At 60.7% G+C, this 57671-nt stretch carries 52 protein-coding genes (2 of these 52 running past the window's edge); 39 read left to right on the top strand and 13 right to left on the bottom strand.

The genetic code is table 11. The features are described 5' to 3' along the window. Positions 1–635, bottom strand: the 5' portion of a protein-coding gene (locus PIB16_RS11915; RefSeq protein ID WP_174000723.1) for an Ldh family oxidoreductase. The gene continues 403 nt to the left of window position 1, outside the view; 635 of the gene's 1038 nt are visible here — the first part of the coding sequence; the start codon lies at positions 633–635; the stop codon falls past the left edge of the window. A 438-nt stretch (positions 636–1073) separates the two neighbouring features. On the opposite strand from PIB16_RS11915, the gene PIB16_RS11920 reads away from it, so the two are divergent. The 7 genes from PIB16_RS11920 to PIB16_RS11950 all read left to right on the top strand — a co-directional run bounded on the left by PIB16_RS11920 (position 1074) and on the right by PIB16_RS11950 (position 8001). Then, on the top strand, positions 1074–1880 hold the full coding sequence (locus tag PIB16_RS11920) for an ABC transporter substrate-binding protein (RefSeq protein WP_003521709.1): 807 nt from the start codon (positions 1074–1076) through the stop codon (positions 1878–1880). Positions 1881–1952: 72 nt separating this feature from the next. Next, the gene (locus PIB16_RS11925) at positions 1953–2618 is read left to right on the top strand and encodes an amino acid ABC transporter permease (RefSeq protein WP_078053901.1); all 666 of its coding nucleotides are present in this window, start codon (positions 1953–1955) and stop codon (positions 2616–2618) included. 12 nt (positions 2619–2630) lie between these two features. After that, positions 2631–3284 carry an amino acid ABC transporter permease gene (locus PIB16_RS11930; protein WP_065657686.1) on the top strand — a complete coding sequence of 218 codons (654 nt, stop codon included), beginning with the start codon at positions 2631–2633 and terminating at the stop codon, positions 3282–3284. Further along, positions 3277–3999, top strand: a complete 723-nt coding sequence (locus tag PIB16_RS11935) for an amino acid ABC transporter ATP-binding protein (RefSeq protein WP_065657687.1) — start codon at positions 3277–3279, stop codon at positions 3997–3999. The genes PIB16_RS11930 and PIB16_RS11935 overlap by 8 nt, the downstream gene beginning before the upstream one ends. Next, positions 3999–5240, top strand: coding sequence for an NAD(P)/FAD-dependent oxidoreductase (locus PIB16_RS11940; RefSeq protein WP_174000725.1), 1242 nt, complete (start codon positions 3999–4001; stop codon positions 5238–5240). Before PIB16_RS11935 ends, PIB16_RS11940 begins: the two co-directional genes overlap by 1 nt. Positions 5241–5252: 12 nt before the next feature. Beyond that, positions 5253–6962 carry a cis-3-hydroxy-L-proline dehydratase gene (lhpI, locus tag PIB16_RS11945; protein WP_174000727.1) on the top strand — a complete coding sequence of 570 codons (1710 nt, stop codon included), beginning with the start codon at positions 5253–5255 and terminating at the stop codon, positions 6960–6962. A 10-nt stretch (positions 6963–6972) separates the two neighbouring features. Further along, positions 6973–8001 carry a trans-3-hydroxy-L-proline dehydratase gene (locus PIB16_RS11950; protein WP_104680018.1) on the top strand — a complete coding sequence of 343 codons (1029 nt, stop codon included), beginning with the start codon at positions 6973–6975 and terminating at the stop codon, positions 7999–8001. Between the two features lie 202 nt (positions 8002–8203). Here the strand turns inward: PIB16_RS11950 and PIB16_RS11955 are convergent, their stop codons facing one another. Continuing rightward, positions 8204–9226, bottom strand: a complete 1023-nt coding sequence (locus PIB16_RS11955) for a LacI family DNA-binding transcriptional regulator (protein ID WP_174000729.1) — start codon at positions 9224–9226, stop codon at positions 8204–8206. Positions 9227–9383: 157 nt separating this feature from the next. Continuing rightward, positions 9384–9704: a hypothetical protein gene (locus PIB16_RS11960; protein ID WP_003505663.1), complete on the bottom strand. Its 321-nt coding sequence runs from the start codon at positions 9702–9704 to the stop codon at positions 9384–9386. Positions 9705–9998: 294 nt separating this feature from the next. Here PIB16_RS11960 and PIB16_RS11965 point away from each other — a divergent pair, with 294 nt between their 5' ends. From PIB16_RS11965 to PIB16_RS12030, 14 genes are all read left to right on the top strand, one after another. Next, positions 9999–10802 (top strand): transporter substrate-binding domain-containing protein, encoded by an 804-nt coding sequence (locus tag PIB16_RS11965; protein ID WP_078053895.1) that lies wholly within the window; start codon positions 9999–10001, stop codon positions 10800–10802. Positions 10803–10868: 66 nt separating this feature from the next. Further along, positions 10869–11573: an amino acid ABC transporter permease gene (locus PIB16_RS11970; RefSeq protein WP_104680020.1), complete on the top strand. Its 705-nt coding sequence runs from the start codon at positions 10869–10871 to the stop codon at positions 11571–11573. Further along, positions 11570–12229: an amino acid ABC transporter permease gene (locus PIB16_RS11975; RefSeq protein ID WP_003521700.1), complete on the top strand. Its 660-nt coding sequence runs from the start codon at positions 11570–11572 to the stop codon at positions 12227–12229. The genes PIB16_RS11970 and PIB16_RS11975 overlap by 4 nt, the downstream gene beginning before the upstream one ends. Then, entirely contained in the window at positions 12210–12941 is a 732-nt protein-coding gene (locus PIB16_RS11980) for an amino acid ABC transporter ATP-binding protein (protein WP_003521699.1), read from the top strand. The genes PIB16_RS11975 and PIB16_RS11980 overlap by 20 nt, the downstream gene beginning before the upstream one ends. Positions 12942–12964: 23 nt before the next feature. Beyond that, a complete protein-coding gene (locus PIB16_RS11985) occupies positions 12965–13900 on the top strand; it encodes a 2-hydroxyacid dehydrogenase (RefSeq protein WP_174000731.1) in 936 nt (311 codons plus the stop codon). A 229-nt stretch (positions 13901–14129) separates the two neighbouring features. After that, positions 14130–16304 (top strand): putative bifunctional diguanylate cyclase/phosphodiesterase, encoded by a 2175-nt coding sequence (locus PIB16_RS11990; protein WP_174000733.1) that lies wholly within the window; start codon positions 14130–14132, stop codon positions 16302–16304. A gap of 459 nt (positions 16305–16763) precedes the next feature. Further along, the gene (locus PIB16_RS11995) at positions 16764–17915 is read left to right on the top strand and encodes a porin (protein ID WP_078053893.1); all 1152 of its coding nucleotides are present in this window, start codon (positions 16764–16766) and stop codon (positions 17913–17915) included. A gap of 318 nt (positions 17916–18233) precedes the next feature. Further along, entirely contained in the window at positions 18234–18863 is a 630-nt protein-coding gene (locus tag PIB16_RS12000) for a flavin reductase family protein (RefSeq protein ID WP_174000734.1), read from the top strand. 351 nt (positions 18864–19214) lie between these two features. Next, entirely contained in the window at positions 19215–20150 is a 936-nt protein-coding gene (locus tag PIB16_RS12005) for a LysR family transcriptional regulator (protein WP_003521693.1), read from the top strand. Between the two features lie 104 nt (positions 20151–20254). Further along, positions 20255–20734, top strand: coding sequence for a formate dehydrogenase subunit gamma (locus PIB16_RS12010; protein ID WP_104680025.1), 480 nt, complete (start codon positions 20255–20257; stop codon positions 20732–20734). Next, positions 20731–22287 carry a formate dehydrogenase beta subunit gene (locus PIB16_RS12015; RefSeq protein ID WP_174000736.1) on the top strand — a complete coding sequence of 519 codons (1557 nt, stop codon included), beginning with the start codon at positions 20731–20733 and terminating at the stop codon, positions 22285–22287. The genes PIB16_RS12010 and PIB16_RS12015 overlap by 4 nt, the downstream gene beginning before the upstream one ends. A 4-nt stretch (positions 22288–22291) precedes the next feature. Continuing rightward, entirely contained in the window at positions 22292–25174 is a 2883-nt protein-coding gene (fdhF, locus tag PIB16_RS12020; protein ID WP_059756356.1) for a formate dehydrogenase subunit alpha, read from the top strand. A 71-nt stretch (positions 25175–25245) separates the two neighbouring features. Further along, on the top strand, positions 25246–25590 hold the full coding sequence (locus tag PIB16_RS12025) for a formate dehydrogenase subunit delta (protein ID WP_065657700.1): 345 nt from the start codon (positions 25246–25248) through the stop codon (positions 25588–25590). Positions 25591–25705: 115 nt separating this feature from the next. After that, on the top strand, positions 25706–27358 hold the full coding sequence (locus tag PIB16_RS12030; protein WP_142845733.1) for an OFA family MFS transporter: 1653 nt from the start codon (positions 25706–25708) through the stop codon (positions 27356–27358). Between the two features lie 90 nt (positions 27359–27448). Here PIB16_RS12030 and PIB16_RS12035 read toward each other — a convergent pair whose 3' ends face one another. From PIB16_RS12035 to PIB16_RS12045, 3 genes are read right to left on the bottom strand one after another with little or no spacing between them, the layout of a single operon-like run. Then, positions 27449–28345, bottom strand: coding sequence for a dihydrodipicolinate synthase family protein (locus PIB16_RS12035; protein WP_174000738.1), 897 nt, complete (start codon positions 28343–28345; stop codon positions 27449–27451). A gap of 31 nt (positions 28346–28376) precedes the next feature. Beyond that, positions 28377–29258, bottom strand: coding sequence for an SMP-30/gluconolactonase/LRE family protein (locus tag PIB16_RS12040; protein ID WP_125146227.1), 882 nt, complete (start codon positions 29256–29258; stop codon positions 28377–28379). Positions 29259–29316: 58 nt separating this feature from the next. Then, positions 29317–30036 carry a FadR/GntR family transcriptional regulator gene (locus PIB16_RS12045; RefSeq protein ID WP_003521683.1) on the bottom strand — a complete coding sequence of 240 codons (720 nt, stop codon included), beginning with the start codon at positions 30034–30036 and terminating at the stop codon, positions 29317–29319. 301 nt (positions 30037–30337) lie between these two features. Here PIB16_RS12045 and PIB16_RS12050 point away from each other — a divergent pair, with 301 nt between their 5' ends. The 12 genes from PIB16_RS12050 to PIB16_RS12105 all read left to right on the top strand — a co-directional run bounded on the left by PIB16_RS12050 (position 30338) and on the right by PIB16_RS12105 (position 46387). After that, a complete protein-coding gene (locus PIB16_RS12050; RefSeq protein WP_035260480.1) occupies positions 30338–32287 on the top strand; it encodes an ABC transporter substrate-binding protein in 1950 nt (649 codons plus the stop codon). A 120-nt stretch (positions 32288–32407) separates the two neighbouring features. Then, positions 32408–33394 (top strand): ABC transporter permease, encoded by a 987-nt coding sequence (locus tag PIB16_RS12055; protein ID WP_003521681.1) that lies wholly within the window; start codon positions 32408–32410, stop codon positions 33392–33394. A gap of 9 nt (positions 33395–33403) precedes the next feature. After that, positions 33404–34528 (top strand): ABC transporter permease, encoded by a 1125-nt coding sequence (locus PIB16_RS12060; RefSeq protein WP_003521679.1) that lies wholly within the window; start codon positions 33404–33406, stop codon positions 34526–34528. 8 nt (positions 34529–34536) lie between these two features. Next, positions 34537–36261 carry an ABC transporter ATP-binding protein gene (locus PIB16_RS12065; protein ID WP_174000740.1) on the top strand — a complete coding sequence of 575 codons (1725 nt, stop codon included), beginning with the start codon at positions 34537–34539 and terminating at the stop codon, positions 36259–36261. 44 nt (positions 36262–36305) lie between these two features. Next, positions 36306–37493 carry a galactarate dehydratase gene (locus PIB16_RS12070; RefSeq protein WP_137005748.1) on the top strand — a complete coding sequence of 396 codons (1188 nt, stop codon included), beginning with the start codon at positions 36306–36308 and terminating at the stop codon, positions 37491–37493. After that, entirely contained in the window at positions 37480–38346 is an 867-nt protein-coding gene (locus PIB16_RS12075; RefSeq protein WP_174000742.1) for an aldose 1-epimerase, read from the top strand. The genes PIB16_RS12070 and PIB16_RS12075 overlap by 14 nt, the downstream gene beginning before the upstream one ends. 160 nt (positions 38347–38506) lie before the next feature. Next, positions 38507–39280 (top strand): FadR/GntR family transcriptional regulator, encoded by a 774-nt coding sequence (locus PIB16_RS12080; protein ID WP_174000743.1) that lies wholly within the window; start codon positions 38507–38509, stop codon positions 39278–39280. Positions 39281–39355: 75 nt separating this feature from the next. Then, a complete protein-coding gene (locus tag PIB16_RS12085) occupies positions 39356–40864 on the top strand; it encodes an ABC transporter substrate-binding protein (protein ID WP_174000744.1) in 1509 nt (502 codons plus the stop codon). 68 nt (positions 40865–40932) lie between these two features. After that, entirely contained in the window at positions 40933–41880 is a 948-nt protein-coding gene (locus PIB16_RS12090; protein WP_020810606.1) for an ABC transporter permease, read from the top strand. Between the two features lie 12 nt (positions 41881–41892). Further along, the gene (locus PIB16_RS12095; protein ID WP_003521670.1) at positions 41893–42765 is read left to right on the top strand and encodes an ABC transporter permease; all 873 of its coding nucleotides are present in this window, start codon (positions 41893–41895) and stop codon (positions 42763–42765) included. A gap of 21 nt (positions 42766–42786) precedes the next feature. Then, a complete protein-coding gene (locus PIB16_RS12100) occupies positions 42787–44571 on the top strand; it encodes a gamma-glutamyltransferase family protein (protein ID WP_174000745.1) in 1785 nt (594 codons plus the stop codon). Between the two features lie 4 nt (positions 44572–44575). Continuing rightward, positions 44576–46387 carry an ABC transporter ATP-binding protein gene (locus PIB16_RS12105; protein WP_174000746.1) on the top strand — a complete coding sequence of 604 codons (1812 nt, stop codon included), beginning with the start codon at positions 44576–44578 and terminating at the stop codon, positions 46385–46387. A 39-nt stretch (positions 46388–46426) separates the two neighbouring features. Here PIB16_RS12105 and PIB16_RS12110 read toward each other — a convergent pair whose 3' ends face one another. From PIB16_RS12110 to PIB16_RS12135, 6 genes are read right to left on the bottom strand one after another with little or no spacing between them, the layout of a single operon-like run. Then, positions 46427–47236: an inositol monophosphatase family protein gene (locus PIB16_RS12110; RefSeq protein ID WP_065657713.1), complete on the bottom strand. Its 810-nt coding sequence runs from the start codon at positions 47234–47236 to the stop codon at positions 46427–46429. Continuing rightward, on the bottom strand, positions 47233–48069 hold the full coding sequence (locus PIB16_RS12115; protein ID WP_065657714.1) for a glycerophosphodiester phosphodiesterase: 837 nt from the start codon (positions 48067–48069) through the stop codon (positions 47233–47235). The genes PIB16_RS12110 and PIB16_RS12115 overlap by 4 nt, the downstream gene beginning before the upstream one ends. Position 48070: 1 nt before the next feature. After that, a complete protein-coding gene (locus tag PIB16_RS12120; protein ID WP_174000748.1) occupies positions 48071–49105 on the bottom strand; it encodes an ABC transporter ATP-binding protein in 1035 nt (344 codons plus the stop codon). A gap of 9 nt (positions 49106–49114) precedes the next feature. Next, positions 49115–49939: an ABC transporter permease gene (locus PIB16_RS12125; RefSeq protein ID WP_271045644.1), complete on the bottom strand. Its 825-nt coding sequence runs from the start codon at positions 49937–49939 to the stop codon at positions 49115–49117. Position 49940: 1 nt separating this feature from the next. After that, the gene (locus PIB16_RS12130) at positions 49941–50825 is read right to left on the bottom strand and encodes an ABC transporter permease (protein ID WP_271045645.1); all 885 of its coding nucleotides are present in this window, start codon (positions 50823–50825) and stop codon (positions 49941–49943) included. Next, the gene (locus PIB16_RS12135; RefSeq protein WP_271045646.1) at positions 50822–51973 is read right to left on the bottom strand and encodes an extracellular solute-binding protein; all 1152 of its coding nucleotides are present in this window, start codon (positions 51971–51973) and stop codon (positions 50822–50824) included. The genes PIB16_RS12130 and PIB16_RS12135 overlap by 4 nt, the downstream gene beginning before the upstream one ends. A gap of 268 nt (positions 51974–52241) precedes the next feature. Between PIB16_RS12135 and PIB16_RS12140 the strand changes: the two genes are divergently transcribed. Beyond that, on the top strand, positions 52242–52424 hold the full coding sequence (locus PIB16_RS12140) for a hypothetical protein (protein WP_174000751.1): 183 nt from the start codon (positions 52242–52244) through the stop codon (positions 52422–52424). Between the two features lie 48 nt (positions 52425–52472). On the opposite strand, the gene PIB16_RS12145 is transcribed toward PIB16_RS12140, so the two are convergent. After that, on the bottom strand, positions 52473–52676 hold the full coding sequence (locus tag PIB16_RS12145; protein ID WP_174000753.1) for a CsbD family protein: 204 nt from the start codon (positions 52674–52676) through the stop codon (positions 52473–52475). A 180-nt stretch (positions 52677–52856) separates the two neighbouring features. Here PIB16_RS12145 and PIB16_RS12150 point away from each other — a divergent pair, with 180 nt between their 5' ends. The 5 genes from PIB16_RS12150 to PIB16_RS12170 form a co-directional block, all read left to right on the top strand. Further along, positions 52857–53183 carry a GCG_CRPN prefix-to-repeats domain-containing protein gene (locus tag PIB16_RS12150; RefSeq protein ID WP_020810616.1) on the top strand — a complete coding sequence of 109 codons (327 nt, stop codon included), beginning with the start codon at positions 52857–52859 and terminating at the stop codon, positions 53181–53183. 195 nt (positions 53184–53378) lie between these two features. Next, positions 53379–54074: a superoxide dismutase gene (locus PIB16_RS12155; protein ID WP_065657721.1), complete on the top strand. Its 696-nt coding sequence runs from the start codon at positions 53379–53381 to the stop codon at positions 54072–54074. A gap of 113 nt (positions 54075–54187) precedes the next feature. After that, on the top strand, positions 54188–55177 hold the full coding sequence (locus tag PIB16_RS12160; RefSeq protein ID WP_174000757.1) for a Bug family tripartite tricarboxylate transporter substrate binding protein: 990 nt from the start codon (positions 54188–54190) through the stop codon (positions 55175–55177). A 461-nt stretch (positions 55178–55638) separates the two neighbouring features. Further along, positions 55639–57441 carry an ABC transporter ATP-binding protein gene (locus PIB16_RS12165; protein ID WP_174000759.1) on the top strand — a complete coding sequence of 601 codons (1803 nt, stop codon included), beginning with the start codon at positions 55639–55641 and terminating at the stop codon, positions 57439–57441. 183 nt (positions 57442–57624) lie between these two features. Continuing rightward, positions 57625–57671 carry the 5' portion of an ABC-F family ATP-binding cassette domain-containing protein gene (locus PIB16_RS12170; RefSeq protein ID WP_174000760.1) on the top strand. Its footprint extends 1561 nt past the window's final position, so 47 of the gene's 1608 nt are visible here — the first part of the coding sequence; its start codon is at positions 57625–57627; the stop codon falls past the right edge of the window.

The raw sequence follows: 57671 nt of genomic DNA on the forward strand, positions 1-57671 counted from the left end.
GGCTTGCCGTCGGCATCCAGAGCCCAGCCTTCCGGCAGGGGCTTTCCGGCCCGCCGGTGTAGTTCTATTTCACCGCGGGCCGCAACCGAGGTCGCGAAATCAAAGACATAAGGGGAGGTGTGCTTGCGCGGCCAGCCGAAGGCGAAGGGGTTGGTGCCAAGCAGAGGCTTGGTTCCGCCGGTGGGCGCAACGGTGGAATAGCTCGGGCACATGACCAGCCCGGCGAGACCATTCGAGGTAAGGCCCTCGACTTCCGGCCAGAGCGCCGAGAAATGCGTGCAGTCATTGATGACGAGTGCAGCGATCCCCGCACGTTTCGCTCGCTCCACCAGAACCGGCAGACCAAGTTCGAAGGCGGGGTTGGCGAAGCCGCCATGGGCATTGACCTTGACGATGGCCGTGCCGTCGTCTTCAGCCACTTCAGGTATGGCGTCGGGCTTCACCTTGCCGGCCTTGACGGTGCGGAGCGCGCCTTCGATACGGTAGATGCCGTGGGACTTGCAGGCGTCCCGCTCACCGGCAGTAATGACGCGCGCCAGCGCTCCCGACTGTACATCATTCACCCCGGCCCTCAAAAAAATCGACTCGACCCGCTGGAAAAGTGCCTCAATGGTCAAAGTGGTCGTGTCGCTCATCATAGTCCTCCGATAGGGCTCGCACATTTTGAATACATAAAGTATACAAAGGCGTGAGTATTGCAACGTGTCTTTTCGATGAAGCTCAGTCCGAGCAGAAGGTGACCCTCTCAAACACGAAGACACCTTAAGCCGTCATTCCTTTGCTTGTTACAGAAATCCGGTCGGCGCGTCTGCGCGTCGGAAAGCCTTTTTTAGCCCAAAGATTTGGGCAGGCCAGATTCCTGTGACAACCACGGAACGAGGATGCCGGACGTTTCACCAACCTTGTCCGCTCCCCCCGGCGCTGGCTTGCGTAATCATCCGCGAACCTCATCAGTTCGCACATGCAAAAATTCTTTTTGTATACTCGTTGTATTTTTATGTTGATTTATCGCCGCCATGGGGAAATAGTGACCGCGCCTTCAAGGGCAGACCAATTGTGGGAGCAAATAAAGAATGAAAAAATCGGTCATCGTCGCCGGCCTCTTGGCCGCCACTTTCGCTATTACGCCGGCCAAGGCCGACAAACTTGACGACATCATTTCGTCCGGCACGCTGCGTTGCGCCGTCGTGCTCGATTTCCCGCCCATGGGCGCGCGTGATGACGCCAACAACCCGATCGGCTTCGATGTCGATTATTGCAACGATCTTGCCAAGGCGCTCGGCGTCACGGCTGAAATCGTCGAAACGCCGTTCCCCGAGCGCATTCCGGCGCTGATGTCCGGCCGCGTCGATGTCGGCGTTGCGTCCACCTCCGATACGCTGGAGCGCGCCAAGACGGTCGGCATGACGGTGCCTTACTTCGCTTTCGAAATGGCCGTTACCGCCAACGACAAGTCGGGCATCAAGTCCTTCGAGGACATGAAGGGCAAGACGGTCGGCGCGACTGCCGGCACGTTCGAAGCCATCGCGCTCGAAAAGACGGTCAAGGAATGGGGCACTGGCGAATTCCGTCCGTACCAGACGCAGGCAGACGTGTTCCTCGCGCTCAGCCAGGGCCAGATCGACGCCACCGTCTCCACCTCGACGGTTGCGCAGTCCAACGTCAAGGGCGGCAAGTTCGCGGGCATCTCCGTGGTCGGCAAGGCGCCCTATGACATTGACTATGTCGCGCTCTTCACCAACCGTGACGAATACGGCTTCATCAACTACCTGAACCTCTTCATCAACCAGCAGGTTCGCACCGGCCGTTACGCCGAACTCTATGAAAAATGGGTTGGCGGCGAAGTTCCTTCGCTCACCGTCAACGGCGTTTATCGCTGATCAGGACTTTTCGTAAACGGCGCGGTCAAGATGATCGCGCCGTTGATCGTTTCTGAAAAGGCGGGACGCTTAATGTTCAATTATACATTCCACTGGAATCAGGCGCTGAAGGCTCTGCCGCAGCTTCTGGACGGTGCGGTGGTGACGCTGCAGATCGCCATTCTGTCGATGGTGATCGGTCTTTCCTGCGCCATCGTGCTGACGCTGTTCCGGCTTTCCGGCAACCGCATTCTCGGCGCTTTCGCCGCCGTCTGGGTGGAAGTCGCCCGTAACACGCCGGCGCTGTTCCAGATTTACATGGCCCATTTCGGCCTTGGCAATTTCGGCATTCATTTGAGCCCCTATACCGCGCTTCTGGTCGGTATCGCCTTCAACAATGCCGGTTATCTCGCGGAAAATTTCCGCGGCGCGCTAAAGGCCATTCCCGATACGCAGACGCGCTCTGGCCGTTCGCTCGGCATGACCTCGATGCAGACCTTCCGGCTGATCATCCTGCCACAGATGCTGCGCGTTGCGTTCCTGCCCGCCACCAACCAGATGGTCTGGGCAATCCTCATGACCTCGCTCGGTGTCACGGTCGGCATGAATACGGATCTCGCCGGCGTCACGCAGGCGCTCAATGCGCGCTCGTTCCGCACCTTCGAATTCTTCGCGCTCGCCGCGGTCATCTATTACGTGATCGCCAAGATCGTCACGCTCGCCGCCCGTCTGCTGGCCGCGCGTCTGTTCCGTTATTGAGAGAGGTGAGCCATGTTTGAAACCGCTCTCACCTGGAGTGATCTCGCCTTCCTGGCCAAGGGTGCCGGCATGACGCTTGCCGTCACCGCCGTCGCCGTCACGGCGGGCACCATCATGGGGATCATCTTCGGTATCATCCGTTTCCAGTTCGGCCCCTATTGGTCGCTGCCGCTGACTTTCGTGCTGGATATTTTCCGTTCCGTGCCGCTGCTCATCCAGCTCGTGCTCGGCAATGCTTTCCAGTCGATCGCCAAGCTCGGCTGGCCGCCTTTCACCACCTCCTGCGTGGTGCTGTCGCTTTATACGGCGGCCTATTGCACCGAGATCGTGCGCGGCGGCATTGATGCCGTACCGTCGAATACGCGCCGCGCCTGCCGTTCGCTGGGCATGACCTGGTCGCAGGATATGCGCTACATCGTGCTGCCGCTCGCCACCCGCGTGTCGCTGCCCGCATGGATCGGGCTCACGCTCGGTGTCATGAAGGATTCGGCCCTGGTGCTCTGGCTCGGCCTCATCGAGCTTCTGCGCGCCTCGCAGATCCTCGTCACCCGCCTGCAGGAACCGCTGACGATCCTGATGATCTGCGGCGCCATCTACTTCCTTATCAGTTTCCCCATCGCCCGTTTCGGCGGGTATCTCGAAAGACGGTGGTCCCCCAATGATTGAGATCGAAAACGTCCGCAAATCCTTCGGCCCGCTGGAGGTTCTGAAAGGGATCAACCTCACCGTCAACAAGGGCGAGGTGGTCACCATCATCGGCGGCTCCGGTTCCGGCAAGTCGACGTTGCTGACCTGCATCAACGGCCTGGAGCCGATCGATAGCGGCAAGATCGTCATCGACGGCACGGAAGTGCATGCCAAATCGACCGACCTCAACAAGCTGCGCCGCAAGGTCGGCATCGTTTTCCAACAATGGAACGCCTTTCCGCATCTGACCGTGCTTGAGAACGTCATGCTGGCGCCGCGCAAGGTTCTTGGCATCTCCAAGGAGCAGGCCGAGGAAATCGCCGTCAAACAATTGACCCATGTCGGTCTTGCCGAAAAGCTGAAGGTCTACCCGAACCGCATGTCCGGCGGCCAGCAGCAGCGTATGGCGATTGCCCGCGCGCTCGCCATGTCGCCCGAATATATGCTGTTCGACGAAGTGACCTCCGCGCTCGATCCGATGCTGGTCGGCGAAGTGCTCGACACGCTGAAGATGCTGGCGGATGAGGGCATGACGATGATCTGCGTCACGCACGAAATGGCCTTCGCCCGCGATGTCTCGAACCGCGTAGCCTTCTTCCATCAGGGCGTGATGGCGGAAATCGGTACGCCGGATCAGCTCTTTGGCGCGCCGCAGCATCCTGAGACGCAGAAGTTCCTGGCGAGCGTGCGGTAATGCCTGCAAATGATGTCATCGTCATCGGGGCCGGCGTCGTCGGCCTCTCGGCGGCAATTGCGGCGCAGGGCCGTGGCCTCTCGGTCACGGTCATCGACCGCGAGGGACCGGCGGCGGGCGCGTCCGCCGGCAATGCCGGTGCCTTCGCCTTCACCGATATCCTGCCGCTGGCATCGCCCGGCATTCTGTGGAAGGCGCCGAAGTGGCTGCTCGATCCGCTTGGTCCGCTCAGCGTGCCGCCTTCCTACGCGTTGAAGATCGCGCCGTGGATGTTCCGGTTCTGGCGGGCCTGCGCCGCTTCGAAGGTGGAACATTCGACCGCCGCCCAGACCGCGCTGATGGATCTCGCGAAGGCCGAGCTGGAGCCGTTCCTGAAAAAGACCGATACCATCGCCATGCTGCGCAAGGAGGGCAACCTCCAGGTCTATGAAAGCGAGGCGGAATTCGAAGCCTCGCTTCCCGGCTGGAAGGCGCGCGAGCGGCACGGCATCGAGTTCCGGCATCTCAATGCCGAACAGATGGCTGAGATACAGCCCGGCATCGCGCCGCGTTTCACCTGCGGCACGTTCACGCCCGGCTGGTATTCCATCGCCGACCCCAAGCTTTATACGCTGGCGCTGGCCGAGCATTTCCGCACCATTGGCGGCCGTATCGAATGCCTCGATATCGCTTCGCTCAGGCCGCTGGAAGACGGTGTGGAGGTGGTGAGCCATGATGGGCGCACCCGCAAGGCCGCCAGGGTGGTGCTGGCGGCCGGCGCCTTTTCGCATCGCATCGCCCGTTCGCTCGGGGAAAAAATTCCGCTGGAAACCGAACGGGGGTATAATACGACCCTGCCGTCTGGCGCCTTCGATCTGCGCACGCAGGTGACTTTCGGCGGCCATGGTTTCGTCGTCACGCGGCTTTCCTCCGGCATCCGCGTCGGTGGCGCGGTGGAACTGGGCGGACTGGAGCTTCCGGCCAATTTCGCCCGTTCCGAAGCGCTGCTGACCAAGGCGAAAGCCTTCCTGCCGGGCCTGAAGACCGAAGGCGGCAAGCAGTGGATGGGCTTTCGCCCCTCGCTACCGGACAGCCTGCCGGCCATCGGCCAAGCACGGCACACGGCGCGGGTGGTTTATGCTTTCGGCCACGGGCATCTGGGGTTGACGCAATCGGCGGGCACGGCCCGAATCGTCGCCGATCTTCTGACGGGGCAAAAACCCGCCATCGATACAAGGGCATTTTCGCCGCAACGCTTCTGACGGGGATTTCCGATGTCTTCTTCCCTCTCGACAACAGCCGTTTCTGAAGCCCGCAGCATTTTGGCCGGTTCGGCTGAAGGGCCGGCGATCTCCACCACCGAAGCGCTGAGTTTCTGGGGCGGCGTCGATCCCGCCACCGGCGGGGTCATCGACGTGCACCACCCGCTGCATGGCACCTGTCTCACCGGCGGCGTGCTGTTCATGCCCACCAGCCGCGGTTCCTGCACCGGTTCAGGTGTCTTGCTCGATCTTATCCTGACGGGCCGTGCGCCTTCGGCGCTGGTCTTCTGCGAGGCCGAGGACGTGCTGACGCTGGGCGCGCTGATCGCCGCCGAAATGTTCGGCAAGCCTTTGCCGGTGCTGCGCCTCGACGCGGAAAATTTCGCCCGGTTTTCCGAAGCCGTTCATGTCCGTATCGATGAGAAGGCCATTGAAGCCGATGGCGTTTCCCTTGCCGTCACCTCGCCGGCGACGGCGCATCTCGATCTTGGGGATGACGACCGGGCCATGCTCGAAGGGCGCGATGGCATCGCCGTGCAGCAGGCCATGCGCATCACCGTCGCCATGGCCGCCCAGCAGGGTGCATCGGCGCTTGTCGATGTCACGCAGGGCCACATTGACGGTTGCATCTATGCCAGCCCCGCCAATCTCACCTTCGCGGAAAAAATGGCGGAGATGGGCGCGAAGGTACGGGTGCCGACGACCATGAACGCCATTTCGGTGGACAAGGCGCATTGGCGTTCGCAGGGCATGCCGGAGGATTTCGGCGACCCGGCCGCAAGGCTGGCGGATGCCTATGTGCGCATGGGCTGTCGCCCGACTTTCACCTGTTCGCCTTACCTGCTCGACAGCGCGCCGCGGGCCGGCGACATGATCGCCTGGGCCGAATCGAACGCGGTGATCTTCGCCAATACGGTGCTTGGCGCGCGCACGGCGAAACATCCGGATTTTCTCGATCTCTGCATCGCGCTTACGGGCAGGGCGCCGCTTGCCGGCGTCTATCTAAAGGAAAATCGCCGTCCTCAGCGCATCGTCAATGTGGCTTTGCCACAGGGCGTGGATGATGCCTTCTGGCCGCTCGTCGGTTATCTGGCGGGCAAGGCCGCGCCGGATTGCATTCCGCTGCTGCGCGGCCTTGGCCCTGCGAAGCCGTCACGGGATGATCTAAAGGCGCTTTGCGCCGCTTTCGGCACCACCTCCGCTGCGCCCATGCTTCATATAGAGGGCGTAACACCGGAAGCTGCTCTTCCGCCTCTCGAAACGGCCGATATCGTCACCGTCTCACTCTCCGATATGGCCGCCGGCTGGTCGCTTCTCAATGAGGGACCGGAAGAGGTGCAACTTGTCGCCATCGGCAGCCCGCACGCCTCGCTGGATGAGTGCCACGCGCTTGCGGCTGAATTTGCCGGCCGCCGGCGTCACGCGGATGTCGCCGTCATCGTCACAGCCGGCCAGCAGGTCATCGATGCGGCCGGGCTGGACGGCACTTTGCAAAGCCTGCGCGACAGCGGTGTGCAGGTGCTGCCTGATCTTTGCTGGTGCTCCATTTCCGAGCCGGTCTTCCCGACGAAGACCCGTGCCCTGATGACCAATTCCGGCAAATACGCCCATTACGGACCCGGCCTCAGCGGTCGCGCAGTGCGCTTCGGCAGCCTTGCCGATTGCGTGGAAAGCGCGCTGACCGGCCGTGCTCCATCCCTTCTTCCTTCATGGCTTTCCTAAGGAGTTTTGAATGCGCAGTATCAAGACCGTTCATGTGATTTCCGCCCATGCGGAAGGGGAAGTCGGGGACGTGATCGTCGGTGGAGTGAAGCCGCCGCCGGGCGAGACGATCTGGGAGCAGAGCCGCTTCATCGCCCGCGATGAGACCCTGCGCAATTTCGTGCTCAACGAGCCGCGTGGCGGCGTGTTCCGGCACGTCAACCTGCTGGTGCCGCCGAAACATCCCGATGCGGATGCCGCCTTCATCATCATGGAACCGGAAGACACGCCGCCCATGTCCGGCTCCAATTCCATCTGCGTTTCCACCGTACTTCTGGATGGCGGCATCGTACCGATGCAGGAGCCGGAAACCCATATGCTGCTGGAAGCGCCAGGCGGGCTGGTGAAGGTGCGCGCCGAATGCCGCAACGGCAAGGCCGAGCGCATTTTCGTGCAGAACCTGCCGAGCTTTGCCGCAAAGCTCGATGTCGAACTCGAGGTTGAAGGCCTCGGTACGCTGAAAGTGGACACGGCCTATGGCGGCGACAGCTTCGTCATCGTCGATGCCGAAGCTATGGGCTTTAGCCTGAAGCCGGAAGAGGCGCATGAGATTGCCCGCCTCGGCGTGCGCATCACCAATGCCGCCAACAAGGCTTTGGGCTTCGACCATCCCGAAAACCCGGACTGGCGGCATTTTTCCTTCTGCCTGTTTGCGGGCAAGGTGGAGCGCACGGCCGAAGGCCTGCGGGCAGGGGCGGCCGTTGCCATCCAGCCGGGCAAGGTGGACCGTTCGCCGACCGGCACGGCACTTTCGGCCCGCATGGCGGTGCTGCATGCGCGTGGCGAAATGAAGGAGGGCGAAACCCTGACGGCGGTGTCGCTGATCGGCTCTACCTTCACCGGCCGTATTCTTGGAACGACAACGGTCGGCGACCGTCCAGCCATCCTGCCGGAAATCTCCGGTCGCGGCTGGATCACCGGTATCCACCAGCACATGCTCGACCCGTCCGATCCGTGGCCGGAAGGGTATCGTCTGACGGATACGTGGGGTGCGCGGTAGGGAGGGCCTTTAAAGGTCTATACCCCAATCGGGCTGCATCGGTTCGGCGTCTTTCTTCTCCCCGCCGGGGAGAAGATGGCCCGAAGGGTCAGATGAGGGGGTAACGTTGCCGGATTTCGGAGAGCGTGCCCCCTCATCCCGCTGCCGCGGACTTCTCCCCGGCGGGGAGAAGAAACAAGTGGCGCCCGCTCTAGCTAGAGCCTCACCCACCCAGCCGCTTCGTCGTCTCCCGCACGATCAGCTCGAAGCCGACATCCACCCTTGCGCCTTCGGGAACAATGGCATCCTTTTCCGCCTCCAGTATCGAAAGCAGCAACTCGCCCGCCCTGCGGCCGATCATCTGGGCATCGACGCGGATCGTTGAAATCGCCGGGTAACATTGCCGGCCGATATCGAAGTCGCCGAAGCCGAGGATGGAAATGCGGTCCGGGACACTGATTCCCCGTCGATGACATTCCATCAGCGCGCCGACGGCGGAAATATCCGATACGGCGAAGATGGCCTCGACATCCTGGGCCTTGGCCAGTAGCGAGCCGAGGGTCTTTGCCCCGTGGTCATAGGAGACCGGGGCGCTGCCCTCGCGGATGATGAGATCGTCGGCAATGCCGGCTTCCCGCAGAGCCGCGCCAAAACCGAGCAGGCGGCTTTCGCCACGCCAGTCCTTCACATCGCCATCGGCCCTCGATCCGAGCGCGCCGATTCGCTTGAAGCCAAGCGATATCAGATGTTTGGCGGCAGTTCTTCCCACTTCGTAATTGGAAAAACCGACCGCATGGTCGATCGGGTGTTCGGGAACATCCCAGATTTCCACGATCGGGATACCGGCGCGCATCAGCACCTCGCTCGCCATCTTGGTATGCACCGTGCCGGCGACGACGATAGCATCGGGGCGGCGCTCCATCATGGTGCGGATGACGCGTTCTTCCTCCTGCAGATCGTACATGGTGTAACCGATCAGCAATTGGTAATCGGCGGCGCGCAGCGCATTGGCAAGCCCTTGTGCGCTATCGGCGAAGTTGGAGTTGGTGAGCGTCGGCAGGATGGCGGTGATGAAATTGGTGCGGCGGGAGGACAGCGAACCGGCGATGCGGTCCGGCACATAACCCAGCTTCTCGATGGCCTTCATCACCTTCTGGCGGGTCTCTTCGGACACCAGGGCGGGATCGGCCAGCACCCGCGAAACGGTCATCTTGGAGACGCCCGCGAGTTTCGAGACATCGCTCATGGTTGCTTTTTTTGACGTGACTAACGCTGCGGCCAAAGGCGTGCGCTCCACCAAAGCATGTCTCCCTAAATTCGAACCGGTTCAGGACAAGACATACACGAAGACAATAAGGGAAAGCACGCCGTATGATTGCAGATCGATGCGGCGTGCACCGGATTTATGCGACGCGGCTATAGACCAGATGGTAAAAACGTCCGTCGCACATGCTCATCATCTCATCCGTCAGCACCCGGCCTTCCAGCCGGACGGGGGAAACCAGCGCTTCCTCCACTGCTTCCATCGACGGATAGTCGATTTCCTGCACCATGATGATTGAGGCCGCGTCCGGGTCCGTGCGCTCAGTGCGCATAACCCGCACGGCCTGCGCATTCGGCATGCGTTTCCAGACCGGCAGCAATTTCTCCTCGACGATGCGGAAAAATTCCTCCTCCCGACCGGGGTGAATCCTGCCTTCGAAAATTGCCGAGCGTGTATACATGTTTCCTCCCGAATGAATGCCGACCTAAACAGTTCTGTAGATCGGACTTGCAATGATACCGATAACATGCATTATTGATCCTGCCAAGAACGTGAAACGGTGTCGAACAGAGGAAAATCGATAACCAGCCGAAAAAATTGAATTTCATGGGAAATTCATCTGGTTTTGTGCTTTCGCGGTTTCTTGGGAGGAGTTTTTAGTCAATCGCGTTAAAATGTTATCGAGAACATTTTCCGGTTTGCGCAAGGCCGCTGTTCCATTCTGGGCAGCCACTTTAAGGTTGGAGGAGAAACCATGAGCATATCCAGATTTCTGAAGAACATGACCGTCGCCGTCGGTGTTGCAGCAGCAACGCTTGCCGCCACCACGTCTGCCCAAGCCGTCTCGCTCAGCGAGATCACCGCGCGCGGCAAGGTCAAGATCGGTGTTCTGACCGGTGCGCCGCCGATGGGCATGGTGGACGAGAAGGGCAATCCTTCCGGTTACGACGTCGATGTCGCCAATCTCATTGGTTCTTATCTGTCGCTGCCGGTTGAACTGGTGCCGCTGACGCCGCCTGCGCGTATTCCCGCACTTCAGACCGGCAAGGTCGATTTTCTTGTCGCGACGCTTGCGCCGACCGGCGAGCGCGCCAAGACCGTGATGTTCACGCAGCCTTACAGCGCCTTCAACATGGACATCATTTCCGGCAAGGACCAGAAGTTCGAAAATCTCGACAGCCTCAAGGGCAAGCGTGTTTCGGTCAATCGCGGTTCCTCGCAGGAAACCGCGTTGCGCAAGGCCAATGTCGAAGGTCTTGAAATCGTCGTTTACGAAGACGATTCCACCAGCGCCCAGGCACTGCTCGCCGGTCAGGTGGATGCTGTCGCCTTGCCGTCCACGGTTGGTGAGGCGATCATCAAGCAGCGTCCGGAAGCCGGTCTGCAGGTTGGTTTCACCTTCTTCCAGCAGGGCAACTCCATGGCGACCAAGCTTGAGGACTTCGAGCTGCGCCAGTGGCTGAATACCTCCATCTACCTCATGAAGATGTCCGGCGATCTCGACCGCATCTCGGTCAAGTGGACCGGCCGTCCGCTGCCGCAATTGCCAAGCTTCTGATTGAGCTTTCAACGCGCCCGCCGTGAAGACTTCCGGCGGGCCCGGGAAATGTCAACGGAGTGACGCATGTCCTATACATTCCAATTCGGCGCGCTCGCCCAGTATCAGAACGAGATTCTGAACGGCATATGGCTGACGATCAAGCTGTCTGTCCTGTCCATCGTGCTCGGCTGCGCTTTCGGCATTCTTTTGGCCTCGCTGCGGTCCATCAATGGCGGCATCGTCCGCATCATCGTGGACGGTTATGTGGAAATCATCCGCAATACGCCGTTTCTCGTGCAGCTTTTCATCGTCTATTTCGGCCTGCCGGGCCTCGGCTTCAGGGTAGGGGCGGATACGGCGGCGCTGATCGGCATGACGATCAATCTCGCGGCCTATTCGACGGAAATCATCCGCGCCGGCATCGAGGCGGTGCACAAGTCGCAGATCGAGGCGGGCGAGGCGCTGGGTTTCACCAAGTACCAGATCTATCGCCACGTCATCATCGTGCCGGCCATCGCCAAGGTCTATCCCTCGCTGTGCAGCCAGTTCGTGCTGATGATGCTGGCATCGAGCATATGTTCGGCCATTTCCACCCATGAGCTTGCGGCTGCCGCAGCCTTCGTGGAATCGCAGACCTATCGCTCCTTTGAGGTCTATATCGTCGTCACGCTCATCTATCTTGCGCTGGCGCTCAGCCTGCGGCTCATTCTTGCCCTCGTCGGCATGTGGCTGTTCGGCCGTCGCGTTGCCCGCAAGACGATGACCGCCATGCCGGAGGTGCAGTCATGACTCTTCGAACTTTCGGCTGGAACGAATTCGGCTTCCTGCTGACCGCCCTGCAATGGACCGTGCTTCTGACGATCATTGCGCTTATCGGCGGCGGCATAGTCGGCTTCTTCGTGGCGCTGGCCCGCACCTCGAATTTCAAGGCGCTGCGCATTGCCGCCGGCACTTATATCCAGGTGATCCAGGGCATTCCGGTGCTGATGATCCTGTTCCTGTCCTATTACGGCCTCAGCCTTGCCGGGCTGGAACTGCCGCCGCTCTTTGCCGCCGGCGCCTCGATGACGATCTATACATCGGGTTACCTCGCGGAAATCTGGCGCGGCTGCATCCAGGCGGTGCCGAAGCAGCAATGGGAAGCGTCGGAATCGCTGGCTCTCACCCGCGCCCAGCAATATCGCTACGTCATCCTGCCGCAGGCGATCCGCATTTCGCTACCGCCGACCGTCGGTTTTGCCGTTCAGGTCGTCAAGAATACGTCCATCGCATCGATCATCGGTTTCGTCGAACTGGCGAGAGCGGGGCAGCTCATCAACAATGCCACGTTCCAGCCGTTCCGCGTCTTCGTCGCCGTGGCCGTGCTTTATTTCATCGTCTGCTACCCGTTGTCCCAGCTGTCGCGTTGGCTGGAAAGGAGGCTTCATGCCGGAAGTAATCGTTGAAAACGTTCACAAGAGCTTTGGCGCTCTGGAAGTCCTCAAAGGCGTGTCGCTGACGGTCGGCCGCGGTGAAGTCTTCGCCCTCATCGGCCGCTCGGGCTCGGGCAAGAGCACGCTGCTGCGCTGCATGAACGGGCTGGAGAAGATCAACTCGGGCCGTATCGAAATCGCCGGTCACGCCATCGGGGAAGACGCCAAGGCGCTGCGCAAGCTGCGCACTGATGTCGGCATCGTGTTCCAGAGCTACAATCTCTTCCCGCATCTGACGGTCGGCGAGAACATCATGCTCGCGCCGCGTATCGTCAAGGATGTGGCGAAATCGGAAACGAAGGATATTGCCCGCGAGGTTCTGCAACTCGTCGGCCTTTCGGAGAAATTCGATTCCTATCCGGATCAGCTTTCCGGCGGCCAGCAGCAGCGCGTGGCGATTGCCCGCTCGCTCGCCATGCGGCCGAAGGTGATGCTGTTCGACGAGGTGACCTCGGCGCTCGACCCAGAACTCACCGAGGAAGTGCTGACTGTCATGGAAAACCTCGCCAAAGACGGCATGACCATGATCCTCGTCACCCATGAAATGGCCTTCGCACGCCGCGTCGCGACCGAAACCATCTTCATGCACAAGGGCAAGATCTGGGAGCAGGGTCGTTCATCCGAACTCTTCGCCAACCCGCAAACGCCGGAACTCCGGCAATTCGTCAAGGCCGATGTGAAGTAGTTCACCGGCGCAAAGGAAACTTCATGACCACTGAAATCGTGCAATTGTGCCCGCTCATCCCGGCACTGGAAGAAGAACTCGCGCAGCGCTTCACCGTGCATCGCCTGTTCGAGGCTGCTGACAAGGCGGCGTTCCTTGCTGACAAGGGTGCTTCAATCCGCGGCGTCGTCACCGGTGGCCATCTAGGCCTGCCGGCGGATATCGGCGCTGCACTTCCCAATCTTGAAATTGTCGCCATCAACGGTGTCGGTTTCGACAAGGTCGATCTCGCCGAAGCCAAGCGACGCGGTTTTCGCGTCTCCAATACGCCTGACGTGCTGACCGCCGATGTCGCCGACCTCGCGCTCGGCCTCGTTCTGGCGCAGGCGCGCAAGCTGCCGCAGGCCGACCAGCATGTGCGCACCGGCCAATGGCTGAAGGGTGATATGGGGCTTTCCACCCGCGTGGCCGGTCGCCGTTACGGCATTTTCGGCCTCGGCCGCATCGGTCAGGCAATCGCAAAGCGGCTCGAAGGTTTCGATGCGCGCATTTCGTACACCGCCAGAAACCGCCGCGATGTCGCCTATGATTATTATGACAGCATCGAGGCGCTTGCCGCCAATTGCGACGTGCTGATCATCGCCGCCGCCGCTACTGCCGAAACCCGCCATATCGTCAATGCGGATGTGCTGAAGGCTCTCGGGCCCCAGGGTGTGCTCGTCAATGTGGCGCGCGGTTCGCTGGTGGATGAAAAGGCGCTGGTCGAAGCGCTTGCGAACGGCACGATCGCAGGTGCTGCGCTGGATGTCTTCGAGGATGAGCCGCGTGTGCCGGAAGCGCTTTTCGCCTTCGACAACGTCACGCTCGCGCCGCATGTCGGCAGCGGCACGCACCAGACGCGGCGCGCCATGGCGGATCTCGTTCTCGCCAATCTCGATGCCCATTTTGCCGGGAAAGAACTGCCGACACCGGTGGTGTGACCGTCAACGAATTGCCGCCTGTGGCCTTGACGGCGCAGCTTCGGTTGCGCCGTTTTGATTCAAGCCGGCAGGGCTTCAGGGAGGCTGCTGCAAAAGGCGGGTTTCCCGGCAATCTCCCGTCGTTGTTCATATTTATATAATACGTATAATCCTACTATTCTGCTTCCTTATAAAATGATGAGGCGGAGAGGTGCGTTCCAAAGGCCCGAAGACACCCGAAGAAAACCGGATGTCGCGAAAAAAGCGCGATGTCACGCCATCCGCCACTCGTGACATGAGCGAAAACAGCAATCCTTCCGATCGCCACGCGCTTCTGGAAGCGATGATCGACCATGTGCCGGATTTTATCTATGCCAAGGATCTGGAAGGGCGCTTTCTTTTTGCCAATCGCGCAATCGTCACCGAAAACGGCTTTGACACGGTCGAGCAACTGATCGGGCTCACCGACTACGATATTCACGGCGAAGCGGCGCGGCGTGCCGGCATTCCCGATACCGAGGCGCGAGTGATGCGCACCGGCGAACCGGATCTCGGTTACGAAGAGCGCGCCATGCGCGGGGATATCGACCGCTGGCTCATGATGTCGCGCGTGCCGCTGAAGGACAAGGCCGGCAACATCATCGGCGTGGTCGGCGCCTCGCGGGACATAACCCAGAAAAAGGCCTCTGAAAGACTGCTTCAAGCGCAGGCGCATATTCTGGAAATGATCGTCGCGGCAGCGCGTATCGAGGATTTTCTTGAGGAATTCGTCAAGGCCATCGAAAATCTCGCGACCGGACTGGCCTGCGCGGTGCGGGTGTTCGATGCGGCGGAAGGGGAACCTTCCGTTTACGCCTCGCCGGCGCTTGCGCAGCAGGAGGGGCTGGTCGCACTTGTCTCCAGTGTCAGCGATCCTGAGAGCCTTATCCATCCGGCAGAACACATGGCCTTCAGTTTCGATATTCCCGCCAGCGAAGGCAAGGCGCATGGTTTCGTCTGGTGCATGCTGGCCGGCCGCCAGCCGGATGCGGCGCTGGTGGAGTTCATAGGTGCGGCGGCGCGCATGGCGGGGCTGGCGATCGACCGCAAAAGGGCGGCGGAACATATCGCCTTCCTGGCGGATCACGACATGCTGACCCGGCTGCCGAACCGCCGTTTCCTCGATACGAGACTGCCGGAAATACTGGCGGCGGCGGCAAAGGCGAACCGAAGGGTCGGTATCGGTTTTCTCGATCTCGACAATTTCAAGCAGATCAACGATACGCTCGGCCACAGCATCGGCGACGCATTGCTGTCGAAAACCGCCGAGCGCATTGCGAAAAGCCTCCGGAAGAACGATCTCGTTCTCAGGGTCGGCGGCGACGAGTTCGTCATCATTCTTGAAGAGCGCAGGGACGATGTCGAAAACCGCCTGCAGCGCATCCGCGCCGCTGTCTCGCAGCCATTGCGTATCGGCAATTACGATATCAGGGTCACCTGCAGCATCGGCATGGCCTTTTTCCCGGAACATGGGGAAACCACGGCGGAAATCGTCGCGGCGGCCGATCTCGCCATGTATGAGGCCAAACATACCGGGCGCGATAGCATTGCCACCTTCACCCCGAATATGGCGGATGATCTGAGAAAGAAGTTCACCCGCATCGAGGAATTGCGAAAGGCAGTAAAGAGGGACGAGTTCGTGCTGCACTTCCAGCCGCAGGTCGATCTTGTCAGCGGCCGGATCAGCGGCGTGGAGGCGCTGGTGCGCTGGCAGCACCCCACGGAAGGTCTGCTCGGTCCTGCGGAGTTCATCGGGCTTGCGGAAGAAACCGGCCTGATCGTCGAACTCGGAGAAAGCATTCTCGAAAAGGCCTGTCGTCAGGCACAGGCATGGGCCGCCGGCGGCCTGTCGCCCGTCAAAATGGCGGTCAATATCTCTCCGCGGCAGTTTCAGGGCGGGCTGGTGCAGCAGATCAGGTCGGTGCTCAAGGAAACTGGCCTTGCGCCATCCCTGCTGGAAATCGAAATCACCGAGACGCTCATCATTCAGGATGTCGAAACATCGGTGCGGATCATGCGGGCCATCAAACAGATGGGTGTCAGCCTGGCGCTGGATGATTTCGGTATCGGTTATTCCTGTCTCGGCATGCTCAAGACATTCCCGCTCTCGTGCATGAAGATAGACCGCTCGTTCCTGACCCATCTGCCGGAAAAGACCAAGGACAGCGCCATCGTCTCGATCATGATCCAGCTTGCCGGATCTCTCGGCATCGATGTCATTGCCGAAGGTGTGGAGGCCAGCGAGCAGGCGACATTTCTACGGGATGCCGGCTGCCCCTACGGTCAGGGTTATTACTTCAGCCGCCCGGTGCCGGCAGAGGCGATCGAAGACATGCTGGCGAAGACGACGATATTCGCGACCGGCTTACCCGAACACCGCCTATAAGCTGCCTCGGGCGACCGGTTGTTTCAGATCGTCCAGATATGGCTTCCAGGGAGAGGCCGGGCGGACGTTTTGTCGCCTGCATCCTTTCTTCTTCCTCGATGAAAACCACTTTGCTTCCCCATGCCCGCGCGTGCTGACGCCTCCTGATCCGGACGGGACGGGAGCGTTTGTTGTTTTGGTGTCTTATAATTTAGAAATTTAAGGCAATATTTAAAAGTAATAAATTCTATTATTTTGAAATAATAATAAGAAGTATTATATTTTAAACTATTAAATTGTTGTAATTTTACTACGAAATTGAATTGTGTACTTTGTCTGTATTTTTATTTTGTCGATTTAAATTGCGAGTCTGCGGCAACTTCTGTCATTTGCTGAATCAGCGCAGGGAAGCGGGCGGCAGGGAAAGACCAGCCCTCAAATTTGCGCATTCGTTGAAAAATTTTTGACTGGAGATTACAAATGAACATCAAGAGCCTTCTCATCGGCTCCGCTGCGGCTCTCGCAGCAGTATCCGGCGCACAGGCCGCTGACGCCATCGTCGCTGCCGAGCCGGAAGCCATGGAATATGTTCGCGTCTGCGACGCTTTCGGCACCGGCTTCTTCTACATCCCCGGCACCGAAACCTGCCTGAAGTTCGACGGTTACGTCCGTTTCCAGACGGACTTCGGTCGCGGCAAGGCTGGCGACTCGGATTGGGACAGCTTCTCGCGCGCCCAGTTCAACATCGATACCCGCACCGACACCGAACTGGGCGCTCTGCGCGGCTATATCGGTTTCCGTGGCGACGCCGACCAAGACAGCAGCCGCGGCGTTGTCGTCGATCAGGCATTTATCGAGCTCAGCGGCCTCAAGGTCGGTTTCTACTACAACTGGTGGGATGATGGTCTCGCTGGCGAATATGACCAGCTCAGCTCCAACAAGACCCGTCTGAACGCTATCCGTTACACCTACGATGCCGGCTCGTTCTACGCTGGTGTTGCAGTTGAAGAACTCGAAGGCGTTATCGCTGGCAACGATGCTGATGTAGCAGCTACAGTAATCTCTGGAAGGGTTAGCGGTGGTTACACCGCCATCAACAAAACAAACAACCTCGGCGTAGCCCAAGGCAACTGGACCACCGCCAACGGAAAAAGCGCCACCGACAACAACGTCGGTATTAGCGCTATCATCGGCGGAAAGTTCGGCGCTGTTAAGGCCAACGTCCTCGGCGGTTACGACACCAATGCTGAGAATGGCGCAATCCGCGCAATCCTGACGGCAGACCTCGGTCCGGGCACGTTCGGCCTTGCTGGCGCATGGGCATCGGGTGCCAATGCATATTACGAAGAATCGGAATGGACCGTGGCCGCCGAATATTCGATCAAGGCAACCGACAAGCTGACCATCACCCCCGGCTTCCAGTACTTCGGTACGCTGGATATCGGTAAGGACGGCAAGTTCACGGGTGATCGCGATGCATGGCGCGCTGGCGTCGCTGCTGGCTACAAGATCACGTCTGGTCTCTCCACCAAGGTTGCGGTGACCTATCAGGACGTCGACGGCCGCGAAGGTCGCGACAGTGGTGCTGGCGACAGCTGGACCGGTTTCGTTCGTCTCGAGCGCGCGTTCTAATAGTCTACAAAAAGCATAGTAGGGTTAGACAACTCAGATCCACCCCGTTTCCGAACGGGTGAGTCACTAGCTCCAGTCAAAGTTCCTGACATGATGTCAGGTTTACTCCCCGGACCCCTCCAGGCCGGGGAGTCTTTGCGCTTATAGTCGATGCGTGGATGGCGGCTCCGCCCATTTGGTTGGAGAATGCGTTCTGGCTTGCTGCTCCTCCTTTGCGTCCAAATGTGATACAGCAAAATCGGCTATCCCGTGGGGAGGGTGATTGAGTAATTGTCTGCAATATGAAATATTATTGTATACAATAAATCAGGTGCTCCCATGGAATTCGATTTTACCGCGCTTGAGCCGCAGAGCCGTTACCGTTTGCTGACCAATTTTATCGGTCCACGGCCGATAGCGCTTGTCACGACCCGCTCGGCCGCTGGTCACAACAATGCCGCGCCGATGAGCTTTTTCAACGTTTTCTCCCATGATCCGCCGATCGTTGTTCTCGGCATCCAGCCGCGTGTGACGGGCGAGGAGAAGGATACGATGGCCAATATTCGTCGCACCGGCGAATTCGTCATCAACATGGTCGATATGGCTCTGTCCGAACAGATGCTCGTTTGCGGCCTCGGTTTCGACAGCGAGGTCGATGAACTTTCGATTGCCGGACTGACGGCCATGCCCTGCAGCAAGATCGATGCAAGCTTTGCGGCGGAATCGCCCTGCGCCTTCGAATGCCGTGTGGAGCGCCTGATCGATTATCCACGCCGTACCCTTGTTCTGGGGGAAGTGGTGCACATGCATGTCCACAAGGATTGCCTCGATGCGGAAGGGCGTTATGTCGATCCGGACCGATATCAGCCGATCGCGCGGCTGCATGCCGATAATTACATCAGCTCGGATCGCCAATTCGTCCTCAAGGCGCCCGCGATGACCGACTTCATCAAGCCGGACGTCGAGTGAAGGTTCCTGCGGCTGAAGCGCCGAATACCTTTTGCCTGCGGCCGCAAACTCGAGAAAATCAGAGGGTAGGGCATCGCGGCGGCTATGACGATTGGTTTCGTTTCCCGGCGCTGTGCGGCAGGTCAGGCGAAACGACGGATGGTTCAATGCCGCGATAAAGCTGCGTCCAGTGCGGTTGGGGTGGTTGATCGAACGTTGCGTCCATGACTGCCCGTACCTGACGGAATCCAGTCTCGCCACCCCGCACGGTTTTCAGGAAAACAACGGCATCCATTTGCGGGCTTCCCCGCCTCGTTCTAGTGTTCTCCTGCTCGCACCATCCGCAGGGTCGCGAGCGACGCGGGAGGACGCATGATCGACAAGCTGGAATTTTTCATTGCATTGGCGCGCGCAGGGCATTTTGGCCGCGCGGCGGAGGAGTGCGGCGTTTCTCAACCCAGTCTCTCCGCCGCGATCCGGCAACTGGAGGACCAGCTTGGTGTCGTTCTTGTGGTGCGTGCGGCGCGTTATCAGGGGCTGACACCGGAGGGCCAGCGTGTTCTCGAATGGGCGCGTCGCATCGTCGCCGATACGCGCACCATGCGTGAGGAAATGCGGGCGGCGCGCAAGGGTCTGGCGGGCCACATCCGCCTTGCGGTCATTCCGACGGCCCTTGCGATGGTGCCGCGATTGACGGAATCCTTTCAGGCGCGGCATCCAGATGTGACCTTTTCCGTGACGTCACGCACCTCGCTTCAGGTGCTGAGCCAGATCGAAAATCTCGAGATCGACGCGGGAATCAGCTATCTCGACAATGAACCTCTTGGCCGAGTGACCACGGTACCGCTCTATTCGGAGCGATATCACCTGATTGCAGCAGCCGGAACGCCGCTCGCCGATCAGGAAAGCGTTACCTGGAAGCAGGTTTCAGGTCTTAGGTTATGCCTATTGACTTCGGATATGCAGAACCGCCGCATCATCAACAAGCATATGGCTGAAGCGGGCGTTGAGGTGAAGCCGACATTGGAGTCCAACTCCATGATTGTGCTGTTTTCGCATATCCGAACCGGACAATGGGCTTCAATAATGCCGCGTAACATAGCGGAATCATTCGGTTTTCCAAAACAGATCAGAATGATACCGATTACCGAGCCGGATGCGGAGCACCTAGTGGGGCTGATCGCGACCTATCGTGAACCGCACACGCCACTCGTTTCTGCGCTTCTTCATGAGGCGCGTCAGCGCGCAGCGGCGATGGCTTTTGATAGGAATTTCCTATCGGTTGACGAAAACACATTATTGACCTGATCCGGCCGACCTCGCCATTCTCCCGAACCATGCAGGGGCTGCGCTGACACTGAAACATGTGCCGTTCGCCATACCTGCCCCTGTCGGTTTGGGAGGACTGGCTTATGAATATCCGTGCGGTTGCCGCAGATGAGGCGGCTCGTGTTTCCGCCATCATTGACGAACTTCTCCACCTGGAGGGGCCATTGCTGCCCATTCTGCACGCGGTGCAGGAAGAATTCGGCTACATACCGGAAAGCGCCAAGCAGATCGTCGCATCCGCGCTGAATATATCGCGCGCCGAGGTCCATGGCGTCGTGACCTTCTATCCCGATTTTCGAGATCATCCGTCCGGCCGGCATGTGCTGAAGCTCTGTCGCGCCGAGGCTTGCCAGTCGATGGGTGGCGAGCCTCTTGCGGAAACCATCAAGCACCGGCTCGGCCTCGACTGGCACGAAACCGCAGCCGACGGTTCCGTCACGCTGGAGCCAGTCTTCTGTCTCGGGCTTTGCGCACAGGCGCCCGCGCTGATGCTGGATGGCGAGCTTCATGCACGACTGGATGAGCACTGTCTTGGCGACATTCTGGCGGAGGCGCGCCGATGAGTGTCACCGTTTTTGTTCCAGGCGATTCCGCCGCGCTTGCCGTTGGCGCAGACCGTGTCGCCGAAGCAATCGGCCGCGAGGCGGCCAGCCGCAACCTCGAGGTTCATATTGTCCGCAATGGCTCGCGCGGCATGCTCTGGCTTGAAGTGCTGGTGGAAGTGCGCACCGAACATGGCCGTATTGCCTACGGGCCGGTCAAGGCCAGCGACGTTGCTTCGCTTTTCGATGCGGGTTTTCTCACCGGCGGCGAGCATCGTCTCTGTCTCGGGCCGACGAAGGACATTCCGTTCCTGAAAAGCCAGACGCGCCTGACATTTGCCCGTTGCGGCGTTACCGATCCGTTGTCGCTGGCGGATTATCGCACCTATCAGGGCTTGAAAGGCCTCGAAAAAGCCGTCGCCATGGCGCCGGTCGATATCGTTGCCCAAGTGACCGAAAGCGGCCTGCGCGGACGCGGCGGCGCGGGTTTCCCGACCGGTATCAAATGGAAGACCGTCGCCGATGCGGTGGCCGACCAGAAATATATCGTCTGCAATGCCGATGAGGGCGATAGCGGCACCTTCGCCGACCGCATGATCATGGAAGGCGATCCCTTCGTGCTGATCGAAGGCATGGCGATTGCCGGCCTCGCCGTCGGCGCGACGAAAGGTTTCATCTATACGCGCTCGGAATATCCTTACGCCATCAAGGTCATGGAGCAGGCAATCGCAATCGCCCGCCGCGAAGGCATCATTGGCCCATCCGTGCTTGGTTCCGGGCGGGCCTTCGATCTCGAAGTGCGCATGGGTGCCGGCGCCTATGTCTGCGGCGAGGAAACCTCGCTTCTGAACAGTCTGGAGGGCAAGCGCGGAACCGTGCGCGCCAAGCCGCCGCTTCCTGCTTTGCAGGGCCTGTTCGGCAGGCCCACCGTCGTCAACAATGTGATTTCGCTCGCCTCTATTCCGGTCATCATGGATCGCGGCGCGGCGTTTTATCGCGATTTCGGCGTCGGCCGCTCGCATGGCACCATTCCCATCCAGCTTGCCGGAAACATCCGGCATGGCGGGCTTTATGAGACCGCCTTCGGCCTGCCGCTCGGGCAGCTGATAAATGATATCGGTGGCGGCACGATCACCGGCCGCCCGGTCAAGGCGGTGCAGGTGGGCGGTCCGCTCGGGGCCTATTTCCCGGTTTCGCTGTTCGATACGATCTTCGACTATGAAGCCTTCACCGTCGCCGGTGGCCTGATCGGCCATGCGGGTATCGTGGTTTTCGACGATACCGCCGATATGCTGCATCAGGCCCGGTTCGCGCTGGAATTCTGCGCCGTCGAAAGCTGCGGGAAGTGCACGCCCTGTCGCATCGGCTCCACACGCGGCGTCGAGACGGTGGACAGGATCGCGCTCGGCATCGAGCCGGAGAAAAATACGGCACTCCTCGCAGACCTCTGCGAAACCATGAAATTCGGTTCGCTCTGTGCGCTCGGCGGTTTCACGCCCTATCCCGTCATGAGCGCACTTCGGCATTTCCCTGATGATTTTGCCCCCATCCCACGTGTTGAAGCGGCGGAGTAAGACCATGGCCCTTGTAACAGAATTCGACTATGGAACCCCCAAATCCCACGCAACGGACATGGTGACGCTCACCATCGACGGCAGGCAGGTGACTGTGCCTGCGGGAACCTCGATCATGCGCGCCTCGCGCGAAGCGGGTATCGATGTTCCAAAGCTCTGCGCCACCGACATGGTGGATGCCTTCGGTTCCTGCCGCCTCTGTCTGATCGAGGTGGAGGGCCGCAATGGCACCCCCGCCTCCTGCACCACGCCTGTCGCCCCCGGTCTCGTCGTTCACACGCAGACGGAGCGGCTGAAGCAGATCCGCAAGGGCGTGATGGAGCTTTATATCTCCGATCACCCGCTCGACTGTCTGACCTGCGCCGCCAATGGCGATTGCGAACTGCAGGATATGGCCGGCGCCGTGGGCCTGCGCGATGTGCGCTACGGATACGAAGGCGACAACCACGTCAAGGCCCGCACTGGCGATGGCGATCTTAACGCGCGCTGGATGCCGAAGGATGAAAGCAATCCCTATTTCACCTACGATCCTTCCAAATGCATCGTCTGCTCCCGTTGCGTGCGCGCCTGCGAGGAAGTGCAGGGCACTTTCGCGCTGACGATCGAAGGACGAGGTTTTGAAAGCCGTGTGTCGCCCGGCGCGCATGAGGCGTTCCTCGATTCCGACTGCGTTTCCTGCGGCGCCTGCGTGCAGGCCTGTCCGACGGCGACGCTGACGGAGAAATCGGTGATCGAGATCGGCCAGCCGGAGCATTCGCTGGTCACGACCTGCGCCTATTGCGGTGTCGGCTGCTCCTTCAAGGCGGAAATGCGCGGTGAGGAGCTGGTGCGCATGGTGCCGTGGAAGGACGGGCAGGCCAATCGCGGCCACTCCTGCGTCAAGGGCCGCTTCGCTTATGGTTATGCCACCCACAGGGACCGCATTCTCAACCCGATGATCCGCGAGAAGATCAGCGATCCATGGCGGGAAGTCACATGGGAGGAGGCCTTCTCCCATGTTGCCTCGGAGTTCCGGCGTATTCAGGGCCAATATGGCCGGGAATCCATCGGCGGCATCACCTCGTCCCGCTGCACGAACGAAGAAACCTTCCTCGTCCAGAAGCTCATCCGCGCCGGCTTCGGCAATAACAACGTCGATACCTGCGCCCGCGTCTGCCATTCGCCGACGGGCTACGGTCTTGGCCAGGCTTTCGGCACCTCCGCCGGCACGCAGAATTTCGATAGCGTCGAGCAGTCCGATGTGGTGCTCGTGATCGGCGCCAATCCGACGGATGGGCATCCTGTTTTCGGCTCGCGGCTGAAGAAGCGGCTGCGCCAGGGCGCGAAGCTGATCGTCATCGATCCGCGCCGTATCGATCTCGTCCGCACGCCGCATGTGGAGGCGTCCTTCCACCTGCCGCTGAAGCCCGGAACGAATGTCGCGGTGCTGACGGCGCTTGCGCATGTCATCGTCACGGAAGGTCTGTTCAACGAAGCCTTCATTCGCGAGCGCTGCGACTGGTCGGAATTCGAGGATTGGGCCGCTTTCGTCGCCGAGCCTCAGCATAGCCCGGAAGAAACCGAAAGCTTTACCGGTGTGCCGGCGGAAGAGGTGCGCGGCGCTGCACGTCTTTATGCCAGGGGTGGCAATGGCGCCATCTATTACGGGCTCGGTGTCACCGAACACAGCCAGGGGTCTACCACGGTGATGGCAATCGCCAATCTGGCCATGGCGACCGGCAATATCGGCCGCCCCGGTGTAGGCGTTAATCCGCTGCGCGGTCAGAACAATGTTCAGGGTTCCTGCGACATGGGGTCTTTCCCGCACGAGCTTCCCGGCTATCGGCATATTTCCGACGATGCCACGCGCGACATCTTCGAGAAACTCTGGGGCGTGAAGCTTAACAACGAGCCGGGGCTGCGTATTCCCAACATGCTCGATGCGGCCGTGGATGGCAGCTTCAAGGGCATCTATATTCAGGGCGAGGACATTCTCCAGTCCGATCCGGATACGAAGCACGTCTCGGCCGGTCTCGCCGCGATGGAATGTGTCGTGGTGCACGATCTCTTCCTGAACGAGACGGCGAATTACGCCCATGTCTTCCTGCCGGGATCCACGTTCCTCGAAAAGGACGGCACCTTCACCAATGCCGAGCGCCGCATCAACCGCGTGCGCAAGGTCATGTCCCCGAAGAACGGTTATGCCGACTGGGAAGTGACGCAGAAGCTGGCGCAGGCCATGGGTCTTGCGTGGAATTACGCGCATCCGTCCGAGATCATGGACGAGATCGCCGCGACGACACCGAGCTTTGCCGGTGTTTCCTACGACTATCTGGAGGAGAAGGGCTCGGTGCAGTGGCCCTGCAACGAGAAATTCCCGGATGGTTCGCCGATCATGCATGTGGATGGTTTCGTGCGCGGCAAGGGCAAGTTCATCCGCACCGAATATGTGGCGACGGACGAACGCACGGGGCCGCGGTTCCCACTGTTGCTGACCACCGGCCGTATCCTGTCGCAATACAATGTCGGGGCGCAGACACGGCGCACTGAAAACGTCGTCTGGCATGAGGAGGATCGGCTCGAAATCCACCCGCACGATGCCGAACAGCGCGGCGTGAAGGATGGCGACTGGATCAAGCTCGCCAGCCGGTCGGGCGATACGACGCTGCGGGCGCTGATTACCGACCGCGTGGCGCCCGGCGTGGTCTATACGACCTTCCACCATCCCGGCACGCAGGCGAACGTCATCACTACCGACTTCTCCGACTGGGCGACCAACTGTCCGGAATACAAGGTGACCGCCGTGCAGGTATCGCCTTCCAACGGGCCGACGGAATGGCAGGAGGAATATGATGCGCTTGGCCGCCGTTCGCGGCGGATCAGCGGCAAGCTCGAGGCGGCGGAATAAGGAGGGCCGGGTGCGCCCGGCCTTGTCACACACAGAGGCGTCGGCCGGCAGCCGGCGCGGGGGAAGAGGTCATGTTGCTCAACCACACCGATGAAAAGCTGGTGAGAATGGCGAACCAGATCGCGACATTCTTTCTGTCGCAGCCGGAAGATATACGCATCGAAGGTGTCGCGACCCACATCAACAAGTTCTGGGAACCGCGCATGCGACGCCGGTTCTTCGAAATGGTGGATGCCGGGGCCGGTGATTTTCTGCCGCTTGTGCTTGCCGCGTCGAAGAAGATCAAGCGGCCCGACGATCCGGCGGCCGATGCCGTGGGTCTCGGCGACGACGCGAAGGGCGCGCCGGGCGGCAAAGGACCAATTGCGGGTGAGTCCCTTTCGGAACCGAGCGTCCCGGAAAGCACAGAGGCTTGAGCGGCGCGACCGCAAAATCACACTTTCGGCCGGACGGGGGACGTTCGGCGATATCGGTGTTCGCCCGGCGGGGCGAACGTGACATGTCCAGACATCCACGAGGGAGGTAATGTCAATGGCAGTAGCAGGTGCGACAGCGGGAGAGGCGGCGCAAGCCGGGTTTTTGGACCGCGAACGAATAATCGCAAGACCGGGTTTCAATCGCTGGCTGGTGCCGCCGGCGGCCCTTGCCATTCATCTATGCATCGGCATGGCCTATGGCTTCAGCGTGTTCTGGCTGCCGCTGTCGAAGGCGCTGCCGGCCACGGACCCCAGTTGCTCCAGCCTTACCCTTCTGGGTGCGCTGTTCACCACTGAGTGCAACTGGCGCGTCGCCGATCTCGGCTGGATCTATACGCTTTTCTTCGTTCTTCTCGGCTGCTCGGCGGCCATCTGGGGCGGCTGGCTGGAAAGAGTGGGGCCGCGCAAGGCCGGCTTCGTTTCCGCCTGCTGCTGGTGCGGCGGCATTCTGGTGGCGGCAGTCGGCGTCATCACGCATCAACTGTGGCTGATGTGGCTGGGCGCCGGTGTCATCGGCGGTATCGGCCTCGGCCTTGGCTATATTTCGCCCGTATCGACGCTGATCAAATGGTTCCCGGACCGTCGCGGCATGGCGACGGGCATGGCCATCATGGGTTTCGGCGGTGGTGCGATGATCGGCGCGCCGCTTGCTAATCTGCTGATGAACAACTTCAAGACGGACGTTTCGGTCGGCGTCTGGCAGACTTTCGTCGTCATGGCCCTGATCTATTTCGTCTTCATGATGGCGGGCGCTTTCGGTTACCGCATTCCGCCGTCGGGCTGGCGTCCGGAAGGCTGGACCGCGCCCTCCGCCAAAAGCGCGATGATAACCCATCGCCACGTGCACCTGCGCGACGCACATAAGACGCCGCAGTTCTGGCTCATCTGGGCGGTGCTGTGCCTCAACGTTTCGGCAGGTATCGGCGTCATCGGCATGGCTTCGCCCATGCTGCAGGAAATCTTCGCAGGCTCGCTGATCGGCTTACCCGGCGTGGGTTTTGCGGATCTCGATGCAGGGCAGAAGGCGCAGATCGCGGCGATTGCTGCCGGTTTCACCGGGCTGCTTTCCCTGTTCAACATCGGCGGCCGCTTCTTCTGGGCGTCGATGTCCGACAAGATCGGCCGCAAGAACACTTATTTCTGCTTCTTCATTCTCGGCATCATTCTTTATGCGCTGGCGCCGACGCTTGCGACGATGGGCAACAAGGCGCTCTTCGTTCTCGCCTTCGGTATCATCCTGTCGATGTATGGCGGTGGTTTTGCGACCATTCCCGCTTATCTCGCCGATATTTTCGGCACGCAGTTCGTCGGCGCAATCCACGGCCGCCTGCTGACGGCGTGGGCGACTGCGGGCATAGCCGGCCCTGTCGTCGTCAACTACATCCGTGAGGCGCAGATTGCGGCGGGCGTGGCGCCAGGACCCGCGCTCTACACCAGCACGATGTATATTCTGGCGGGCATGCTGGCGATCGGCCTCGTGGCCAATGCCTTCGTGCGGCCGCTTTCGGACAAGTGGTTCATGTCGGATGCGGAGGTCGCGACGCTGCAGGCAAAGACGGCGGCCGCCAATGCCGGCCCGACAGGCTCCTTCGGCATCGGACGTGGCGGGCTGGACACCAAGGCGGCACTTGCCTGGGTTGCTGTCGGTATTCCGCTTCTGTGGGGCGTATGGGTTACCGTGAAGAGCAGCCTTGCACTGTTCGGCTGAGGCAATCAGGCCCGGAAAGCATATGCCGGCTCATGGCCGGCATATGATCTGATCAAAGCGAAAACGTGCAGCTTGCCGGTACGGCGTCCATCAACGCCAGCTGGCAAGCAGTCCTTCGAGTGTTGCGCGGTCTTCTTTGTCCAGACGGGCAAGTCCCGGCGCACGCACGGGGCCAACCTTCATCCCCAGAATTTCCATGGCTTCCTTCACCACGGTCACGTTTGCGCCGTTGCGATATCGTGTCCGCAGCCGTTCGAACAATTCGATCTTTTCGATGATCTTCCGTGCGGCCGGGAAATTGCCGGCCGTCAGGGCGTCGTGAACCTGCAGCGAAAATTGCGGCGCGACATTGACGAGACCGGATGTAAAGCCGCGCGCACCAACCGCCGCGAAGGCAGGCGCCCAGCTTTCAGCCAGTCCACAGACATATAGAGCGCCGTTCGGATCGGAAGCGGCAATCGCGCGCGACAGAAGCATGATGTCGGTCGTCGCGAACTTGATGCCGGCGACATTCGGGTGGCCGGCGAGCCTTACCATGTCATCGACCGAAAAGCCGTCCGCCCGGACATAGGCGACGAGCGGCAATTCGCTGCCCTCCGCAAGGCCGATAAAATAGTCGATCTGCGATTGCGGGGCTGCAAAAGGGTCGACCGGCTGATGCGACATGACGGCGGATGCGCCCATTTCTTTTGCCTGACGCGCCATGGAGAGCGCCTCGCGCTGCGAGCGGCCAATCGCCGCCGTAACCGGGGCTTTGCCGCTGACGCCTTTTATCGCAGCCTCATAAACCTTCAGAATTTCCGCGGGCGTCAAGGCGTAGAATTCGCCCGTATTGCCTGCCGCAACGATATTGTGGATGCCTGCCTTCGCGACGCGGGCGTAAACCTCGGCTGTAACACCGGTCTCCACTTCGCCGCTTGCATCGTAAGCCGTTACCGGAACACCGGAGATGCCCTGCAGGGCCTGGCGAAAATCGAATGTCGTCATCAACTGGGTTCCTTAAGATCAAAAGTCATCTTCAGATGGAGAATTTGTGAACGGGTGTGCCGGCGACCGGGGCATCGAATGCGACAACCGTGCCTGCGGTGGTTATTCCGTCCGTCTCGGTTACGAGACTTGTGAGGTATATCGTCTTGAGGTCGGGACCGCCGAAACACGGCATGGTCGGCCCCTTGAATGGCAGCCTGTAAATCTCGAACAATTCGCCGTCCGGTGAAAAACGGTTGAGACGTCCCGCCTGAACGCCGGCGCTCCAGTAACAGCCTTCGCAATCGGTCGCCGCACCGTCCGGCCTGCCTTCATCCGGCGCGAAATCGTGCAGGCGTTCGGCCGGGCCGAGCCTGCCGGTCGCGACATCGAAATCGAACGCCTGATACATGAGGCCGCTGCTGTCGGAATGGTACATGCGCCTGCCGTCCGGGCTCCAGGCAAGCCCGTTCGATGTGAACATGTCGCCATCGATGATGCATTCGATGCCGCCATCCGGGGCGACGCGATAGAGGCGGGCATTGCCTGTCTGTATCGCGGCCTCGTCGCGGGTCCCCACCCAGAAATGGCCGTCCGGACCGACCTTTCCGTCGTTGAGGCGGCTGTCGGGCCGCCCGTCGTCCGGGTCGCAGAGAAGATCGAGCTTGCCGCTCGCGGGATCGAGAAGATGCACACCGGTCTTGAGGCCCGCCACGATCAAGCCATTGTCGCAAAGGCCGAGACAGCCCACCTGGGCGGGCATGTCGTATCTGTCGAGTTTTCCACCGGGATGCAGGCGAAAAATGGCAGGCGCGAGAATATCGACGAACCACAGATCGCCGGTTCGCTCGTCCCAGGCAGGCGACTCGCCGACCTTCAGCGGGGTATCGATCAGGGAACGGAGCTTCGGTTCTATGACGTGTGGCTGGCTCACTGGTTCCTCTCCCTCATCCGCCCTTTATGATTCTGTTTTCGACATTGCAGGGTGCGGCCTAGCTGCCGACGCCCTGAAACATGCGGGCGCGCGCCTTCAATATGTGGTCTTTCATCGCGTCATGCGCGGCCTGCTCACGCCGCGCAAAAATCGCTTCCACGATGGCCGTGTGCTCGTTCTGGACTTCGCGCACATGCTGCGGCGTCCGCTTGAGGCTGAGGCTGCGTGTCACCGACTGGCCGATGGCGAAATGGGGCTTGAACCAGATCCGCACCGTGATGTGGAACTGGTTATGGCTCGCCTTCGCGATGGCTTCGTGCAGGGCGAAGTCTTCCTCCGCGCCGAGATCGTTGCGCTCGAGACACTGTTCCAGCGCGGCTATCGCCTGCTCGATACGCACTCTGTCCGCTGCCTGCCAGTTGCGCGCCGCAAGCTCAGCCGCGGAAGCCTCCAATCCGGCCCTGAACTCAAAAAAACGCTGCACGTCGGCCAGCGAGCCGACCGGCACCTGTTGCAACACGGAAGAATCCGGCTGCTGGCGTACATAGGAGCCGGATCCCTTTTGCGAAACGATAAGCTCGTCGTTCCGAAGCCGCTCCAGCGCTTCCCGCACAACCGGCCGCGACGCGCCAAACAGCGACGCCAGATTCTGTTCCGATGGCAACCGCTCGTTCACGGGAAACCGCCCGTCCGAAATCATGCCCACGATTTTTTCGTAGATGATGTCGCTCAGCCGAGTTTCGCCTCGAGCGGCGGCAGATGCAGTGTGATTGTCCATCAGCAGCCCTTCCGTTGCAAATCGCTGAAGTTAATGGGTTTCCTGCATTTCAATCGCAACAGAAATACCGGGGTTTTTGTGAGCGAGAGGGCTGTCCTGCCGATTTTTTCTTTAAGCCTGATCCTGAAAACCGGCCTACAAATAAAAAAGATGTAAAAATCTGTCAATACTTGTAATCATCTGAAAACGCTCATATGGTCTGCCCCTGCCGATGGAGGATCGGTGTGCTGGCTGGCCGGGAGGGCCGTCGCGGTTCGGTGAAAGCCGTTTCGCTGCCGGTGATTTTTTGGGAGGATTGTCGATGCGCGATGGCGAAGCATTTTCACTGGGCGTAACGCGCCGAACCTTTATGGCGGGTGTTGGCGGCGTGGCCGCCCTTTCCGTCATCGGGACCTCGGCGCGGGCTGCCGCCGGCAAGCAGGCGCCGGAACTGGAGGCGCTGGTAAAGGACGGCAAATTGCCGCCTTTGGCCGAACGTCTGCCGAAAAATCCGATGGTGGTGACGCCGCACGAGAAAATCGGCACCTATGGCGGCACATTGCGCCGTGGCCTGCGCGGTTCATCGGACCATAACGGCATCCTGCGCATGGTCGGCAATCAGGGCCTTGTCCGCTGGAACATGGATTTCACCGAGGTTCTGCCGAACCTTGCGGTGAAATGGGAAGTCAACGACGACGCGTCGCAATTCACCTTCCATTTGCTGGAGGGTGCTAAATGGTCGGACGGCCACCCCTTCACCGCCGATGACGTGGTGTTCGCCATCGAGGACTGCATCAAGAACAAGGAGCTTTACAGCGCCACGCCGGCGCAGCTTTCCGTGGCCGGCAAGGCGGTCGATGTCGAAAAAGTCGACGATTTCACGGTAAAATTCAAATTCGCCGCGCCGAATGCGCTTTATCTCGAAAACCTCGCCACGCCGCTCGGCCAGCATCCGACGCTGTTTCCAAAGCACTATTGCAGCAAGTTCCTGCCGAAATACAACACGGCGCTCGATGCCGATGTGAAGGCGGCGGGTGTCTCCAGCTGGACAGAGCTGTTCCGCGCCAAATGCGGCGATATCGAAATTCCGTCCCGCTGGTCGAATGTCGACAAGCCGACGCTTGATCCCTGGGTGGTCAAGGAACCCTATTCGGGCGGTGCGACCCGGGTGGTGATGACCCGCAACCCCTACTTCTGGCAGGTCGATACCGAAGGCAACCAGTTACCCTATATCGACGAAATCAATTTCGGCATTTCGCAGGATGTGGAATCGCTGATGCTGAACGTCATTTCCGGCAAGATCGACATTCAGGAGCGCCATATCAGCGTTCTCGCCAACAAGCCGACCCTGTCTCAGAACATGAAGAAGGGTGACTACCGTCTGCTGACTTTGGTGCCGTCTGCCGCGCAGCAGTGCCAGATTTACCTGAACATCACCCACAAAGACCCGGCGATGCGCAAGATGTTTGCCGACAAGTCGTTCCGTCAGGCGTTGTCCATCGCGCTCAACCGGCAGGAAATCATCGACATCGTCTATTTCGGCCAGAGCGAGGGCTATCAGGCCGGGCCACGCCCGACACATCCCTGGTATAATGAAAAGCTGGCACGGCAATTCACCGAATACGATGCGGACAAGGCGAACGAGCTTCTCGACAAGGCCGGTTACGACAAGAAGAACGGCAACGGCATGCGGTTGCGGCCTGACGGCCAGCCCGTCTTCTTCTCGATTGACGTCATCCCGACGCTCTATCCCGATCTGGTCGATGCGCTGGAACTGGTGAAGGCGCAGTGGGCGCAGATCGGCGTCGACATCAAGGTCAACACCATCGAACGCGCGCTCTATTATACGCGCGGCGATGACAACGCCCATGATGCCGCCGTCTGGCCCGGCCCCGGCGGTCTCGATCCGATGCTCGATCCGCGTGATTTCTTCGCCTTCCATCCGCAGGGGTCGCGTTACGCCATTCCGTGGGCGCTCTGGTACACCTCGAATGGCCAGAAGGGCGAAGAGCCGCCGGAAAGCCAGAAGCAGCGCTTCAAGCTGTTCGATGAGGCGCGCTCGACGGCCGACCTTGCCAAGCGCGGCGAGAAGATGAAGCAGATTTTCGACATTGCGGCGGAAGAGTTCGAGACAATCGGCCTCTGCCTTGCTGTGGGCGGTTTCGGCATCATCCGCAACAATCTGCGCAATGTACCGGAAACGGAACCCGACAGCTGGACCTGGCCCAATCCCGGCCCGGCGCTGCCGCAACAGTTCACCTTCACAAGCTGATATCGCCACATGGGCGTCGCTGCCGTAACGCGGCGACGCCTCTCAGGTTGCTTCGACCACCCACAGCCGTCTCCTTGGTGGAGGGCGGCGCGTGCGGCACAATGTGATTGCGAGAACGACATGCTGCTTTTTATCGTAAAACGCCTGCTGTGGATGATACCGTCCCTGTTTGCCGTCAGTTTCCTTGCCTTTGTCCTGATCCAGCTGCCGCCCGGCGACTATGTGACGACCTATATCGCCACATTGGCCGCCTCGAACGAGGTCATCGACCACAATACGGCGGCGCAGCTGCGCGAACGTTTCGGCCTCGATGACCCGATGATCGTGCAATATCTGAAATGGATATGGGGCATCGTCAGCCGCGGTGATTTCGGCATTTCTTTCGAATGGCAGCAGCCAGTTTCAGGCCTCATCTGGGAGCGCATGGCGCTGACGCTGGTTCTGGCCATCGCCAGCCTTCTTGCAACCTGGGCCATCGCGCTTCCTATCGGCGTCTTCTCCGCTGTGCGCAAATATTCGATTGGCGATTATCTCTTCACCGCCTTTTCTTTCTTCGGCCTTTCCATACCCTCGTTCCTGCTGGCGCTGGTGCTGATGTATGTCGCGGCGGTGGAGTTCGGGGCCGATGTCGGCGGGCTGTTTTCAGCCGAATACGAGACCGCCTCATGGAGCATCGCCAAGATGATGGACCTCATGGCCCATATCTGGCTGCCGGTAGCCATTCTCGCCGTGTCTTCCACCGCAAGCCTCATACGTGTCATGCGCGCCAATATGCTGGATGAGTTGCCCAAGCCCTATGTCACCACCGCGCGGGCAAAAGGCTTGTCCGAGTTCAAGCTGCTGACGAAATATCCGCTCAGAATTGCGCTCAATCCGTTCATCTCCACCATTGCATGGCTGTTGCCCAATCTCATTTCGGGCTCCGTGGTTGTCGCAATCGTGCTCAACCTGCCGACGGCCGCGCCGCTGCTTTTGCAGTCGCTGATGGCGCAGGACATGTATCTCGCCGGCGCTTTCGTGCTGCTGATCTGCGCGCTGACGCTGATCGGTTCGCTTATCAGCGACATCCTGCTTGCGCTGGTCGATCCGCGCATCCGGCTCGAATAGGAGGGCGCCATGAGCGATATCACCATGACCACCAATGCCCGGCAGGACCGCGCCGCCGTCGCCTCGCAGTGGCAGCTCATCTGGTGGGCCTTCAAGCGCCACAAGCTGGCCATGGCAGCCCTGTTCATCACCGTCGCCATGTATATCGTTGCGTTGGTGCCCGGCTTTTTCGCCATCAACGATCCGGTGTTGCAGAATGCCCGCGCCACCTTCCATCCGCCGCAGCGCGTCCATTTCATCGATACGACCGAGGGTTTCTCGCTCGGGCTGCATTATTATCCGCTGAAGCTGACCCGCAATCCTGAAACGCTGGCGGCCGTCTTCGTTGAAGATACGGCGAAGAAAATCCCGGTCCAGCTTTTCGGTCGCGGTTACGAATATTCCGTCTTCGGCCTGTTCACCACGGATATCCACCTGCTGGCCTCCACCGATAAAACGCGCCCGCTCTTCCTTTTCGGCGCGGATCGTCTCGGCCGAGATGTTTTCAGCCGCGTGGTGCAGGGGGCGCAGGTCTCCCTGTCCATCGGTCTTGTCGGCGTGTTCTTCTCGTTGCTGCTCGGCGTCGTTCTGGGAGGCATTTCAGGATATTATGGCGGCCGCATCGATTTCGTCATGCAGCGCGTGATCGACTTCGTGCTATCGCTGCCCACGATTCCCATCTGGCTGGCGCTGGCCGCCGCCCTGCCGCAGGGCTGGCCTGCCACACTGCAATATATGATGATCACCATCATCCTGTCCCTGACCGGCTGGGCGCAGCTTGCCCGAGTCGTGCGCGGCCGGTTCCTGTCGCTCAGGACCGAAGAATTCGTGGCTGCGGCCAGGCTGGATGGCGTGCCGGAAGGGCGCATCATCTTCCGCCACATGCTGCCCAGTTTTTCGAGCCATATCATCGCCTCGGTCACGCTTGCAGTGCCGGCCATGATTCTTGCGGAAACATCGCTGTCCTTCCTCGGTCTCGGCCTTCAGCCGCCCACCATTTCCTGGGGCGTTTTGCTTCGCGAGGCGCAGAATATCCGCTCGATTGCAACCGCACCCTGGCTGTTCCTGCCCGGTGTGGCGGTCGTCATTGCCGTCATGGCGCTCAATCTGCTCGGCGACGGCCTGCGCGATGCAGCCGACCCCTATAATAAGTGAGGCCCCGGATGAGCGACATTCTCTCCATGAAGCCAGCCAAGCCGCTGCTTGAAGTCCGTAATCTGGTGACCGAATTTCCGGTCAGAAACGGCGTTTTCCGGGCCGTCAACGACCTGTCTTTCTCCATCGATCCCGGCAAGACGCTCTGCGTCGTCGGCGAAAGCGGCTCCGGCAAATCCGTTACCGCCCGGTCGATCCTGCAGATCATCGACAGCCCCGGCCGCATTGCGTCCGGCTCGATCATCCTCAACCGCGCCGACGGCACGTCTCTCGATCTGGCAAAGCTCGATCCGCGCAGCCGCGCCATCCGCTCGGTGCGCGGCGCTGATATCGCGATGATCTTTCAGGAGCCGATGTCGTCGCTTTCACCCGTGCATACCGTGGGTGACCAGATCACCGAAGTCCTGCGCCTGCATCTGAAGATGAGCAAGGCGCAGGCGCGGGCCGAGGCCATCGAACTGTTGCGGCAGGTGGAAATCCCTAACCCTGAAAAGGCGCTGGATCGTTACGCCTTCCAATATTCCGGCGGCATGCGCCAGCGTGCGATGATCGCCATGGCGCTGGCCTGCAAGCCCCAACTGTTGATTGCCGACGAACCGACGACGGCGCTCGATGTCACCACACAGGCCGAAATCCTCGACCTGATATCGCGGCTGCAAAAGGCGCATGGTATGGCGGTGCTGTTCATCACCCATGACATGGGCGTGGTGGCGCAGATTGCCGATGACGTGCTGGTCATGCATCACGGCGTTGCCAAGGAATATGGCACGGTCGACGAGATATTCCACAATCCGAAAGATCCCTATACCCGCATGCTGATCGGCTCCGTTCTAAAGCTGGAGCAGAAGGCGGAAATCCGGCTCGCCCGCCCGCCGCTCGATCTTGCGGCCGCGCCCATCCTCGAGGTCAACGACCTCTCCATGCATTTCGGCGAGATGAAGGCGCTGGACGGCGTATCGATCCGGCTGCTTCCCGGCGAAACGCTCGGCATCGTCGGCGAAAGCGGCTCCGGTAAGACCACCATGGGCCGTTCCATCATGCGCCTCTACGACCCGACCGGCGGCGCGATGCTCTATCGCCGTGCGGATGGCACGGTGGTCGATTTGGCGAAAATCGAGGGTGCGGAGCTGAAAGCCGCGCGGCGCGAATTACGCATGGTGTTTCAGGACCCGTTCGGTTCGCTCAATCCGCGCATGACGGTGGCGCAGGTGATCGGCGAGCCATTGCTCGTAAACGGTATTGCGAAGGGCAGGGAACTGGATGAACGCGTCTGCGCGCTGATGGAGCAGGTGGGTCTCGACCCTGCCGGGCGTGAACGTTACCCGCACGCCTTTTCCGGCGGCCAGCGTCAGCGTATCGGCATCGCCCGCGCCATCACGCTGAAGCCGCGCATCATCGTCGCGGATGAGGCGACCTCGGCGCTCGATGTTTCGGTGCGGTTCCAGGTGCTGGATCTTCTGATGCGGCTGCAGGATGAACTGGGGCTCGCCTATATCTTCATCAGCCACGACATCGGCGTCATCCGCTATATGTGCGACCGCGTCGGGGTGATGTATCGCGGCAAGCTGGTGGAAGTGGGAGAGGCCGAAAAGGTTTGCAACGCGCCGGATCACCCTTACACACAGGCGCTTCTTTCCGCCATTCCGCGCCCTGACCCGCGCGACCGGGATCGTACCCGCAGATTCCGCTACGTCGAACCATCCGAAGTCAAGAACGGGGCCGTCGCCCGATAGTGCCGGGCCTGCCGCACGCTGCAATTCATGAGGAAGACTGAAGCATGAAAATCGATCGCATGCGGGTATTCGTCACCCGCGACAAGGACCGCCCCCGCGTCATCGTCGCCCTCGATACCGATGACGGTTTGACCGGCTGGGGTGAGTGTTACAATCACGGCCCCGATCTCGCCCTGCCGCCGGTGCTGGACTACCTCTATAGCTTCCTTGCCGGGCAGGACCCGACGCGGGTGGAGTATCTCTATAATCTCCTGCTCCAGCAGAACCGCTTTCCGCCCGGAGCGCTCGGTCTGTCGGCAATCTCGGCGCTCGATCATTGCCTCTGGGACCTCGCCGCCAAGGCGGCGGGCGTGCCCGTCTACAAGCTGCTGGGCGGCGAAGTACGCGACCGTATCAAGGTCTATGCCGGCGTCTATACCGCGCCGGACGCGCCGGCGGCGAAGGAGGAGTTCGACCGGCTGAACGAGGACTGGGGCTTCACGGCCTTCAAGCTCAGCCCTTGGCGCCTCGATATCCACGCCCATCGCTGGGGGGAGGTGGTGCGCAGTTCGGCCGAATATTTCCGCTCGCTTCGCGAAACGGTGCGGCCCGACTACGACATCGCCTTCGACGCCCATGCCAAGATTTTCGAGCCAGCGGCCGCCCGCCAGCTTGGCAATGCGCTTGCCCCTTACGACCCGCTGTTCTTCGAAGAGCCTTTGCGTCCCGAAAATATCGAGATGTGGGGAGACCTGAAACAGGGGCTGAACTGCACGTTGGCGACCGGTGAAAGTCTCTATAATCGCAATGAGTTCCTTCGCCTTCTTCAGGTAAAGGGTGCGGATATCATCCAGCCCGACATCTGCGTTGTCGGCGGCATTTCGGAGATGCGCCGCATCGCCACGCTGGCGGAAGCGCATTTCGTCAGCATCGCGCCGCATAACCCGATGGGACCGCTCGCCACCGCCGTCAATGTGCACTTCTCCGCCGCCCAGCAGAATTTCCGCATTCTCGAATACCGGCTGCCGAAAGGGCAATGCTACGTCTATGGCGGCACCGATCTTGAAAAACGCGAGGATGAAACCCGCTATGTCGTCGACCCCTATCTGCCGAAGGACGGATATCTGGAACTGAGGCCGGACCGCCCCGGCTGGGGTGTCGAGATGGATGAAAAAGCCATGCAGGAAGATGGCTATGTTCATTGGCAAAGACGGGTGCCGAAACGGCCTGACGGCTCCTATGCCTTCGCCTGAAACCGTTGCGATTGCCTGCGGGCGGCTCTCTGCCTGCCTGCGCCCCGCCTGGGGTGGCAGAATGACCCATCTGCGGCACTTCGACTACGGCGATATTCTGGTGCCGACAACGGAGCAGGAATTCGAGCCGTTCAATTGGCCGAGGGCTGGCGCATATCCGCTGTTTCCCTATCACAACCGGCTCTATGGCGGGTCCTTCGTCCACGCAGGTGTCCGCCATGACCTGCTGCCGCATCCGGCGCTTGCGCCTGACGCCATGCATGGCCCGGCTCACCGCCGGCCGTGGGAGATTTCAGATCTGTCTTCGGATCGGGTCTCACTGGTACTGGACTACGAGGCTGACGGAGAGTGGCCTTTTTCCTTCCGCGCCGAGCAGTTTTTCCTGCTGGAAGACGACAGCCTTACCGTGGAACTGTCGATAACCAATCGCGCGAATGGGCCGGCGCCGATGTCGCTGGGCTGGCATCCCTATCTGGCGGCCGGGCTCGGTTGCGATGCGCGGACGGACGCCAGACTGCATCATCCGCTGGACGCGCAGAACGTGCCAACCGGCCAGCCGCCGGCACCTCGCCCGAAACCCGCCATTCCCGCCGCAACGGGATACACATTGCATTTCACCGATTGGTCGAGCGCACAGGTCGACTTCGGCAGGTTTTCACTACGGCTTAAGGCCGATCCCGTTTTCCGCCATCTCGCCGTGCACCGCATGGAGCGCTATCTCTGTCTTGAGCCCGTTTCCATGGCCGCCGGAGCGCTTGGTTTGCCGCAGGCGCAGCGGGAAGGGCAGGGTCTAGGGACGGTTGCCCCCGGCGAGCGCCTGTCGGGGCGCATCAGGCTCTCCATCGATCTTTAGGAGGGGTGGGTGCGTCTATGACGCCCACCCTTCACCTTCAAAAAAAGCCGTATGCCCATATTTTGAGCGCCAATTATTGCCGCTCAAAAATAAGCTTGACGACGGCAAAAATTTCTCACCAAATGAACCAATATAGGATTGGTTCAGTAAATGGTGCGACTTGACGGTGAACCCCAACGATAACTCCAACTACGCGCTGGCGAAGTTGCGGGAGTACATTCAAACGCAGGATCTTGCGAAAGACCGTCGCCTGCCGACGGAGCGGGCCTTCGCGGAAACCTTCAATGTCGGCCGTCGTGCAGTCCGTCGTGCTCTTGAGGTTCTGGAAGCCGAAGGTCTGATCTGGCGACGGCAGGGGGCGGGAACCTTTGTGGGCGAAAAGCCGGACGATTGGTCCGCTCAGGTCACGGAACTGGTCGCCGGCACGGATATCATGGAAATCATGGAAGTGCGCCTGCGCATCGAGCCGCAACTGGCGCAGCTTGCGGCCATGCGCGCCAAGCCTGCCGAGGTGGAACGCATGCGCGCCCTCGTCCAGAAGACCGGCCAGAGCACGGACGCCGACGCCAAGGAATTGTGGGATGGTTCGCTTCACCGCCAGATCGCCCAGAGCGCCGGTAACAAATTGTTCCTGTCCATCTTCGATGTCGTCAACCGCATTCGCCAGGACGATGCATGGCAGTCGATACGGGAACTGGCGCGCCGCAGCGGCACGAACGGCAAGGCTTCCTTCGAACAGCACATAGCGATCGTCGATGCCATCGCCGACCGCGACCCCGCAAGAGCCGGCGAAGCGATGCGCCAGCACCTTCTCATGCATCAGGAAAGGCTGATCCGCGCCACCTCGCTCGGCTTTCAGGAGGAGAAAACCGCAGAAGAGATTGCCGCCCGCAGCACGGGCGATGCCGACAATCCGCTCACGCCGGCCTCATAGGCAGCAGAGCAGACCTGCCGACCTTTCCGGGCCGGCCAATGAAAAAACAAAGATAACCTGACCAGAGGATAGAACATGAAGAAAATCAAGACATTGACTGCCGTCTTATTGGCCGGTGCATTCCTGTCCACGCCAGCCATCTCGTCCGAATTGCGCATCGGCCTTAACGATGACGCCGACGTTCTCGACCCTGCGCAATCGCGCACTTTCGTCGGGCGTATCGTTTACACCGCCATGTGCGACAAGCTCGTCGACATCTCGCAGGACATGAAGATCGTTCCCCAGCTTGCCACCGAATGGGCCTGGTCCGAGGGCGGCAAGGTGCTGACGATGAAGATCCGCGACGGCGTGAAATTCCACGACGGCGAGACACTGGATGCGGCGGCTGTGGTCGCCACCATCGAGCGCAACATGACCCTGCCGGAATCCCGCCGCAAAAGCGAGCTTTCCTCGGTCGAAAAGGTCGAGGCCACCGGGCCGCTGGACGTCAAATTCACCCTGAAGACGCCGGATGTCACACTGCTGGCGCAGCTTTCCGACCGCGCCGGCATGATCGTCGCGCCGAAGGCGGCCAAGGAACTGGGCGCGAATTTCGGTTCGAAGCCGGTCTGCGCGGGACCGTTCAAATTCGTCGAGCGCATCCAGCAGGACCGTATCGTGCTCGAGAAATTCGCCGATTATTGGGACAAGGACAAAATTCTGGTCGACAGGGTCGTTTATCTGCCGATCCCCGATACGACCGTGAAGCTTGCTAATCTTCGCTCGGGAGACCTCGATATTGCCGAGCGTATCTCGGCCTCCGATGCCGAATCCGTCAAGAACGACGCCAATCTGACCTATGCGGATGTCATCGGACCGGGCTACATGGCCATGTACGTCAATATCAACAATGGTTCGCGTGCGGATAATCCGCTCGGCAAGGACAAGCGCCTGCGTCAGGCCTTTTCCTATGCGATAGACCGGGAAGCGATTGGCCAGATTGTGTTTGAGGGCACGTCCAAGGCAGGCAATCAGGCCTTCCCGCCCACAAGCCCGTGGTTCAACCAGAATCTGCCGGTGCCGGCGCGCGATATCGACAAGGCCAAAGCGCTGATGAAGGAGGCAGGTTACGAAAAGCTCGACATCGAGCTTCAGCACGCCAACAACACAACGCAGACGCAGATGATGCAGGTCATCCAGTCCATGGTCGCGGAAGCCGGCTTCAACGTCACCCTGAAGGCCACGGAATTCGCCACTCTTCTGTCCGAACAGACCGCCGGCAACTACCAGCTCAGCCGTTCCGACTGGTCGGGACGTATCGATCCCGATGGCAATCTGCATCAGTTCGTCACCTGCAAGGGTGGCATCAACGATGTGAAATATTGCAATCCCGAGGTCGACAAGTTGCTGTACGAGGCCCGCGCCTCGACCGAGGATGCGGTGCGCAAGGAAAAATACGATGCCGCAAGCGTCATCCTCAACGATGACATGCCGATCATCTATCTCGGTCACCAGCCCTATGCCTATGCCATTTCCAACAAGGTCAAGGGCTGGGCGCCGTCGCCGGATGGCATGATCCGCCTTCTCGGCGTCTCCAAGGACTGAACGCTTCGCATGCGCCGCACGACCTTGCCGTGCGGCCCTCACGAATTGGCACGAACGAGGGCCATGCCATGCCTGTTTATATCGGCAAGCGACTGCTGGTCGCGATCCCGACGCTTCTGATAATCTCGATCTTCGTCTTCTCGCTGCAGAAACTGCTACCGGGCGATCCGGTCCTTGCCATGGCGGGTGAGGAGCGCGATCCGGCGACGATTGAATTCCTGCGGGAGAAATATCGCCTGAACGACCCTGTGCCGCTGCAATATGTCAACTGGCTGGGCGGCGTGGTGACGGGCGATTTCGGTATTTCGCTGCGCACCAACCAGCCGGTGCTGGAGCTTATCGGCCAGAAGCTGCCGGTCACCATTCAGCTGGCTGTCATGGCGATGTTCTTTGCCATGGTCATCGGCATTCCCATCGGCATTCTGGCCGCCGTCAAGAAGAACACATGGATCGACTACACGGCCAATATTGTGGCGCTTTCCGGCCTCTCCATCCCGAACTTCTGGCTCGGCATCATGCTGATCCTGCTGGTTTCGGTCAAACTCGGCTGGTTGCCGGCATCCGGTTATGAATCGATCTTTGTCGATCCCGTCCGTTCCATCGAAACCATGATCATGCCGGCCTTCGTGCTGGGCAATGCGCTTGCGGCGACGCTGATGCGCCATACACGTTCGGCGATGGTGGCGGTGCTCAGTTCCGACTATATCCGCACCGCCCGCGCCAAGGGTCTTTCTCCGCGCGAGATCATCCTGTCGCATAGTTTCCGCAACGCGCTTCTGCCCGTCATCACATTGCTGGCGCTGCTTTTCGGCGAATTGCTGGCCGGGGCGGTTCTGACGGAGCAGATATTCACCATTCCCGGCTTCGGCAAGATGACGGTCGATGCGGTGTTCACCCGCGATTACGCCGTCGTGCAGGGCATCGTTCTTTGCACCGCCGTCGGTTTCATCCTCATGAACCTTCTGGCCGACATTGCCTATGTCCTGCTCAACCCCCGCCTCAGGGCGACGATCTGAGGCCCCGATATCATGACCGTTCTCGATCAAAACCTTTCCGTAGCGGTAACGCGGCAGGAAAGCCGCGCCTGGAAGAAGATGAAGCGCAACAAATCGGCGCTTGTCGGCATGGTTATCGTGCTGTTTTTCGCCGTCCTTGCCATCGCCGCGCCGATCCTGCCGATTGCCGATCCGGTGGCGACCAGCTGGTCGGCCATCCGCAAGGCGCCCTCGGCCGCCCATTGGCTCGGCACCGACGATCTCGGCCGAGACATCCTTTCCCGCATGATCTATGGCGCGCGCGCCTCGCTGATGGCGGGCGTCGTTTCGGTGATGATCGCCGTGGTCATCGGCGTGCCCTTCGGCCTGATTTCAGGTTATTTCGGCGGCTGGGTGGATATGGTCATATCCCGCATCACCGAAGCCTTGCTGGCCATGCCGTTTCTCATCATGGCGATTGCGCTTGCCGCCTTCCTCGGACCGAGCCTCACCAATGCGATGATCGCCATCGGCCTTTCCGCCATGCCGATTTTCGTGCGGCTGACGCGCGGGCAGGTGCTGGCGGTCAAGACCGAAGATTATGTCGAAGGCGCAAGGTCCATTGGCCTCAACCACATCGACATCATGACGCGTTACATCCTGCCCAATGTCTTCGCCCCCATCATCGTGCAGGCGACCCTGACGGTGGCGACCGCCATCATCGCGGAGGCGAGCCTTTCTTTCCTCGGCCTCGGCCAGCAGGCGCCGGCGCCCTCCTGGGGCTCGATGCTGAACACCGCGAAGAATTTCCTCAGCCAGGCGCCGTGGATGACGATGTGGCCCGGCATCGCCATCTTCCTCGTCGTCATCGGCTTCAATCTTCTGGGCGACGGCCTGCGCGACGCGCTCGATCCGCGCGAAGCATGATCTTTTACAAGGAATATCGGAATGAATGAATTTACAACACGCCCTGAAATCCTTGGCACCTTCGGCGTCGTCACCTCAACGCACTGGATCGCATCGGCCGTTGGCATGGCGATCCTCGAAAAAGGCGGCAATGCTTTCGACGCGGCCGTCGCCACCGGTTTCGTCCTCCAGATTGTCGAGCCGCATCTGTGCGGCCCCGGCGGAGATATGCCCGCCGTGTTTTATTCGAAGCAGAAGGACAAGGTGGAAGTCATCTGCGCACAAGGCCCGGCCCCGAGCGGTGCGACGATTGAACATTACACGTCGGAAGGGCTGAAGCTGATCCCCGGCGACGGGCTGCTCGCCACCGTCATTCCCGGCGCCTTCGACGGCTGGATGCTGATGCTGCGCGACTATGGCACGATGAGCGTGCGCGACGTGCTGGAACCCGCGATCTTTTATGCCGAGCACGGGCATCCGACATTGCCGCGCGTCTCCGCCACCATCAAGGGTCTGGCCGATTTCTTCGAGAAGGAATGGCCGACATCCCACGAGACGTGGCTGCCGGGTGGCGGGGCACCCGAGCCTCACGCCAATTTCCGCAATCCGGTTCTGGCCGCGACCTATCAGCGGATCGTCACCGAAGCCGAAGCGCGCTCCGGCCGTGAAAACCAGATCGAGGCGGCACGCGATGCCTTTTATCGGGGTTTCGTTGCGGAAGTTATCGACGGTTACGTAAGGACAGCGGAAGTCATGGATGCCAGCGGTGCTAAGCACAAGGGCGTGCTGACGGCGCAGGATATGGCGGACTGGAGCGCGACCGTCGAAGCGCCGCAGACGCTCGACTATCACGACTGGACGATTGCCAAGACGCCCGCCTGGGGGCAGGGTCCGGTTCTACTGCAATCGCTTGCGCTTCTGAAAGGCTTCGACATTGCGGCCATGGACCCCTCCGGTCCCGATTTCATCCACACCATCGTCGAAGCCATGAAGCTCGCTTATGCCGACCGTGAGGTCTATTACGGCGATCCGGAATTCGGGCAGATCCCGACGGAATATCTCCTGTCCGAAGGCTACAATGCCGGCCGCCGCGCGCTGATAAGCGGCGAGGCCTCGCTGGAGCTGCGCCCCGGCACCGTGCCGGGTTACGAAAAGCAGGTGGACGCCACCATGGCCATGCTGGCCGAGATGAGCGGCACCGGCACGGTCTACGAGCCGACCATGTCGCATCTGACGGAGAAGCGTGGCGATACGGTGCATATCGATGTCATCGACCGCTGGGGCAACATGGTCTCCACCACGCCTTCAGGCGGCTGGCTGCAATCCTCGCCCATCGTGCCCGGCCTCGGTTTTGCGCTCAATTCCCGCGCCCAGATGTTCTGGCTGAAGGAAGGCCTGCCGACCTCACTTGCACCGGGCAAACGTCCGCGCACCACGCTGACGCCTTCGCTTGCGCTGCATCAGGGTCGTCCCGCGATGGTGTTCGGCACGCCGGGCGGCGATCAGCAGGACCAGTGGCAACTGCCTTTCTTCCTGCGTTATGCCCATCACGGCAAGAACCTGCAGGCCGCCATCGATATGCCGCTGTTCCACACCGCGCATTTTCCGGGTTCGTTTTATCCGCGCACCAGTTCGCCGGGTGAGATCACCGTGGAGAGCACGGTGGGCGAAGCGACCTTGCAGGAGCTTCGCCGCCGCGGGCACCGCGTCACAGTTGCCGATGCATGGTCAGTCGGGCGGCTCACCGCCGCGCGTCGCGATGCGGATGGTCTGCTGCGCGCCGCCGCAACACCGCGGTTGATGCAGGCCTATGCGGTGGGACGGTGAGACCATGGAGACAAAACCAGTCCTTTCCGTCCGCAACCTTACCACCTCCTTCCTCGTCGATGGCGCGTGGAAGAGCGTGGTGCGCAATGTGTCCTTCGATGTCGCGCCCGGCGAAACCGTCGCGATTGTCGGTGAATCCGGCTCCGGTAAATCGGTGACGTCGCTGTCTCTTATGCGCCTGCTTGCCCCGGCCTCCAGCCGGATCGAGGGTGAAGTGCTGCTCAACGGGCGCGATCTTCTTGCGCTTTCCGAAAGAGAAATGCGCGGCGTGCGCGGCAACGATATCTCGATGATCTTTCAGGAGCCGATGACCTCGCTCAATCCGATCTTCACCATCGGCCGCCAGATTTCCGAAGTCCTCATCCGGCACAAGGGGCTTTCGAAGCAGGAGGCACGGGCGGAGACGGTGCGGCTTTTGGAAAAGGTTCGCATTCCCAACGCCTCCGGCCGTTTCGATGAATATCCGCACCAGTTTTCCGGCGGCATGCGCCAGCGGGTGATGATCGCCATGGCGCTCGCTTCACGGCCGAAACTGCTGATCGCCGACGAGCCGACGACGGCGCTCGACGTGACCATTCAGGGCCAGATCCTCGACCTGATAAAACTGTTGCAGGAAGAGGAGGGCATGTCCGTTCTCTTCATCACCCATGACATGGGTGTGGTGGCCGAAATCGCCGACCGGACGATCGTGATGTATCGCGGCGATGAGGTCGAGACCGGACCGACCGAGGACATCTTCCGGCGCGGCAAGCACCCCTATACGCGGGCGCTGCTTTCGGCGGTGCCTAAGCTCGGCTCGATGCGCGACCGGCAATGGCCGACACGGTTTCCGGTGCTCGACATGAAAACCGGCCTTTCGAGCGAGCCGCAGGAGGTGGCGGGGACGGTTGCGAGCGGGCAGACGCCGGTTCTGTCGGTCCGAAACCTTGTGACGCGTTTTGCCATCCGCTCCGGCCTGCTGGCACGCCAGACGGGTGCGGTTCACGCCGTCGAAAACGTCTCCTTCGATCTGTTTCAGGGCGAAACGCTGTCGCTGGTGGGTGAATCCGGCTGCGGAAAATCCACTACCGGCCGCTCGATCATGCGGCTTGTGGAGCCGACGGCCGGCGACGTGTCGCTCGATGGTTACGACGTGATGCGGCTCGATACGGTCGGCCTGCGTAATATGCGCAAATCCGTGCAGATGATCTTTCAGGACCCGTTCTCGTCGCTCAATCCGCGCATGACGGTGGGCACGGCGATTTCCGAGCCCTTCATCAAGCACAAACTGGGCAGCAGCAGACAGGCGAAGGAAAAGACTGCCGATCTTCTCGAAAAGGTGGGCCTGTCTGCCAATATGGCCAGCCGCTACCCCCATGAATTTTCGGGCGGTCAGCGTCAGCGCATCGCCATTGCCCGCGCGCTTGCGCTCGATCCAAAGGTTATCGTTGCCGATGAGAGCGTCTCGGCGCTCGATGTTTCCATCAAGGCGCAGGTCTGCAATCTGCTGCTCGACCTGCAACAGAGCCTCAACCTCGCCTTCCTGTTCATCAGCCATGACATGGCGGTGGTGGAGCGCGTCAGCCACCGGGTGGCGGTGATGTATCTCGGCGAGATCGTTGAGATCGGGCCGCGCGCGGCGGTTTTCGACAATCCGCAGCATCCCTATACGAAAAAGCTGATGTCCGCTGTGCCGGTGCCGGACCCGGCAAGGCGCGGGATAAGGCGCGGCATATCCAATGACGAGCTGAAAAGCCCGATACGGGCCATGGGATATGAAACGCCGGTGCGAAACTATAGGACGGTGTCGCCCGGCCACCTGGTGCAGGTGGCCTGAGACGATGGCTGCTGTATGGATGCTCCGAAGAGGAAGCCGCTATGCGGAATTCTTGAGCGGAACGCCGCGCAGGTGCTCCATGAGATAGGCATGGGTCGCGGCATTGGCGACGATCAGCGTACCTGTCTTTTCATAGAACTCCGGTCCGCGGCCCCACCAGTCGGTCACGATGCCGCCGGCCTCCTGCACCAGCAGAATGCCGGCTGCCGTGTCCACGAAGCCCGTTTCCTCATAATAGCCGGTCAGCCGGCCGCAGGCGACGTAAGCGCAGGAATTGGCGGCGCTGCCGACCACGCGGACCGCGCCAATGGGCGCGCGAATGGCGTCAAGGCGTTGATAGGCGCCGGGATAAAGCTGGAGATTGGGCGTGGGCAGGCCCGTGCCGACGCACATCAGGGCGACATCGGTGCTGGCATTGACCCGCAGCCGCTCGCCGTTGAGATAGGCGCCGTCTCCCTTGATCGCGGTGAACATCTCGTCGGAGACGGGATTGTAGACCAGCCCGCAGATCGTTTCATTGCCACGGCGAAGCGCAATGGTGATTGTATAGTGCTGGCCGAAAAGGAAATTGGTGGTGCCGTCGATGGGGTCGACCAGCCAGCGGTGATCCTGATCCGTCCCTTCGACGGGCGCGAATTCCTCGCCGGTCAGTCCCCAGGGATATTGCCCGAGCAGGTGCTCGCGGATCAGCGTCTCGGAATCCCTGTCCGCATCGGAAACGAAGTCCCCGGGTCCCTTGACGCCGATCTCGATCTCGCGGAAGCGCCTGAAATGGTTGAGCGTCAATGCGCCGGCTTCGCGGGCGGTGGCGACCATGTGGTCGAGAATAGCGCTGTAATTGACTGTCATCGGCTGAAAACCTCGGCGAGCCCTTCCGGATCATCGGTGGTGATCTGGTCCACCTTAAGCCGCAAGAGGCGTTTCACCTGTTCTATGGATTGCGGTGTGACGCTGTTGATCGTCCAGGCGTCGACACGGCGGCCGGCGGCATGGATGGGAGCGATGATATCGACGCCCGCGTCCTCGGCGGCAAGCACGATTTCGTAAGCGAGGTAGATCATGTCCGCATCGGGCGCTGTGGCAAGGGCGTCTTCGATGAAGCCCAGATAGTTTCCGCTTGCCTTCAGGGCGGCTAGCGTGCCGCGATGGCATGGATCATATCCGGTGCGAAGGCCGGGGGCTGACCCGGCAAGCGTGGCGATGGCGTCGAAATCGCCGCCCGACAGGATCACGGACTTCGCCAAGGGCGAAACGCTCGCCCCGAAACCGGCGACCACCTGCGGAGTAAGCGCCTGCCGGTCCTCCTTGAAATCGAGCTGGAGCAGGGCGTCGGGATGAACGGTGCCCTCGGCAAGCAGGGCGCAAAGGTCTTCGAGCAGCATTACCTTCGCATGGATGGGCTGGCCGTCATTGTCGCGCAGGTGGAGCTGACGCAGGGTGGCGGCGGATGTATCGCGCACCCGGCCGGTGCCGGTGGTCTCCCGCTCCAGCGTCCGGTCATGCAAAACGGCGCAGCCGTGATCGGCATGGATGACGAGATCCACCTCGATGCTTGCACCGAGCCGCATCGCCTCGATGATGCGCTCGCCGGTAAAGACCGGATCTTCGGCACGACGCCGGGCGCGATGCCATTTGAGCCATGTTCTGTGGCCGTCGCGGTCGATAAGGATCGGCTGGTTCATGTCAGCTCCGGTAGATTGGGCGGTTGTCGCGATAGGCCGTGACGGCACGGGGCGAAATCTGTACGCCCTGTCCCGCCTGAAACATATCCGGGTGAGCGACCATGGATTTGATCCTTGTACCATCGGCGAGATCAAGGTCGACAAGGCCGTGGGTGCCATAATCCGTCACCCGGTGCACACTTGCTTCCGGCGTTTCGGATATCGTCAGATCGATGGCTTCCGGGCGAACGGCGAGAATGGCCGGTCCGTCGGAGATGGGGAGCGGCAGGGTGAAGTCGGCGCGCATGAAATTTCCGTCTGAAACCGCGCCCTCTATCAGGTTCATGGTGCCGATGAAGCCGGCGACGAACGGGGTCTGCGGTTCGCGGTAGATGACGTTCGGCCGGTCGATCTGTTCGGTCTTGCCGTTCGCCATCACGACGATGCGGTCGGCCATGGAAAGGGCCTCATCCTGACCGTGGGTGACGAACAGCGTGGTGATGCCGAGACGTTGCTGAATATCGCGCACCTCTTCCCGCAGCCGCTCGCGCAGATGCTGGTCGAGGCTGGCGAAGGGTTCGTCGAGCAGGAGTATTTTCGGTTCGAGAACCAGCGAGCGGGCGAGCGCCACCCGCTGCTGCTGGCCGCCGGAAAGCTGGCCGGTAGCGCGCTCGCCATAACCGGCAAGCCCGACGAGTTCGAGCACTGCCTCCACTTTCTCTCTGATGACGGCAGCCGGCATGCGGCGCAGCTTGAGGCCGAAAGCGAGGTTTTTGAAGACGTTCATATGGCTCCAGAGCGCGTGGCTCTGAAACACCATGCCGGTCGGCCGCCGTTCCGGCGGCAGGTGGGTGACATCTTCGCCATCGATGGTGATCTGCCCGCCCGTCGGCTGCTCGAAGCCGCCGACCATGCGCAGCAGCGTCGATTTGCCCGAACCGGAAGGGCCGAGAAGGCAGACGAGTTCACCATCGGCGACATCGAGCGAAAAGCTGTCGACTGCCTTTGTCCCGCCGGAATAGGTTTTTGTGACCTGGCGGATGTGAAGTACGGACATGATGAATTCCTAACCGCCGAAACCGCGGGCGAATGCGCCGCCACCGATGACGCGGCGGGCGAACATGAGGGCAATGAAGGACGGCACCCAAAGCAGGACGGAGAGGACCGCGCCATACTGGATAACCATCTGGTTGTTGATGTAGCTGATCATCAGCACCGGCATCGTGCGGATGCCGGGCGCGCCGATCAGCCATGCGCCTTCCGTCTCGTAAAAGGTGCCGACAAAGCTCAGTAGCACGGCGGCGGCGATGGTCGGTCCCGCCTGCGGCAGCGTAATCGACCAGAAGACCCTGAGCGGACTGGCGCCGACATCGCGGGCCGCCTCTTCCATGCGCCGGTCGACAGCCTGAAATGCCGCCACGGGAATCCAGATCATGAACATCAGCGTGCCGACGAGCTGGATGAGAACGACGCCCCAGAAGGTGCCGATGAGGTTGAGCTGCAGGAAAATGGCGGCAATCGCCACCAGAAGCCCGAATTTCGGGAAGGCGTGGCCGGCAAGAAAGGAGAAGAACAGCAGGTTGCGGCCGGGAAAGCTCATGCGCGCAAAGGCATAGGCGGCGGGAAGGCAGATCACCGCTGAAAGCAGCGTTACCACAGTCGTCAGCCGCAGGCTCAGTATCAGCGCGTTCCAGACATCGGCGCGGCCGAGCGTCTGGCCCCAGAAGCGGAAACCGAACTGCTGGGGAATGACGTTGGGGAAACGCCAGACCTCGGTGAATGCCCAGGTGCCCACGACAAGCAGCGGCCCGACGATGGCGACGGTGAGAAGGGTGGCGAAAAATATGCCGGGCCAGTCCATGCGCGTTCGCGCCGGCGTGAGGGTCGTCATGTCATTTCCCCTGGTTGCGTGCGACCGAACGCACGTAGAAGAGGCCGAATGCGATGCAGAAACCGAAAGCGATGACGGCCTGGGTCATGGCGCCGATGGGATCCTGCACTTCGCGTAGCGTGCGCTGCATGAAGGGGCCGAGCATTTCAGGAGAGGCCGGTCCGAGAAGATAGGGCAGGGTGAAGGAGGAGAAAATGCCGAGCACCGAAAAGGAAAGCGCCACGAGGATGGAATTGGAAATGCGCGGCAGGATGATATGCCAGAAGACCTGAAGCGCATTTGCGCCCACATCCCGCGCCGCCTCCACCGACTGGTTGGCGACGCTGCCAAGCCCCGCGAGCAGGATGAGAACGGTCAGCGGAATATTGTCCCAGACGAGACCGATGACCGGTCCCCACGGGGTGAGATAGGGCGTGCGGATTTTCGGCAGGTCGACCGCATTGAGCAATATATCCACCATGCCGTTGGGCCCGAGGACGCGGATGAAGGCGAAGGCGAGGATGATCGAGGGCACGAACATCGGGAAGATGGCGAGCGCCTGCACATAAGCCGAAAGGCGGCCTTGCGAAAAGCGCAGGTAGAGCGCGATCGGCAGGCAGATTACGAGCAGGAGGATCGCGCAGACCATTGTCGTCCACAACGTCACGGCAAGATTGTCGAGGCTGTAGCGGTCCGAGAAGAAGAAGCCGTAGCTCGAAAGATCGAAACCCGTTTCACCGCTCGCCCCGGTGCGCCAGACGGTGCGGCCGATGGCGTTGATGGCAGGCCAGATGACGAGCCAGATCATCAGGAACACGGGGATGGCGACGAGCAGGAGGCCGACTGGCCTCCTGCCTGCCGTATTGTCGATGAGCGGGCGAACCGCTCCTTCCGCAACCTCGGTCACGACTTGCGGTCGACGTTGGGAGCGACGTTGCGATACCAGCCATCATTGATGGCGGTTTCCCATTTGCCGGCCGGGAAGGTCGGAATCGTCTGCGGGATGATGTCGGCGAAACGCTTGCGCAGTTCGGCCGGCACATAGTCCCAGGAAACGCCGGGGAAACCGCCGAGTTCGGTGAGGATCGCGCCCTGGATTTCTTCCGAAAGCACGAAATTGGCGAGCTTCAGGGCAGCATCGCGATTGGCGCCGTTGGCAAGCACCACGGCGCGCGAGAAATCACCGCAAAGCGCCAGATCCTGAAGCTGGACGAGGCCGGTTTCTTGCGGCAGAACGCCCTGATCGATGGCCTTCAGCACCTGATCGGACCAGACAGGGGTCATCGTGACGACGCCCTGCGAAAGCAGCTGCAGCGACTGCGTGTTGCCGGAGGAATATGCGCCCTTGTCATAGAGCGACGGGGCGATATCGTTCAGCAGCGCCCATGCCTTGCCGAGAGCCTTGTCACCGGCTTCCTGGGTGTAATTATCGACCGTGAAGGCCTTGGGGTCGAGGCCGTTGGCCTGATGGATGGCGCGGCGGACGAAGTTACCGCCGGAGCCGCCCTTGTCGGGACGGTTATAGACGAACTGGCCGGGATTGGCCTTGATCCACTTGACGAGCTCATCCCAGGTCTTCGGTGCATCCGCCGGCTTGAGCTTGCTGGTGTCATAGGCGAGCAGAACCTGGCTGCCGCGATAGGGCAGGCTATATTCGCTGCGGATGGCAAGCGGGTTGACGCGCGAATAGTTGGAGAGGCCGGCTTTCGCCATGTTCACATAGATGCCGGCATCGATGCCGCCGGTGGGCAGCAGCGGATCGGCCGTTTCGAAATAATCGGCCTGCGGATCGGTGCCCGTCTGCTTTGCGGCGATGGCGCGCTCGCCAATGGCCGTGATGCCCGCGCTGTCGCCGGCATCGACGAGGTTGAGCTTCACGCCGGGATTGGCGGCTTCAAAGGCGGGCTTGATCGTATTGGACCAGAAATCGAGGATATTCGTATCCGAACTGGTGTACCAGTCGATCGTGCCCGGAGCGGCGAAGCTTATGCGCGGTGCAAGGGCGAGACCGGCGGCGGCGCCTGCGGCGGACATCATAAAGGTGCGGCGTTTCATCTATGTCTCCGATGTTTTCGGCGCGAGTGGAACTGCTGAGCGCTGACCCCGGGAAAGATGGGGAAGGCTCTGGCCGGTCGTTGCACAGCCGTGCATTTTTTGAACGGGCCGGCGGCGGTTCTAATGTCTTTCCATAACGCTTTCGTGACGGTTGCTGCCGACAGCACCGCCGGCGCACACTGCCCGGGTGGCCGTTCGAAAGCAGGCCCTACTCAAGGCGTCGCCGGGCAGGTAGAGTGATCGCGATTGCATTGGAGGGAGGGGAGCGATGATTGCAGCCTATATCGACGAACTTATCATGTTCTGTGCCGGCCTATGGATGACATGTGTCGGCTTCGGTTATCTGCCGCTGTCAAAAAACACGGTCAGTCAGCCGCCGGTTGTTCGTCACTTCAGATGGATGGGGCCTCTGCTGATCGTCATTGCTGCCGTTCTGGCCGCGGCTAGCTGACCGAAGAATCTTTCGCAAAGAAAAACCCCGCCGAAGCGGGGTCTTGTCTTACCAGGACTGACGTCCATACCAGTCGTCGATGTCTTTCCTGGCCCGGTCCTTTTCGTAACCGTAGCGCTCCTGAATCTTGCCTTCGAGCTGTTCGCGCTTGCCGTTGATGACGTCGAGGTCATCGTCGGTGAGTTTACCCCACTGCTCCTTGACCTTGCCCTTCATCTGCTTCCAGTTACCTTCAACGCGGTTCCAATCCATTGGTGCTCTCCCTTTTTTTGGCTTGCACTGGTAAATGTCCGAACCTCCGCAGGGTTCCGCCGAGCGGCCGGAATGTTCGGCGTAACTGTGGCCTGCTGCCACGAAAAGATCACGATTCATTCAGCCGCAGTTCACCCGGCGGGGCGCTAAATCCTCTCATCCCACAAGGAGGGAGATAAGATGCGCAAGATGATTCTAACCGCCGGATTAATTCTCGGCGCCCTGTTCGGCACCGGCGCCAACGCCATGCCTGTCGGTCAACCGTCTGCACCTTCGGCATCCCACATTCAAAAGGTGGATTATGCCTGCGGCCGCGGCTTCCATTTGACTCCGCGCGGCTATTGCCGTCCGAACGGACCGCGTTATGAGCGCGGCTGGGACCGGCGCGACCGCTGGGAAGCTCGCCGTGAATGGCGCGAGCGTCAGGCCAGACGGGAATGGCGTGAGTGGCGCGACCGCAGAGATTATCGCGACTACCGCGATCGTCGCGATTATTATCGATACTGATCGGGCAAGGCCCTCTCTACGTCGGGAGGGCCTTTCTCATATGGGCCGGTGAGGTTGATCCGCTCTCGGGGAGGGTGTGAATACAGCGTCCCTGCTGTAAATCAGCAAGGGCTTAGACAGAATTGCCTTCAATGTGAGGAAACCCGGACCGCAGTTCGGGGTTAGTCCCGTATCACCGTTCATAAGGAGGATACGATGGACATCACCAGACGCACGATTCTCACCGCCGGTGCAGCAACCGCCGCCGCTGCAATCTTCCCCCGCCCGCACGTCGCGCGTGCCGCACTGCCCTTGATGCAGCCCAAACTTCCTTTCGCCGAGGCCGATCTCGCGCCAGTGATTTCGGCGAAAACGGTGGGTCTTCATTACGGAAAACACCACAAGGCCTATTACGACAAGCTGAATGCGCTTGCCGCCGGCACGCCCTATGCCGACATGGAGCTTGCAGATATCGTGACGACATCCGCCAAGTCGAAAGAGGCGGCCGACGTCAAGATCTTCAACAATGCCGCACAGGCGTGGAACCATGTCGCCTATTGGGATCAGTTCGTACCGGGCGGGCCGAACCGGCCGACTGGCGATCTCGCCGCTTCGGTAGACGAGACCTTCGGTGGCTATGATGGTTTCATCAAACGTGCGGTCGATGTTTCCGATACGGTCTTCGGCACCGGCTGGGTGTGGCTCACGCGCGGCGACGACGACAGGCTCGCGCTGATCGGATATGAGGACGGCAAAAATCCCGTCGCTGTGGGTCGCCCGGCCTATCTCGGCATCGACATATGGGAGCATGCCTATTACGTCGATTATGAAAATCGCAAGGCCGAGCATATTCGCGCCGTGCTCGACAAGCTGGTCAACTGGCGTGTCGTCGAAGAACGCCTGAAATCATAACGATCCTCTTTCTCCCGAAACCTGCCGGAGCGGCCGGCCGCCTGCGGGTTGCCCTGAGGTGCATTTTAGCTACTATGCGCCCATGGCGAGGAGGCCATGTTACAGGAGGGTTCATGATTTACCGGTCTTCAAAACGGCGCATGGTTTTGAAACTTGCCGCTGCTGCGGTTTCTTTCGGTATGCTGGGAACGGCTGCGCTCGCGCAGGGCTTCCCCGATCGAACGATTACTCTGGTCGTTCCTTTCGCGGCGGGCGGCTCCACCGATGTGGTCGCGCGTGTTATCGCACAGAAGATGGGTGATGAGCTCGGCCAGCAGATCGTGGTTGAAAATGTCGCCGGGGCCGGCGGCAATCTCGGTGCCGACCGCGTAGCCCGCGCCGATCCCGACGGCTATACGATCCTGATGGGAACGGTTGCCACCCACGCCCTCAACCCGCTCATTCTCAAGACCAAGCCTTACGATCCGGAAAAGGATTTCACGCCGGTTTCGCTGCTCGTGGTGGTGCCGAATGTGCTGGTCGTCAATCCGAAGCTCAACGTCAACAGCGTGGCGGAACTGATTGCTCTCTTGAAGGCCGAGCCGGACAAGCATGCCTATGCCTCTTCCGGCAATGGCACCCCGCTGCATCTTTCCGGCGAGCTGTTCAAGAGCATGGCCGGCGTCAGCATGCAGCATGTTCCCTACAAGGGCGCAGGCCCGGCGCTCAACGATCTGCTCGGCAATCAGATTTCCATCATGTTCGACAATCTGCCGTCTTCGTCCGGACATATCAAATCCGGCACGTTGCGGGCGCTCGGCGTCACGACCAAGGAGCGCGCCTCGTCCTTCCCGGATCTGCCGACAATCGCCGAGACGGTGCCGGGTTATGAGACCTACACCTGGAATGCGCTCTTTGCGCCTGCCGGCACGCCGGCCGAGGTGGTCGACAAGCTGAATGCCGCGGCCAAAAAGGCGCTTGCCGATCCGGGAGTTGCCGCACGCATGGCGGAGTTCAGCGCCAAGATCGTCGCCTCTTCGCCGGATGAGCTGAAAACCCACGTCGCGGCGGAAATCGCCAAGTGGGGACCGGTGGTCAAGGACGCGAATGTGCAGATGGACTGACCGGTAACGGCAGATACCATCCCGATTTTCCGTCGCACATCCTGCCGGTTGCGGACGGAAATAACGACGTGACAAAGCCGTGGCCGATGCCGTTGTCGCATCGGCCACGATTTATGTTGTCGCACCCAGCCGGTGTGGCCTTTCCGCATCACTCACCAGCCGGTTGCAAAAACCCGCTTGGCAAGCTTCAACGGCTGAGTTACAAATCTCACTACCGCGTCAGATCGAACAAAGGGAGGCGTTGCATGACACCAGCATTCTTCGAAACCCTCCCGCAGGGAATGACCCGACACTAGGTCATATCCATTCGCGGCCCGCCCTGAGCGCGCCCGACATGCGGTTTTACTTTCCCCCATAGCCCGATTGATCTGACGGGATCACTTCGTCTCCCGCCCGGGCTGTGCCATCCAACTTCCGTTTTGAGGACCGGTCGCCGATTACATGGCGCTGGGCTGGTAAAAATGACTCGCAAGAAGCTCGATTTCCGCGCCGATGCCTATCGACATGTGCTCGGCTTTGTTTTCAACCATTGGCGTCATCGGCCGGCGCTGGTGGGTTTCATCATCGTTCTGGTGATTGCCAGCACGCTGGCCGAAGTGATGGTGCCGGTCTTTTCCGGCCAGATCGTCGATGCCATTGCCGGTGGCAACGGGGCCGGCAACGGGGCGGATAAGGCGCTGCGCGCCTTCGTCATCGTGGTGGCACTGGGGCTGGTAAGCGTGGTGTTGCGCTGGTTCATCTTCAACGGCATCATCCGGCTGACGCTGAAGATCATGGCGGATGTCGCCAATAACGGCTTCCACAAGGTGCAGCGCTTCTCCACCGACTGGCATGCCAACAGCTTCGCCGGCTCCACGGTCCGCAAGATCACGCGCGGCATGTGGGCGCTGGATTCGCTCAACGACTTGCTGCTCGTCGCGCTTTTGCCTTCCATCGTCATGCTGGTGGGCGCCACCATCGTGCTCGGCAGCTACTGGCCGGTCATGGGCCTGATCGTCGGTCTCGGATCGCTGATCTATATCGGCGTCACGGTCGGCCTTTCCATGGGGTATGTGTCGCCGGCGGCAAGGCTTGCCAATGCCTGGGATACCAGACTTGGCGGCGCGCTGGCGGATGCCATCAGCTGCAATTCGGTGGTCAAGGCCTTCGGTGCCGAGACCCGCGAAGAAACGCGGCTGGGCCATGTGCTGGTGAAGTGGGACAACCGCACGCGCAGGACATGGAAGCGTGGCACGCTGAACGGCACGATCCAAAGCTTCATGATGGTCTCCATGCAGGCCGGCATTCTGGGTACGGGCCTCATCATGTGGCAAAAGGGGCTGGCGACGCCGGGCGACATTACCTTCGTGCTTGCGATGTTCTTCGTGCTGCAGGGTTATCTGCGCGATGTGGGGCAGGATATCCGCAACCTGCAACGCGCCGTCAACGACATGGAAGAGCTGGTGCTGCTGGACAAGATGCCGCTCGGCATCGAGGACAGGCCGGATGCGGGGCCTATCAAAATTGGAAAGGGCGAGATCGTCTTCGATCACGTCACGTTCCAGTATGGCGCGCATCCCACGCCGCTTTACGATGACTTTTCGGTCACCATCAAGGCGGGTGAACGGGTGGGTCTGGTCGGCCATTCCGGTTCGGGCAAGACAACCTTCGTCAAGCTCATCCAGCGGCTTTACGACATCAGGTCGGGCGCGATCCGCATCGACGGCCAAAATATCGCAGGTGTCACGCAATCGAGCCTGCGCGGCCAGATCGCCATCGTGCAGCAGGAGCCCATCCTGTTCCACCGCACGCTGGCGGAAAACATCGCCTATGGCCGGCCGGACGCCACGCGGCGTCAGATCGAGCAGGCGGCGAAACAGGCCAGCGCCCATGATTTCATCATGTCCCTTCCCAAGGGTTATGAGACGATGGTGGGTGAACGCGGTGTCAAGCTGTCCGGCGGTGAGCGTCAGCGTGTCGCCATCGCCCGTGCATTCCTTGCGGATGCGCCGGTGCTGATACTGGACGAGGCCACTTCCAGCCTCGACAGCGAAAGCGAAGTGCAAATCCAGCAGGCGATGGAGCGGCTGATGGTCGGCCGCACCACGCTCGTCATCGCCCATCGGCTTTCCACCGTCAGGGCGCTGGACCGGCTGCTGGTCTTCGACAGGGGCAGGATTGTCGAAGAGGGTGACCATCAGGCGCTGATCCGCCTCAATGACGGCATCTACCGCCGGCTGTTCGAACGGCAGGCGCTGGAGCTGACCAAGGGTCTGGTGGCCTGAAAAAAACCAAACGCCGGGGGGTATCCTCCCGGCGTTCCCTTCCCGAACATTGACTCCGCGCCACGAACACGCCGCTTTTTTCGCGTAAGGGCGTGTTCTGCGCAACACCAACAGGACGGTGAACCATGGATTTCCACCCGATCACAAAGCCGCAACGCCTTGTCATCAGGGGAACCCATATCCATGCCGCATTCCATCACTCTCTCGGACCTCTCGTGGTCGACACCTGA

Origin of the sequence: Agrobacterium sp. ST15.13.015 (genome assembly GCF_027871645.1) — a bacterium.
Taxonomy (GTDB): Bacteria; Pseudomonadota; Alphaproteobacteria; order Rhizobiales; family Rhizobiaceae; genus Agrobacterium; species Agrobacterium leguminum.

What these genes read in the sequence shown, in the direction of transcription:
- PIB16_RS11940 (WP_174000725.1), top strand. Translation starts at nt 3,999, where the DNA reads ATGCCTGCAAATGATGTCATCGTCATCGGGGCCGGCGTCGTCGGCCTC.
- PIB16_RS12135 (WP_271045646.1), bottom strand. Translation starts at nt 51,973, where the DNA reads ATGAAACGCCGCACCTTTATGATGTCCGCCGCAGGCGCCGCCGCCGGT.
- PIB16_RS12095 (WP_003521670.1), top strand. Translation starts at nt 41,893, where the DNA reads ATGACCGTTCTCGATCAAAACCTTTCCGTAGCGGTAACGCGGCAGGAA.
- PIB16_RS12085 (WP_174000744.1), top strand. Translation starts at nt 39,356, where the DNA reads ATGAAGAAAATCAAGACATTGACTGCCGTCTTATTGGCCGGTGCATTC.
- PIB16_RS12100 (WP_174000745.1), top strand. Translation starts at nt 42,787, where the DNA reads ATGAATGAATTTACAACACGCCCTGAAATCCTTGGCACCTTCGGCGTC.
- PIB16_RS12005 (WP_003521693.1), top strand. Translation starts at nt 19,215, where the DNA reads ATGATCGACAAGCTGGAATTTTTCATTGCATTGGCGCGCGCAGGGCAT.
- PIB16_RS11990 (WP_174000733.1), top strand. Translation starts at nt 14,130, where the DNA reads ATGTCGCGAAAAAAGCGCGATGTCACGCCATCCGCCACTCGTGACATG.
- fdhF (WP_059756356.1), top strand. Translation starts at nt 22,292, where the DNA reads ATGGCCCTTGTAACAGAATTCGACTATGGAACCCCCAAATCCCACGCA.
- PIB16_RS12035 (WP_174000738.1), bottom strand. Translation starts at nt 28,345, where the DNA reads ATGACGACATTCGATTTTCGCCAGGCCCTGCAGGGCATCTCCGGTGTT.
- lhpI (WP_174000727.1), top strand. Translation starts at nt 5,253, where the DNA reads ATGTCTTCTTCCCTCTCGACAACAGCCGTTTCTGAAGCCCGCAGCATT.
- PIB16_RS11970 (WP_104680020.1), top strand. Translation starts at nt 10,869, where the DNA reads ATGTCCTATACATTCCAATTCGGCGCGCTCGCCCAGTATCAGAACGAG.
- PIB16_RS12030 (WP_142845733.1), top strand. Translation starts at nt 25,706, where the DNA reads ATGGCAGTAGCAGGTGCGACAGCGGGAGAGGCGGCGCAAGCCGGGTTT.
- PIB16_RS12025 (WP_065657700.1), top strand. Translation starts at nt 25,246, where the DNA reads ATGTTGCTCAACCACACCGATGAAAAGCTGGTGAGAATGGCGAACCAG.
- PIB16_RS12045 (WP_003521683.1), bottom strand. Translation starts at nt 30,036, where the DNA reads ATGGACAATCACACTGCATCTGCCGCCGCTCGAGGCGAAACTCGGCTG.
- PIB16_RS11980 (WP_003521699.1), top strand. Translation starts at nt 12,210, where the DNA reads ATGCCGGAAGTAATCGTTGAAAACGTTCACAAGAGCTTTGGCGCTCTG.
- PIB16_RS11985 (WP_174000731.1), top strand. Translation starts at nt 12,965, where the DNA reads ATGACCACTGAAATCGTGCAATTGTGCCCGCTCATCCCGGCACTGGAA.
- PIB16_RS12150 (WP_020810616.1), top strand. Translation starts at nt 52,857, where the DNA reads ATGCGCAAGATGATTCTAACCGCCGGATTAATTCTCGGCGCCCTGTTC.
- PIB16_RS12075 (WP_174000742.1), top strand. Translation starts at nt 37,480, where the DNA reads ATGCCTTCGCCTGAAACCGTTGCGATTGCCTGCGGGCGGCTCTCTGCC.
- PIB16_RS12055 (WP_003521681.1), top strand. Translation starts at nt 32,408, where the DNA reads ATGCTGCTTTTTATCGTAAAACGCCTGCTGTGGATGATACCGTCCCTG.
- PIB16_RS12050 (WP_035260480.1), top strand. Translation starts at nt 30,338, where the DNA reads ATGCGCGATGGCGAAGCATTTTCACTGGGCGTAACGCGCCGAACCTTT.
- PIB16_RS11935 (WP_065657687.1), top strand. Translation starts at nt 3,277, where the DNA reads ATGATTGAGATCGAAAACGTCCGCAAATCCTTCGGCCCGCTGGAGGTT.
- PIB16_RS12000 (WP_174000734.1), top strand. Translation starts at nt 18,234, where the DNA reads ATGGAATTCGATTTTACCGCGCTTGAGCCGCAGAGCCGTTACCGTTTG.
- PIB16_RS11995 (WP_078053893.1), top strand. Translation starts at nt 16,764, where the DNA reads ATGAACATCAAGAGCCTTCTCATCGGCTCCGCTGCGGCTCTCGCAGCA.
- PIB16_RS12140 (WP_174000751.1), top strand. Translation starts at nt 52,242, where the DNA reads ATGATTGCAGCCTATATCGACGAACTTATCATGTTCTGTGCCGGCCTA.
- PIB16_RS11925 (WP_078053901.1), top strand. Translation starts at nt 1,953, where the DNA reads ATGTTCAATTATACATTCCACTGGAATCAGGCGCTGAAGGCTCTGCCG.
- PIB16_RS11930 (WP_065657686.1), top strand. Translation starts at nt 2,631, where the DNA reads ATGTTTGAAACCGCTCTCACCTGGAGTGATCTCGCCTTCCTGGCCAAG.
- PIB16_RS12165 (WP_174000759.1), top strand. Translation starts at nt 55,639, where the DNA reads ATGACTCGCAAGAAGCTCGATTTCCGCGCCGATGCCTATCGACATGTG.
- PIB16_RS12125 (WP_271045644.1), bottom strand. Translation starts at nt 49,939, where the DNA reads ATGACGACCCTCACGCCGGCGCGAACGCGCATGGACTGGCCCGGCATA.
- PIB16_RS12060 (WP_003521679.1), top strand. Translation starts at nt 33,404, where the DNA reads ATGAGCGATATCACCATGACCACCAATGCCCGGCAGGACCGCGCCGCC.
- PIB16_RS12155 (WP_065657721.1), top strand. Translation starts at nt 53,379, where the DNA reads ATGGACATCACCAGACGCACGATTCTCACCGCCGGTGCAGCAACCGCC.
- PIB16_RS11975 (WP_003521700.1), top strand. Translation starts at nt 11,570, where the DNA reads ATGACTCTTCGAACTTTCGGCTGGAACGAATTCGGCTTCCTGCTGACC.
- PIB16_RS12065 (WP_174000740.1), top strand. Translation starts at nt 34,537, where the DNA reads ATGAGCGACATTCTCTCCATGAAGCCAGCCAAGCCGCTGCTTGAAGTC.
- PIB16_RS12090 (WP_020810606.1), top strand. Translation starts at nt 40,933, where the DNA reads ATGCCTGTTTATATCGGCAAGCGACTGCTGGTCGCGATCCCGACGCTT.
- PIB16_RS11950 (WP_104680018.1), top strand. Translation starts at nt 6,973, where the DNA reads ATGCGCAGTATCAAGACCGTTCATGTGATTTCCGCCCATGCGGAAGGG.
- PIB16_RS12115 (WP_065657714.1), bottom strand. Translation starts at nt 48,069, where the DNA reads ATGAACCAGCCGATCCTTATCGACCGCGACGGCCACAGAACATGGCTC.
- PIB16_RS12105 (WP_174000746.1), top strand. Translation starts at nt 44,576, where the DNA reads ATGGAGACAAAACCAGTCCTTTCCGTCCGCAACCTTACCACCTCCTTC.
- PIB16_RS11965 (WP_078053895.1), top strand. Translation starts at nt 9,999, where the DNA reads ATGAGCATATCCAGATTTCTGAAGAACATGACCGTCGCCGTCGGTGTT.
- PIB16_RS12110 (WP_065657713.1), bottom strand. Translation starts at nt 47,236, where the DNA reads ATGACAGTCAATTACAGCGCTATTCTCGACCACATGGTCGCCACCGCC.
- PIB16_RS11920 (WP_003521709.1), top strand. Translation starts at nt 1,074, where the DNA reads ATGAAAAAATCGGTCATCGTCGCCGGCCTCTTGGCCGCCACTTTCGCT.
- PIB16_RS11960 (WP_003505663.1), bottom strand. Translation starts at nt 9,704, where the DNA reads ATGTATACACGCTCGGCAATTTTCGAAGGCAGGATTCACCCCGGTCGG.
- PIB16_RS12010 (WP_104680025.1), top strand. Translation starts at nt 20,255, where the DNA reads ATGAATATCCGTGCGGTTGCCGCAGATGAGGCGGCTCGTGTTTCCGCC.
- PIB16_RS12145 (WP_174000753.1), bottom strand. Translation starts at nt 52,676, where the DNA reads ATGGATTGGAACCGCGTTGAAGGTAACTGGAAGCAGATGAAGGGCAAG.
- PIB16_RS12120 (WP_174000748.1), bottom strand. Translation starts at nt 49,105, where the DNA reads ATGTCCGTACTTCACATCCGCCAGGTCACAAAAACCTATTCCGGCGGG.
- PIB16_RS12015 (WP_174000736.1), top strand. Translation starts at nt 20,731, where the DNA reads ATGAGTGTCACCGTTTTTGTTCCAGGCGATTCCGCCGCGCTTGCCGTT.
- PIB16_RS12160 (WP_174000757.1), top strand. Translation starts at nt 54,188, where the DNA reads ATGATTTACCGGTCTTCAAAACGGCGCATGGTTTTGAAACTTGCCGCT.
- PIB16_RS12070 (WP_137005748.1), top strand. Translation starts at nt 36,306, where the DNA reads ATGAAAATCGATCGCATGCGGGTATTCGTCACCCGCGACAAGGACCGC.
- PIB16_RS11955 (WP_174000729.1), bottom strand. Translation starts at nt 9,226, where the DNA reads ATGAGCGATGTCTCGAAACTCGCGGGCGTCTCCAAGATGACCGTTTCG.